Below are 55,437 nucleotides of genomic sequence, written 5' to 3'. Positions count from 1 at the left end.
CGTCGCCGCTGGAGCAATCGCCCTTTTCATGGATGTGAAAGCCATGCTCGGCATTCGGCTTGAGGCCACGCACCTCGCCCATTACCTTGACCGTTTCGCCCGTCTGGGTGAAGGTCACCGTGCCGGTGGTGGTGTTGCCACGCGTGGCTTCAAGCTTGCCGGTGGCGCTGGGGCCCGAGGATGAAAAGGCGGCGCACCCCGCCAAGGATGCCACGGCAAGGGCAAGCGATGCAAAACGAAGATTCATGAAATTCACTCCTATAACGGGGCAGGGGGCGGCGCACCGCAATGGGCGCCCATGCCTTGGAACATGGTGGCAACACCGCAGGGTGCGATGCATAGTGACGCACCTCGCAGGTGCGTCACTATGCCTGTTTTTTGTCGGTAAGCGAAAGTAATCTTCCCAGCGAGCGGTCGTGGATGCCCATGCGGCGCAACTCGTCGTAGGTGGCCTGGGCGTAATCGCGCGTGGTGCCGAACTTGCCACAGGCCTGCTCAAAGATGCGGCAGTATTCCTGGTCGGGCAGCTCGCCCGTGTGGTTGGGGCTTTTGCGCGACAGGGTGAAGGCCAGCGCCTGCACGCTGCCATGGGGCGTATGGCAGGTGAGCCAGCGCGGGTCATACACGCCGGTCATCATCTCGCGCTGCCACAGGTTGATCAGCACTTGGCGGGCGTGCGCCTTGTCCACCCGGAACACCATGCCCCGGCAACTGCCGCCCGAGAGCATGCCGAACACCAGGCCCGGGCACTCGGGTGTGCCGCGGTTGATGCGGCTCCACATCTTCAAGGCGCGGTGCCAGCCATGCACGCGCGCAGCACGGCGCTCGGCAAAGTCGAAATCGGGGCGCCAGATCAGGGAGCCGTAGCCGAACACCCACAGGTCCTTGTGGCCACCCCACTCGTGCAGGGCCCGCTCCAGCATGGGAGCGGGATCGCGCAGCGGTGCGGGAAGACTCGTCATGGCATCACTCTACAATGAAGAAGGTGCCCCAACCTGGCGCCCCGACAACATCCACCACCATAGATAGAGACAACACAGGGAGACTTCATGTCCGGTAGTTCCGATAACGACAGCCAAGAACGTTTTGCACTCGGTTTTTTGTTCATCCTGATCGCATTGATCATCTCCACCGCGGTCGGCACCGTGGTGGTCAAGCGCCTGGGCGCCGCGTCTGCCAGCAAGGCAGCGCCTGCGCCCACCACCGCCCTTGCAAACAACGCGCCAGCCGCCCCGGCCGCTGACACGGCTGCCGCAGCGGCAACTGCTGCCGACGCCGCCAGCGTGCGCGTGGACAACGGCGTCGTGAAGTTCTACTTCGCCAGCGCCAAGGCCGAACTGGCCGCAGGCGCCAACGAAGCCCTGGCCGATGTCGTCAAGGGCGTGGCCGAAGGCAAGAAGGCCGTGGTCTCGGGCTTCCACGACGCCACGGGCGACGCCGCCGCCAATGCCGAGCTGGCCAAGCAGCGCGCCTACGCGGTGCGCGACGCGCTCAAGGGCCTGGGTGTGGCTGAGGACAAGATCGAGCTCAAGAAGCCTGAGGAAACCACTGCGAGCGGCAACAATGCGGAGGCGCGGCGGGTGGAAGTGGCGTTGGCTGCCGGCTGATCACCCTGGCACGCCCCGCGCTCCGGCAGGGGGCGCCATGAACACAAAAACGAAAAAGCCCGACGACGCCGGGCTTTTTGTTGGGGGCTGCAGGGCGAGGGGTCAGCGCAGGCCGGTGCCACCCGTGTCGTTCTTGCGCTCGATCAGCTCGATCTTGTACCCATCCGGATCCGTCACAAACGCGATCACCGTGCTGCCGCCCTTGACTGGTCCGGCCTCGCGCGTCACATTGCCACCCGCCGCCTTGATCTTCTCGCACGCCGCATACGCATCGGGCACGCCCAGGGCGATATGGCCATACGCCGTGCCCAGGTCGTAGCTTTCGGTGCCCCAGTTGTAGGTCAGCTCGATCTCGGCCTGGCCGGGGTTGCCGCCGTCGAAGCCGAGAAAGGCCAGCGAGTATTTGTACTCGGGGTTTTCGGACTGGCGCAGCAGCTGCATGCCCAGCACCTGGGTGTAGAAATCAATCGAGCGCTGAAGGTTGCCAACGCGGAGCATCGTGTGGAGGAATCTCATGCCCCCGATTGTGCCGGCAGATCGAAGACCAGGCACACCACGGTGGTGGCAGGGTCAGATCCGAGCGAGCAGTTCGGCCTTCTTCACCGCGAATTCCTGCTCGGTCAGGATGCCCCTGTCCTTGAGCGCGGCAAGCTGTGAAATGGCTTCGAAGATGGACGCCTGCGCGTTGTTGCTGCCGGGCGCTGCTTCTTTGGCCGGGAAAGCTGCCTGCGGCGCACCCGTGGGACCATCACCATGGCGAGCCACGGGCAGGGTCGATAAGTCCACGGTGCCGTGCTGGCTGGTGAAGGTCAGCGTGCCAGCGCCACCTTGCTGCTGGCCAAAGCCGTTGATCTGGTGTTCCAGTGTGTCGTACAACGCGACCTTGCCACCCACATCCACGGCAAGGCGGCGTTTGCTGGCGAAGTACGCATACCGGGTGGCGTGCTGCGCGCCGCTGCTGTTGGGCGTGCCCAGGTCCGCCGGATACCAGGTGGACTGGGGATCGGCGGCGAAGAGCGATGGTGGCGCACTGGTGAACCCCATTCCACCGCCGGTCTGGGATTGTGATGGGGGATGACTCGCCTGCATGGGTGCTGGTGAACTGGCAAGGGCGCTGGCCAGCTCGGTGGCCAATGCATTCACGCGGGCCTTCAAGGCGTCGTTGAACATGTCGCCGATCATGAGCATGCCGCCGCGCGCCCATTGGCCGTTGCCGCCGAACTCGGGGTGCGAAAACTGCGCCATTGTTCCATTGCTCTTCTGCAGGGCCATCATCAACTGCCTTACTGCTTCAGGACTGAAGCCGGTGCGTGACGACAGGCTGGAAACTAGTTGCTGCCCGTGTTCGCTAAGTTCTGCTGCCATATGCCCCTTGATGCAGTTTCACTGTGGTCCCGTAGGGTAGCACCAGGCATGCATCGGAGGGCTGCGATCAGAGAGCAGAAAGCCTATGCCTTTGCTTGTGCCGGCAGATCGAAAACCAGGCAGGTGGTAGTGGCGTGGGCGTACAGTGTGCCGTCGGGGCCCACCAGGCGCGCCTCGGCCGTGGCGAGTTGTCGCCCACAGTGGATCACGCGGCCTTCGGCGCGCACGCGCTGCACCTTGGGGGTGATGGCCTTGACCAGGTTCACGCCCAGCTCGGCCGTGGTGTAGCCGCGCCCGGGCAGCATGCGCGTGTGCACCGCGCAGCCCAGGGCCGAGTCGAGCAGGGTGGCGAACCAGCCGCCGTGTACGGTGCCCATGGGGTTCAGGTGCTCCACGCCGGGTGTGCCCTGGAAGACGGCCAGGCCTTCGCCGACCTCCACCAGGCGAAAGTCGAGGGTGCGCGCGATGGGAGGGTAGGGCAGTTCGCCGCGCAGCATGGCCTGCATCATCTGCAGGCCGTCGAGGCCCGCCACCTGATCGGGCCGGGACACGCCGGGACCCACGCCGCTGTTCATGCGGGCCATCACCTCTTGCTCCAGGGCAAGCCATTGTTCGAGTTGGTTGTGTTGTGTCATGGGGTCTTCTTCCGGTCGGAGTGTTGCATATGCAATTATTGCAGATACAATCGAATCCATGCAAGCCGAAATCACCCTTCCTTCACCCGTTGCGGCGCGTCCGCAGGGCTGTACCAACTTCAAACTGCGCCAGTTGCTGCGCCGGGTAGGGCAGCACTACGACGCCGAGATGGCCAAGTGCGGCCTCAAGACCACGCAGTACTCGCTGCTGTCGCATGTGCTCAGCCTCGGCCCCATCCGCCCCGGCGACCTGGCGGCGGAAATGAAGATGGATGCCTCCACGCTCACGCGCAACCTGCGCCCCTTGGTGGATGCCGGCTGGGTGACCCTGCAGGCCGGCGCCGATGGCCGCAGCCGGCTGGTGCATATCACCGACGCGGGCCGCGGCAAGCGCGCCGAAGCCCAGCGCTGCTGGAAGGTGGCGCAGTTGGCGCTCAACGACCTGCTGGGCCTGGAGCGCGTGCTGGCGCTGCACACCCTGGCCGATGAATGCCTGGAACTGCTGTCCCCCATCTCGGAGCTCGACCATGGCGAATGAGACCCTTTCCGCGCCTTCGGCTGCCAAGCCTGCCGTCCCACCCATCGCCATCTGGCTGGTGCTGCTGGCCGCTGCGGGGGCTTTTGCCCTCACCATGGGCACGCGCCAGACCATGGGGCTGTTCCTCTCGGCCCTCAACACCTCCACCGGCCTGGGCGTGGGCAGCATCAGCCTGGCCTTTGCCTTTGGCCAGCTGTGGTGGGGCCTGACCCAGCCGTTTGCCGGTGCGGTGGCCGACCGCATCGGCACTGGCCGGGTGATCCTGCTGGGCGTGGCGCTGGTGGCCCTGGGCACCATCATCACCCCGCTGATGACGACGACAGCCGGCCTGATCTTCGCCATCGGCGTGCTGGCCGCCGGTGGGGCGGGCATGGCGGGCCCCTCGGTGCTGATGGCCGCGAGCACCCGCCTGGTGCCCCCGGCCAAACGCGGCCTGGCCACCGGCATCGTGAATGCGGGCGGCTCGTTTGGCCAGTTTGCCATGGCACCCATTGCCATCGGCCTCACGGCTGCCGTGGGCTGGGCCAGCGCCATGCAGTGGCTGGGGGTGCTGGTGCTGCTGGCGTTGCCGGCGGCCTGGGTGCTCAAGGGCAACTCGAAGGCACTGGCAGCCCAGGCGGCCGCGGTATGCGGCGTCAAGGCGCTGACTGCGCGCCAGGCCATCGCGCAGGCGCTGGCCACGCCCAGCTACCTGTACCTGGCGGCGGGCTTTCTGGTCTGCGGCTTCCATGTGGCCTTCCTGGCCACGCACCTGCCAGGCGTGATCGCGGCCTGCGGTTTGCCACCCGAAGTCGGCGGCTGGGCACTGGCCATGATCGGGCTGTTCAACATCATCGGCAGTCTGGCCATGGGCTGGGCGGTGGGCCGCTGGCGCATGAAGTCGCTGCTGTCCATCCTGTATGCCACGCGCGGCATTGCGGTGCTGATCTTCCTGTTCGCCCCCAAGACCACGGCAGTGATGCTGATCTTCGCCGCGGTGATGGGCGTGACCTTTTTGTCCACCGTGCCGCCCACGGCCGGCCTCGTGGCCAAGATGTTCGGCACCGCCAACATGGCCATGCTGTTCGGCGTGGTGATGCTCTCGCACCAGATCGGCGGCTTTTTCGGCGCCTACCTGGGCGGCAGCGTCTTCCAGGCCACGGGCAGCTACGACTGGGTCTGGTACATCGACATCGCGCTGGCCCTGGGTGCCGCGCTGGTGAACCTGCCGATCCGCGAGGCGCCGCTCAAGCGCCTGGTTCCCGCAGCCGCTTGATACCCCGGCACCGTTTCCAGAGAGCCTGTTGAACATGACCAATACCACCACTGCAGTGCAACCCCTGTATTTCGATGACATGGCCGTGGGCCGCCGCTTCAAGAGCGGTGAACATGCGATGGACGCCGAGCAGATCATTGCCTTTGCAAAGCAGTTCGATCCTCAGCCCTTCCATATGGACGATGCCGCTGCCAAGGGATCTTTGTTTGGCGGCCTGGCGGCCAGCGGCTGGCACACGGCGGCCATCACCATGCGGCTGCAGGTGACCACGGGCCTGCCCGTGGCCGGCGGCATCATCGGCGCCAGCGGCGAGGTGAGCTGGCCCCGGCCTACACGCCCCAGCGACGTGCTGCACGTGGTGAGTGAGGTCATGGAGGCCAACCCGTCCAAGTCCAGGCCCGACCGCGGCATGGTGACCGTGCGCAGCGAAACCCTGAACCAGCATGGTGACGTGCTCCAGGTCTCTACCGTGCGCATCGTTGTCCCGCGCAAGCCGGTGGCTGCGCCATGACTGCCGTTACAACGCCGGCCGCTGCCGCGGGGGCTATGAACCCGCGCACCCGCATGCTGCTGGAGGCGCCCATCGCCTCCACGCTGCTGCGCATGGCCGCGCCCAATGTGCTGGTGATGCTGGCCCAGGCCGGCGTGGGCCTGATCGAGACCTATTTCGTCGGCAAGCTCGGCACCGATGCGCTGGCCGGTATGGCGCTGGTGTTCCCGGTGGTGATGCTGATGCAGATGATGTCGGCCGGCGCCATTGGTGGCGGCGTGGCGGCGGCCATTGCGCGGGCGCTGGGGGCGCGCCGGCGCGAGGACGCGGACGCGCTGGTGCTGCATGCGCTGGTCATCGGGCTGGTGTTTTCGCTCGTGTTCACCCTGGCCGTGGTGGGGGGCGGGCGCTGGCTCTACACCCGCATGGGCGGGGCAGGAGGCGCGCTCGAGGCGGCGCTCATCTATTCGAACTGGGTGTTTGCCGGCGCGGTGTGCGTCTGGGTGTTCAACACCCTGGCGGCCATCATCCGCGGCACGGGCAACATGGCCGTGCCGGCCTATGTCACGGTGTGGGGTGCGCTGGTGCTCATCCCCCTGTCGCCGCTGCTGATCTTTGGCTGGGGCCCGTTGCCAGGCCTGGGCATTGCGGGCGGTGCCATCGCGCTCATGGCGTATTACGTGCTGGGCAGTGCTGTGCTGGCCTGGTACCTGTGGTCGCCGCGCAGCCTGCTGCGGCCCGCGTTCAAGGGGCTGCAACTGCGCTGGGCGCTGTTCGTGGATATTCTGCGCGTGGGCCTGGTGGGGGCGGTCTCCACGGTGGCGACCAATGTGGCCATCGGTGTCACCACGGCGCTGGTGGGCGGCTTCGGCACGGCCGCCATCGCCGGCTACGGCACCGCATCGCGGCTCGAATACCTGATGGTGCCGCTGGTGTTCGGCTTTGGCGCGCCCCTGGTGGCCATGGTCGGCACCTGCATCGGCGCGGGCCAGCGCGAGCGTGCCCTGCGCGCCACCTGGATCGGCGCCGCCATGGCGTTCGGCATGACCGAGGCCATTGGCCTGTGGGCGGCATTTTTTCCTGCCACCTGGCTGTCGCTGTTCGCCAGCGACCCGGCCATGATCGCCGCAGGCAGCCAGTACCTGCGCACGGTGGGCCCGGTGTATGGCTTTTTCGGCCTGGGTCTGGTGCTGTACTTTGCCTCGCAGGGGGCAGGCCGCCTGTTCTGGCCCGTGGCCGGCAACCTGGCCCGGCTGGTGATCGCCGTGGTGGGCGGCTGGCTGGCGCTGCGCTGGGATGGCGGCCTGGCCGGCGTCTTCGCCGCGCAGGGTGTGGCCCTGGTGGTCTACGGCATCGTGATCGGCTGGGCGATTGCCGGCGGCGCCTGGTTCGGCCGCGTGGGGTGGCCGAGCAGCCCGGCAGGGCTGCTGCGGCGTCAGACAGGCACGGTGTAGTTGAGGGTCATGCGGCCGCCGTCCACGGTGACGATCTCGCCGGTGACGTAGCTGGCCGCATCGCTGGCCAGCCAGGCCACCACGTCGGCGATTTCCGCCGGGTCGCCCAGGCGCTTCATCGGCGTGCGCGACATGATCTTGGCCTTGGCCTCGTCGCTGGTGAGCACGGCCTTGGCCGCCAGTTCGGTGGCGATGGTGCCGGGCGCCACGGCATTCACACGCACGTTCTTGTCGGCCAGGGCCAGCGCCATCACGCGCGTGAGCTGGTTGATGCCGCCCTTGCTGACGTTGTAGCTGGAGATGCTGGGAATGGTGAGCACGCCGTTGACCGAGCTCATGTTGACGATGGATCCGCCGCCCGAGGCCACCATGGCCCGCGCCACGGCCTGGCCCACCAGGAACGAACCCTTGAGGTTGACGCGCAGCACGGCGTCGAAGTCCTCTTCGGTCACTTCGAGGAAATCCGCCGCGCGGAAGATGCCGGCATTGTTCACCAGCACGTCGATGCGGCCATGGGCCTGCAGCGTGCGCTCCACCAGGGCATCCACCTGGGTCTTGTCGCCCACATCGCAGCGCACATAAAGGGCGCCGAGTTCCTTTGCCAGCGCATGGCCACGGGTGTCGTCCACATCGGCGATCACCGTGTGCGCGCCCTCGCGGGCAAAGCGCCGCACGCAGGCCTCGCCGATGCCTTGCGCGCCCCCGGTGACGATGCAGACACGGCCCTGGTGGCCGAAGTGGACGGTGGACGGGGCGATGGAAGAGGGCGCAGCAGGAAATGTCATGCCCGGATGGTAGCCGCTTGCCGGCCTGGCGCTGGCCTGGACCTATCGGCGCGGACGGTCGCGCCGCGCGGATCTGGGGGTGTTGGCCGTGCTGGCAGCCTTGTGGGCAGGCTTTTTCGCACGGGGGTGCAGCAAGGGCTTGAACCGGGCGCGCTCCCTGCTGGCCCGGTGGCCACGCCACAGCCAGGCCAGCGCCAGCATCAGCACCACGGCCCAGGCGGTCACCATCCTGGGGTTGCCGGCCAGCCAGGACACCACGAAATCGACATACTCCATGGCACGCAAGCTATCACAGCGCGAACCGCCGTTGCATGGGTGTAAACAATCATCAACAAACGGCCCGGCGGTCGGGTTTTGCTGAAACCCTTGGATACACTCCGACCATGAGCGACCTGACGGCCCCCGCGACCGAAGCGCCTTCCCACACCAAGGCCTTGCTGCAGCTGTGCAAGCGCCTGGAGCGGGCGTGGACCCTGTCCGACATTCTGGATGCGGTGTCCCCCGTGGCCGAGCAGGTGCTGGGCTATCCCCATTGCTGGCTGGGCGTCTATGGGCTCAAGCCGGGGTTCGTGTCGATCCTGCTGCATTCCAGCCAGATCAGCGACCCCACGTTCGCGCGCGCCATCGACACCACGGAGATCCCCATCGCCGGTGACAGCATGGTCCAGGAGATCATGGCTGCAGACCACGTGGTGGTGGTGGCCGACGCCCGCACGGACCCGCGCACCAACAAGGAGATCGTGGCGGCACTGCACAACCGCACCATCATCAATGTGCCCTTGGTCCTGGCGGAGCAGCGGCTGGGCGCGGTGGGCATGGGCACCTATGGCGATGCGGAAGGCGTGCGCCCGCCCTTGCCCTGGCAGATCGACTTCATGCAGGCCATGGGGGCGCATGTGGCCGTGGCCATGGACCGTGTGCGCTTCATGCAGGCCCGCAAGGAAGCCGAGGACGCGCTCTACCACGAGAAGGAGCGCCTGCAGGTCACGCTGCACTCGATTGGCGATGCGGTGATCTCCACCAATGCCCAGGGCGACCTGCTCTACATCAACCCGGCCGCCGAGGCGCTGACCGGATGGAGCCTGACTGCTGCCGTGGGAAAGCCCTATGGCGAGGTGTTCCGGCTGCTCGGTCCTGGCGGCGCCGGGGAACCTGCGCCCGACATGATGGCCGGTGCCATTGCCGCCGCCCAGGCCCGGCGCTACCCGGAGTTGCAGCTGCAACCCCTGCACGGTGGCCGGGTGCTGGTGGAGGCAACGGCCTCGCCCATCAAGGACGCGGACGGAGAGGTGCAGGGTGCCGTGCTGGTGTTCCGCGACGTGACGGAACAGCGCCGCCTGAGCCATGAGATCGCCTACCAGGCCATGCACGACGAGCTGACCGGGCTGGGCAACCGGCGTGCGTTCGAGCAGGCGCTGTCGCGCGCCTTCGACCTGACGCGGGGCAGCGCGCACCACGATGTGGTCTGCTATCTGGACCTGGATGAGTTCAAGGTGGTCAACGACACCTGTGGCCACGCGGCAGGCGATGCCATGCTGCGCGAGATCGCCCAGCTGTTTGCCGGCTTGCTGGGTGAGCAGGACCTGCTGTGCCGCATTGGCGGGGATGAATTCGGCATCGTGCTCGGCGGCCACAGCGTGGCCGACGCCCTGCAGGTGGCCGAGAGGCTGCAGCAGCGGCTGGCAGGCTACCATTTCGTGTGGCTGGAGCAGCGCTTTGGCGTGGGCGTCAGCATCGGCATGGTGGCGCTGGATGCCCACACGGAAAGCGTGGGCGCTTTGCTGCAGGCCGCAGACAGTGCCTGCTACGTGGCCAAGGATGCGGGGCGCAGCCGCATCCACCTGTACGCCATCGACGACCCTGCGCTGGCGCAGCGCTATGGCGTCATGGAGTGGGTCAGCCGCATCGAGCATGCCCTGCTGCATGACCGGTTCGAGCTGTTTGCGCAACCCATCGTGCCTTTGCAGGGCGGTGATCCGCAGGGCCTGCATTGCGAAATCCTGCTGCGCATCCGCAGCGAGCAGGGGGAGCTGGTGCTGCCAGGCCTGTTCATGCCGGCGGCCGAGCGCTACCACCTGGCCGCGCGGGTCGATCGCTGGGTCGTCACCCATGCGCTGCGCTGGGTGGTCGAGCAGCAGGACCGCATCGCGCAGTGCTCGATCAACCTGTCGGGCCAGTCGCTCGGGGATGCGGCCTTCACCAGCTTTGTGCTGGAGGCACTGCAGAATGCCGACGTGCCGTGCTCCAAGCTGTGCTTTGAAATCACCGAGACAGCGGCCATCAGCAACCTGCACACGGCCAACCATTTCATCGAGACCTTGCATGCCTGTGGCTGCAAGATCTCGCTCGATGATTTTGGCAGTGGCCTGTCCTCCTTTGCCTACCTGCGCAACCTGCCGGTCGATGTGCTCAAGATCGACGGCCAGTTCGTGCGGGACATCGACCGCGACCCGGTGAGCCTGGCCATGGTCAAGTCCATCCACGAGATCGGCTGCCTGATGGGCAAGCGCACCGTGGCGGAGTTTGTCGAGAGCCAGGCCCTGGTGGCCATCCTGCAGGAGATTGGCGTGCACTATGCCCAGGGCTATGCCGTCGGCTACCCCGTGCCACTGGCGCAGGTGCTTGACGGCCGCCCGGGCGTGCTTCCATGAAGCACCCGCCAGGGTACGGCGCGCTTCGGTGCCGGCATGCGCTGCCGGGGCCTGGCGGATGTTGCTGGTATCGTCTGGTGAAAGGCCGGTATGCCATGGCACCACCATCGCGGGCACGCGTGTTGCATGCAACTGGCCCGTAACGGGAGCGATCGAGAATGCGTGCCTTTCAGTTGTCCCTGCGGACTGCCATTGCGGTGCCTTTTGCGGCACTGTTCGTGGCCACGGTCGTCCTGCAGGCCGTCACGCAGCACCGGCAGATCAGCCAGTTGATCGACCAGGAGAGCGTGCGCGTGCTGGAGGCCCTGACCAGCAACTCGCGTGCGCGCCTGGCGCAATTCCTGGAAACCCCGTTCCTCATCCAGAGCACGGTGGCCGACGCCATCAGTCGCCATGGCCTGTACCAGGAGGGCAATCTGCGCCCTGTCTACATGCACCTGCGGGGGGTGTTCTCCGACCTGTATGCCGGGCAGCAGCAGATCAGCCTGCTGAGCTTCGGCAGCAGGGCGGGGGAGTACACCGGCATCCGCCGCGAACCCGGCGAGGGTTTTCGGCTGATCCTCAAGGATGCCACGACGAGCGGCATGATGAATGTGTACGAGGACGATACGCTGCGCAAGGTGGCGGCGGCCTTCCCCAACTACGACCCGCGTGTGCGCCCCTGGTATGCGCCGGTGGCCGGCTCGGGCCAGTCGCGCTGGTCGCCCATCTACACCACGGCGGGGGAGCGGGGCGACATCACCATTTCGGCGGCGACCCCGGTGGTGGCCGATGGCAGCCTGCTGGGCGTCATGGAGGCCGACGTGCGGCTGGACAGCCTGAACCGCTTTCTGCGCGAGGAGCCGCTGCGCGGCCAGGGACAGATCTTCATTGTGGATGCACAGGGCCTGATCGTGGCCCATTCGGAGCCGGGCTCCGTGCTCGGTGACCGCCGCAATGCCGCCGGCCAGCGGGAGCGCCTGCGCATCTCGGAGAGCACGAGTGCCCAGATCCGCACGGCCGAGAGCTATCTGCGCGAGGTCCCGGCAGCGGCTGGCGGAAGTTTTCACTTCCAGCACCTGGATGCGCGCTACTTCGGGCGCGTCACACCCTATGCGGACCCGCGTGGCATCGACTGGCGCATCGTGGTGCTGCTGCCCGAGTCCGAGCTGCTCGGCGACACCCGCAGCGCGGGCCAGGGAGCGCTGCTGGCCGCCGGGGCCATCGCCATCATTGGCCTGCTGCTCGGCCTGTGGGTGATCCAGTGGGCGGCGCGGCCCATTCTCATGACCGCCGAGGCGGCCAACCGGATCGCCCGTGGCGACTGGGACACGGACATCGTCGCCCCCAGCCCCCTGCGGGAAACCACGGTCCTGGTGCTCGCCTTCAATGAAATGGCCCACCGGCTGCAACGCTCGTTTCTGCAGATGCAGGAGTTGCTCACCCATGACAGCCTGACCCAGTTGCTCACGCGCCGGGGGCTGCTGGAACAGGTGCAGTGGGCGGAGCCGAAACGCGCGGTGCTCAGCCTCGTCGGATTGAACGCCTTTCGCGCCATCAACGACAGCGTGGGCTACGGCACGGGTGACCGCCTGCTGCAGGCCGTTGCCAACCGGCTGCGCGGGCATTTTCCCGCCCCGGTGCTGCTGGCCCGTGTGGGTGGGGACGAATTTGCCCTGCTGAGCCTGGTGGAGGAGGGGGAGCAGTCTGCGGAGCGCTTTGGCAAGGCCGTGTTGGGTCTGTTTGCCTCGCCCTTCTCGGCGGGGGCCGACGAGGTCATGGTGCATGCCTCGGTGGGCCTGGTGGCGGGGCATCTGCGGGGTGAAGAACTGGCGGAATGGCTGCGCAATGGCAGCATCGCCCTGGGCGAAGCCAAGCGCCACGGCCAGAGCCAGTGGATGGTGTTCGAGCCCGGCATGGCGGACCAGTCGATGGAGCGCACGCGGCTGGCGTCTGAACTGCGGCAGGCTCTGGACAAGGACCAGTTCCTGGTGCACTACCAGCCGGTGATCGACCTGGCGACGGGCCGCGTCACGGGTGCCGAGGCACTGCTGCGCTGGCGCAGCCCTGCGCGCGGCATGGTGCCGCCGGGCGTGTTCATCGCCATGGCCGAAGAAAGCGACCTGATCCTGGCGCTGGGCGACTGGGTCATGCTGCGGGCCACCCGGGACATCGCCCAGCAATTGCCGCAGCTGCCCGAAGACTTCGGTCTGCATGTCAATGTCTCGGCCCGCCAGCTGATCCAGTCGGATTTCGTCGAGCAGGTGCAGCGCACGCTGGAGGCCAGCGGCCTGCCCGCGCGCCACCTGACGCTGGAGCTCACCGAATCGGTGCTGATCGAGGGCGATGCCGTGACCCACCAGCAGCTCTCGCGCCTGCGCGCGCTGGGGCTGAAGATCGCCATCGACGACTTCGGCACCGGCTATTCCTCGCTGGCGTACCTGAGCCGCTTGCCGTTCGACTGCCTCAAGATCGACCAGACCTTCGTGCGCGACCTGGTCGAGTCTTCCCAGAATGCCGCCATCGTCACGGCCGTGCTGCACATGGCCAAGGGCTTTGGCGTGACGGTCGTGGCCGAGGGCGTCGAGACCGAGGCCCAGGCGCGGCGCCTGCTGCAGATGGGCTGCGGCAGTGCCCAGGGCTACTGGTTCGGGCGCCCGGCGCCGCTGGAGAGTATGAACCTGGCCCAGCGCAGCCTGGATGGGCCGGGCCAGGGGCTGAAATAGGCCTGCGGGTCGGGAAGTTCCCCCTCGACACCAGCGGATGGGAAGGTGTTGGCCGTCTCAGGAGCCGGCTTCGATCAGCTCTGCAATGCGCGTGTGGCCCAGCCTTCTGGCCTGCTGGGCCGCGCTCAGGCCTTCATGGTCCACCAGGGCGGGATTGGCGCCCAGGGCCAGTAGCTTCTGCACCGTGGCGGTCTGGCCGTTGGCGGCGGCGAGCATCAGCGCCGTCCTGCCCAGGTTGTCGCGGGCGTCGATGGCAGCGCCTTGGGCGATGAGGCTTTCGACCAGGGGCATACGGCCTGTGCGGGCTGCTTCCCGAAGTCCGTCCGGCAGCGCGGCGCCGCTGCGCCCGCTGTCGGCGCGCGGGGCGGCTGCGGCCAGGCGGTTGCCCGCCGCGTCGTCTCGCCGCAAGCCGCTGCCCGCTGCGGCCTGTGCCGCAGGCCGCGCTGGTTCTGGCAGAGACGAGCGAGCGGCTTCAGCGGCCGCCGCAGCAGGCGGTGGCGCCATCGACTTGGCGGCCGCTGCGTCCTGGGCGGCCAGGCGCTCGCGCATTTCAGTGCGTGGGGGCGCCGAAGGCAATGCCGGCACGGCTGCCGGGGCGGCCGCCCCCGTTTCGGAAGGGCTTTCGCCGGTGAAGGGGGGGAGGCGGGGAAGCCCGATACGGCGCCGATCCGGCCTGGCACCGGTGGCGCCTGCGCTTCCTGGGTGGCAGGTGCTGGTGCTGGTGCTGTCTTGGCCAGCGAGCGGGAGGGGCCTGGTGCCGGTGCGGCGGACTTTGGCGCCAGGGGCCTGGCCGGTGGGCGGGCCTCCTCCTCATGGGCGCTGCGTTGCAATGGCGCAGGCGCGGAAGGCGCGGAAGGCTCGGCTGGGGCGGCTTGCGGAGTGGCTGCAGGTGCGGGCGGCGCTGCGGCAGGCGCCTGCACGCTGGCAGAGGGTGCGGCGGCTCGGCGCTGACCGTAGGCGATTTCCTGCTCTTCGGGCGTACCGCGCTGGAACTGCAGCAACAGCAGGCCGGTCAGGCCCACCACGGCCACGGTGGCCAGGGCCGATACCTTCCAGCGCGACTGGTTGGCTGCCGCCGGTAGGGGGGCAGGGGAGGCGGGCAGGGCGGCTGCGGCGGCTGCCAGCATCTGCGCATGGGCAAGCACGGCGCCGCGGACATGCGCACCGGGGCGGGCATCTTGCTGGGCGCTGGCTTCGCGGTACCGCTGGGTCAGCTCGTCGTCCCGCGTGCTCATGGTGCAAACTCCTGTAGCTGTTGGCGAAGGCTGGTGCGCGCATAGCGCAGGCGGCTCTTGGCGGTTTCGAATTGGACGCCGGTCGCCTCTGCGATCTCCTGCACGCTAAGGTCGCCTTCGGCCTGCAGCAAAAACGCTTCCCGTTGCTCGAACGGCAACTGCTCGACCGCAGCGATCAGGGCGGCCGCCTGCTCACGTGACTGCAGCTGCCGCACCGGGCCGAATCCGGAGTCGGCCGCCAGCGTGTCGGCCAGGCCGGGCCCGCCATCACCCCCATCGTCGTTCGCATCCAGGCTGGCGTGGTTCCTGGCGGTGCGCAGGTGGTCCACCAGCCGGTTGTGGGCAAGGGTGAACAGCCAGGTCCGGAATTTCGCCTTGACTTCATAGCTGCCGGCGTTGCGCGCCACGGCAAACCAGACATCCTGCAGCAGGTCGTCCGCCACCGCCTGGACCTTCACGCTGCGCAACACGAAGCGCCATACCGCCAGCTCGTGCCGGCTATACAGCGTGTCGAAGGCGCCCAGGTCACCGGCGGCATAACGCAGCATCAGCGTCTCGTCGGCATCGTCAGGGGACAGGGCGTTCTGCACCCGCGCATTATGCGGGGACCTCATCCACCGGCGAAGCCTGCGAAGCTTCGCCGGGGGCCATCACCTGGGGTCGGGTACATAGGACACGTTGTCCGATTGCGGGAAGGCGCGCGGGACTGGCGGGCGCACTGGTTGCTCGCGGATCACGCCGTAGGCCACCAGGTTCTCGCGGCTGTCGTAGCGGATGCTGATGACTTCGTTGGGGCGCTCCTGCAGGCGCGTGAAGCTGGTGTGCGAGACCACGGAAGTCTCGCGCTGGCCATGCGCCGTGCCCAGCTTGGCCGATGGCGCCGGCGCGGCTTTCGCCAGGCTGCCCGCGCCCAGCGCGCGTGCTGAGGACTCGGCCTCCGGCGCCGGGGCCGGTGCTGCTGCAGCAGCAGGTGCCGCCGGCTCCTCGCGCAGGCGCCCCAGGCCGGCGCTGTCATTGCTGCTGTCGCGGCGCTGGCTGTAGGGCTCGGGGATGACCACGGGTGCAGGCACGGGCTGCTGCTCGCGGAACAGCGCCACGCCGATCACGCCCACATGGGCTGGCCGGCCCGTACGGCCGGCATAGGAGTTGGCCACGCTGGAGAACTCGAAGGCGGCGACCTCGCTGCTGCTTTTGCGCCAGCCCGTGATCTGGTAGCGCTCGTAGGCCGAAAACACATAGCCACGCTGATCCCAGGCGGCGGTTTCGCCACTGAGCACATTCACGCCATCCACCGACGGCACGGCCAGCACGCGCTCGCCAGTGCGATTGTGTACGGTGACGGCGTAGCGCGCCCCGGGCCGGCCAGCCACCCAGTATTCGCCCTTGGCGTAATGCACCGGCAGCGTGGCGCCGGTGTCGCGGTCGACTATGGTGATATCGGCCAGACGGCCGACGGCCTGGGCAGGCAGGCTGGTCAGCGACAGCATGGCGGCCAGTGCCGTCAGTGCGGGAAGGATCAGTGAACCGGATTTCATGGCAGCTCCATCAATCGAAGTGTTGGTGCTGGGTGAAACGAACGGGGCGGAGAAATGGGGTTGAACATGCGCAAAAAAATTTCCGATGCCCCAACGGCGTCGCGGAGAAGGGCGCTGCAACCGGGGGAGCAGGCAGGCCACGCCCGGAGCCGCATTGATCCGGGAAACCCCTTGCGCACCCGACAGCGCATTGACAGGTGCAGGCAGCAAACTGGGCTCCTAGCCCCCTCTGTCGATTCGAAGGGCGAGGATGACCGAGGTGTTTGTCCGGGTGACTCCTTCGATCTCCCCAATTTGATCAAGCAGCACGTCAAGCCGCGCCGTGTTGTCTGCCCGAAGGGTGGCCATGTAGTCAAACTCGCCGCTCACCGATGCAAGCTGAAGCAACTCGGGAAACTTCGTCAGCTCCCTGATGACTTCTCTGCCGGCTTTTGGCTGCACCACGATACCCACGAATGCCTGCACGCCCCGTGCTACCGCTTCGCCTCCGAGGCGCACGGAGTAGCCGCCGATGAGGCCGTTGGCCTCGAGTCTTGCAAGGCGTGCCACGACCGTTGTTCTGGCCACGCCGAGCCTGCGGGCCAGGTTGGCAGTGCTCTCGCGCGCGTTGGCCTGCAGCAGCGCAATCAGCTCCCGATCGAACTTGTCGCGCAGCAGTGTTTCGGGAAGGTTGGGCGGCGCGTTCATGGTGAGGGGACGAAAGCAAAAAAGAATGACAAGGTGACGATTCGTCAGCATTGTCTGCCATTGCGGCGAAAATCTGTGCCATTTCGTCGAACTCATGCTTTTTTTCGTCATGGGGTTTCGGAACACTGGTTGGGTCTCCACACCCAATCTCGTTCAGAAGGAAATTCGCATGAAAGTAGCTCTTCTCGGCGCAGGCCACATCGGTCAGACCATTGCCCAACTGCTGCACGCCAGTGGCGACTTTGCGTTGACGGTCTTCGACCGCGACCAGGCCGCATTGGATCGGCTGGCCCAAAAGGGCATCCGTACCACATGCATCGATACATCAAGTGCCGCAGAACTCACGAATGCCCTGGACGGACACACCGCAGTGGTCAATGCGCTCCCGTACCACCTGGCGATTTCTGCTGCCCAGGCGGCCTTGCGCGCCCGTTGTCACTACTTCGATCTGACGGAGGACGTGGCGGCAACCAAGGAAATCAAGCGCCTCGCACAGGACGCTGAAACTGCGTTCATGCCGCAATGCGGCCTTGCCCCGGGCTTCATCGGGATAGTGGCGCACCACCTTGCCAGCGGCTTTGAGGCTCTGCACGACGTGAAGATGCGTGTGGGTGCCCTGCCGGCGTTTCCCACGAATGCGCTGAAGTACAACCTGACGTGGAGCGTGGATGGCCTGATCAATGAGTACTGCCATCCGTGCGAGGCGATACACGATGGTCGGGTTATCTCGGCCCTGCCGCTGGAGGGGCTGGAGCACTTTTCCCTGGACGGGGTGGAATACGAAGCCTTCAACACGTCTGGTGGCCTGGGAACCTTGTGCGAGACGTGGGACGGAAAGCTGCGCAACCTCGACTACAAGACGGTGCGCTACCCAGGGCATCGCGCGTTGATGCAATTTCTGCTGGACGAGCTGCAACTCAAGAGCGACCAGGACACGCTCAAAACCGTTCTTCGGCGCAGCATGCCCGCCACCATGCAGGACGTGGTGCTGGTGTTCGTCACCGTCTCAGGCACCAAGAACGGCTCGCTCGTGCAGGAGGTATTTGCGCGCAAGATCTTCGCCGAGCGTGATGGCGAATACCCGTTGTCCGCCATCCAGATCACAACAGCTGCAGGGATCTGTGCGGCCCTGGACCTGTTTCGGGAACAGAAGCTACCTCAGCGCGGGTTCATTCGCCAGGAGCAAGTCGCTCTCACGGATTTCTTGGCAAATCGCTTTGGCCGGGCCTACCAGCAGTACCGCCAGGTTGAATCGATTGGCTGAGCAGGGCAGGGCAGCGGCTTTGGCGCAAGCCATCGTGCCGCTTCACATGCTTACGGCAACAAGCCAAAATGTAAGACTGTATCCACTTGGTTGCCAGCCTGGTCAAGGACGCATGAGTTTCGCGAGCGTTTCCAAAGTGCTGCAAACGTGCTCGCGAACCACCGCTTCGATCAACTCCGGGCGCTTGCGGCGCAGCGCGTCGATGATGAACCCGTGCTCCTCGCGGCTCGGCCTGGGCTTGTACGTTGACTGCAGCCATAGCCGCATATGGGGCTCGATGCACACGTGGAGCGCCGCAATCTGCGCTACCAGCCGTGGACGGGCGCTCAAGCCGCACAAGTACAGGTGGAAGTCGCGGTGCTCGGTCACCCAGGCGGAAAGATCTTCTGCGCACCTGTCCATGGCGTCCAGTCGTCGCTCGAGCTCATCAATGTCTGCCGGGCCGATTCGATTCAAGGCGGCTGTTGCGGCCAAGCCTTCAAGCACCGCCCGCATTTCGAATACCTCGATCGCCTCGGCATGGTTCAGGCCCCGCACCACCGCACCACGGTTGGGGCGGATGGTGAGCAATTCTTGCGTTGCAAGACGTCGGAACGCGTCGCGCACCGGCATTCGACTCATCCCCAATTGCGACGCAATCTCCTCGGGCACCATGCGGTCGCCCGCCTTGAACTGACCCATGCGGATTCCGTTGAGGAGGAACCGATAGGCTTCTTCCTCCGCCGTTGCGGGGCTCGAAAAGGGCGTCAGCATGCTTGCCATTCAATTGGATTGGATACACGAATATACTCCGACGCATGTTGCCCTTTGACTGGTCGTTCCCGTACCCCTCGCAAAAGATGCCACTCCTCGCGGCGAATGCCGTGAGCGCCAGCCAGCCTTTGGCGGCGCAGGCAGGGTTGAGCATGCTGTACCAGGGCGGTAACGCCATCGATAGCGCATTGGCGTCCGCTATTGCGCTGACCGTGGTGGAACCGGTAATGAACGGGATCGGCGGCGACATGTTCGTGCTGGTGTGGCATGAAGGCAGGTTGCATGGATTGAACTCGAGCGGACGCGCGCCCTCGCTCTGGACGCCGCAGTATTTCGACAGCCATGAAAAAATGCCGGAGAAGGGCTGGGATTCGGTGACCGTGCCGGGCCAGGTTGCGGGATGGAAGGCCCTGTCGGATCGCTTTGGCAAACTGCCTTTTGCACGCCTGTTCGAGCCGGCTATTCGGTACGCGCGAGAAGGCTTCATGGTTTCGCCGCAAATTGCGAGGCAGTGGGCCAACCAGATTCCACGACTCATCGACCAACCGGGCTTCCGCGATGCGTTCACATTGGATGGGCGCGCTCCTCAAGCAGGTGAGCTTTGGCGGTTTCCAGCTCAAGCCAGGACACTCGAGCTCATTGCCGAGAGCGGCGGCGAGAGTTTCTACCGGGGCGAACTCGCCGAGAAAATCGAAGCGTTTGCCAAGCAGTGCGGCGGCGCCCTGCGCGCAACCGATCTCGCGGCGCACCGGGCCGAATGGGTCAAACCCATTGAGCAGTCGTTTCGCGGTTACACGGTGCACGAGATTCCGCCCAATGGCCAAGGGCTCGCCGCACTGATGGCTTTGGGAATCCTGGACCACTTCGACCTGGCAAGCATGGGAGTGGACAGTGCCGACTACTACCACGTTGGCTTGGAGGCGATGAAGCTGGCCTTCGCCGACCTCAAAAAGTACGCTGCCGATGCCCCTGCCATGTCGCCTGTCTCTGCTGCGCACTTGCTCGACGCTGCCTATCTGGCGGAGCGCGCGAAGCGCATCGACATGAAGCGCGCGGCCAATCCAGGCCCCGGCATGCCAAAAACCGGCGGAACGGTCTACCTTGCGTCTGCAGATACGGCAGGCACCATGGTCTCTTACATCCAGTCGAACTACCATGGCTTTGGCTCCGGAGTGGTCGTTCCAGGCACTGGCATCAGTCTGCACAACCGCGGCGAAGACTTCAGCCTGGTCCCGGGCCATCCGAATATCGTCGCTCCAGGCAAGCGTCCACTGCACACCATCATCCCGGGTTTCATCACGCGCGATGGCGCACCCGTGATGGCGATGGGCGTCATGGGCGGCTCGATGCAGGCACAAGGGCATGTGCAGATGGTGACTCGGCTCGCCAGCTTCGGACAAAACCCGCAAGCCATGAGTGATGCCCCACGGTTTCGCGTGGAGCCAGGCCCGACGGTCACGCTGGAATCGCATGTGCCCGGCGATGTGCCGGACTCCCTGCGCGCCCGCGGACACAAAGTCACCGTCGCGCAGCGCCAAAGCCTGGACTTCGGGTCAGCCCAGCTGCTCTACAAGGCAGAGCACGGGTACATCGCAGCATCCGACTCGCGCCGGGACGGACAGGCGGTTGGCTTTTAGCAGGAGCGGTGCCAGACCACTCCAGCCTTTGAAACTGCGCGCATCGCTGGCCTGATCGACGCCAATGCCTCGTCCAATACTTCTCCTTTACGCACCGGATTCCCCTTTCCATCAACCGCAACAGAGCGACAAGCCAGGAGACACCCAGAATGAAGCGACGAATCTTTTCCGCAGCAGCTGCAGCCTCAGCACTTTCACTTGCTTTGCCAGCATCTGGGCAAGACCGGACCCTGAAGCTCATTGTTGGGTTCGCGCCCGGTGGTTCATCCGACCAATTGACGAGAATTCTTGCCGACAAGCTGCGCGCTTCGCTGGGGCAAAATGTCGTCGTCGAGAACAAGCCGGGCGCATCGGGACGGGTGTCGATGGCTGAGCTCAAACGATTGCCGCCGGATGGGCAAACCCTGGTCATGGCCACCAGTGGCACGCTGGTGGTGGCTCCCTGGCTATATCCCAATCTGCCGTACGATGCCGTGAAGGACTTCACGCCGATCGCGCGTGCCGCGAGCTTCGACTTTGCCCTCACCATCGGGCCTGCAGGTCCCCAACGCGATATCAAGCATGTGCTGGCCTGGATGAAGGCGAACCCTGACAAAGCCAACTTCGCCACCTCGGGAGCCGGCACATTGGGCCACTTTACGGGCGTGCTGCTTTCGCAGACCACTGGCGTCAGTCTTACCCACATACCCTACAAAGGGGGCGCACCCGCAGCGCAAGACCTGGTAGCTGGGCTGCTCCCTCTCATGGTGGACACAGCCTCTGAGACCTTGGAGCATCACAAGGCGGGCAGGGTGCGGATTGTCGCGGTGACTGGACAGGAGCGCTCCAGCGCTTTGCCCGACGTGCCTACGTTGAAGGAAGCAGGAATCAACATGACTGCGGATGGGTACTTCGGTCTGTACGGTCCTGCGGGGATGCAGCCGGCAGTCGTGCAGCGTATCGAACGGGCCGTCGCCGAGGCGCTTCGCGCCCAGGATGTGCGGGACAGGATTTCCGCGCTGGGGTTGGTTCCCGACTACCTGGATTCATCCGGGCTCAAGAAGCTGCAAGCCGAGCAGCTCAAACGCTGGGAGCAGCCGGTGAAGGCCTCTGGCTTCAAGCCAGACTGAGCAGACGTTCGTCGGAAACCTCAGTTGCGTGTGGCCGCGTTCAGCCGCCGAATCTGAGGTCCATGCCGAGGTGCCACCAACCAGATCGAGTGCTGGGTGGGGCCGGGTTCAGCCCCCTGCAACTTGATGCCTAAGACTAGATACGATGTATATTATGTTAAATAAAAGAAGCGCAATTTGAGTGATTTCTGCCCAGGCATTCCAGGCCTGTCTGGCCGATCCCTCTTTGCTCCCGCCCCTTCCTCTTCTTTTTGCTTCCCAGGGATTTGAGCTCCAGGCTGGTCCGACCAGTCGAAGCCGACCCGCCGCCCTATGATCGCGGCCATGCTGATTTGCCATCTCCAACGAGCGCTCCTGGTAGCGGCCGTCCTTGTCTCGACCACCGTGGCTGCCCAGTCGGCCAGGGAATCCTTCAGCGTGGCCGAGTCCAAGACGGCCATCCTCGACACCTTGCCCCATCCCAAGGGCACCAAGTTCCGCCAGCTGTTCCTGTCGGAGCATGGCGACTCCAAGGTCACGCTCTGTGGCGAGATCAATGCGAAAGACCGCTCGGGTACGTACCTCGGGTTCCGGCGCTTCATGGTGGATGACCTCGGTGAATCGATGCGGGACCCGATGGACACCGCCGCGGGGTCCTGGCAGCAATCGATTTTCGATCGTGTCTACAAGCGGGCGTGCTCCGACGGGTTCAAGGACGTCAAATAGCCTAGGCCCTGTTCCTGCGCACCCTCGCTTTTGGTGCAGCCCCCGGAGCGGGCGCTGGCGGCGTCGTGGGGAGCCGGTCGCGCAGTTCGTTGAGCACGGCGAGCATGTCGCTGCTGCGCGCATCGAGTTTCGCCTGCAGGCCTTGCACCTCGTCGCGGGCGGATTGCAGTTCTTGGGACAGGCCTGCTTTTTCGATCTGCAGGGCGCCCATATGCACGTCGAGCTCCCGAGCCCTGTCCAGCGCATCGGCCAGGGCCTTGGCTGCTTTCTTGCCGTCGCCTTCCAGCTGCAGCGCCAGGCGCCTGGATTCCTGGCGGGCCCGGTCGACCTCGGCATGCAGCCTGCGTTCCTGGGCCTGTGAGCGCTCTTCGAGCCGGGAGCGCTCGGCCTGGTGTTCCATCTCTCTGGCCTCCAGGCGTCGCCGCTGCGCATCCACAGCCTGGCGCAATTGCACGCCCTCGGCGCGTGCGCTGTCCAATTGCTGCTGGCAGGCCTGCAGTTGCTGCTGCAGTTCCTGGGTCTGGCGCACCAAGTCGGCGACCTGGGCATCGCGGGCCTGCATGGCCACCGCATAAGCCGCGCTGCGGTCATCCAGGCGCTGCTTTTCCCGCGCCAGCCCATCCTGCTCCTGGCGCAGTGTTTCGGCCTGGGCATCCAGTTCGGCGCGGGCGTCTGCCAACTGGGCGGCCGCCTGCTCATCCGCATGCTGGAGCGCCCTTCCCCACAGGGTTTTTGCCGCCCTCATGACGGGCCCCGGTAAGGGAATATCGGCATCTGGCGGTCCGTCATCCGGATTGGCTGGCGCCTGCAGCCTTCCGGCCAGTGAGCCAAACCACCCGTCGAGCATGGGCCCCACCGTATTGGGCGAACCGCGGCCCAGTTGCAGACGCACCCGTTCAATGGTCGGTCTCTCCCCCAGGGCGAGAACAGCGTCCGCAGCGGCCCACACCTCTTGCATCTGCACGCCGCGAGGGCCCCTCACACTTTTTGGCTGCATGGCCGAACTCCATTCTGAATTACCCACGATAATAGAAGATTATCGTGGGTGGATTGTTGAATTTGTAGTAAACAATACATCATATGTAATAAAAATTCAATAGTCGGCCGAAAGAAGTACCAATGCGCTTGCCAGCCCTCAAAACGCATGCCGTGCTGGAGCCTGGCGTGCTCTCGGATGTCACGGCGATTGCCGTCGATCAGCTGATGCGCGAGGGGGAATCCGCCAACACCCTGGCCAGCTACCGATCCGCCCTGCGCTACTGGGCCGCCTGGTTCAACGTGCGCTATGGCCAGCCGATCACGCTGCCGCTGCCGCCGAGCGCCGTTCTCCAGTTCATCGTTGACCACGCCCAACGAACGAGCGCCCAGGGCCTGGTCCACGAGCTGCCTGCGGCCATGGACGCGACGCTTGTCGAAGCAGGCTTCAAGGGCAAGCTGGGGCCCATGGCGCTCAGCACCCTGGTGCATCGGGTGTCGGTGCTGTCCAAGGCCCACCAAATACGGGACATGAAAAATCCCTGCCAGGACGCCAAAGTGCGTGAACTGCTGTCGAAGACCCGCCGTGCCTATGCCAAACGGGGGGCCTTGCCCCAGAAGAAGAACGCACTGACCAAGGACCCGTTGATGGCGATCCTGGCGACCTGCGATGCCTCCACCCTCAAGGGCCTGCGCGATCGCGCCCTCCTCCTGTTTGCCTTCGCCAGCGGCGGTCGGCGGCGCTCGGAGGTTTCGTCGGCGCAGATCAGGCACCTGCGGCAAAGCGGGCCGGCCTCGTTCGTCTACACCCTCGCCCACTCCAAGACCAACCAGACCGGTTCGGACCGGCCGGAGAACCACAAGCCCATCCAGGGAATGGCGGGCGAGGCCTTGCAGGCATGGTTGGCGGCCACTGGCATCACCGAAGGGGCGATTTTCAGGCGCGTGCGAAAAGGCGGCCGGCTGGGTGAGGCGCTGTCGGCGGCCGCGGTGCGCGACATCGTGCAGGAGCGGGCCCGTGCCGCCGGCCTGCCCGATGTGTTTTCAGCGCACTCGCTTCGTTCCGGCTTCGTGACCGAGGCCGCCACCCAGAAAGTCCCCATGGCCGACACGATGGCCATGACGGGCCATCGCAGTGTGGCAAGCCTGCTGGGGTATTTCCGGGCATCGGACGCCAGCCCGGCTGCGCGGCTGCTGGAAGAAGACGCCCAAGGTTGATGCGGGCGACGACCAGCGCTACGGAAGATCCTGCGCACGGACGCCCAGGCGCAGGCTGGCGCAGAAGACCGAGAACTCGCCGGTGTCGTCGATGGGCGGGTTTTGCAGCTGCACGAAGAGGTTGGGCGCGAACTGCACCAGCGTGACCTCGGTGCTGCCCGAACCGGCATAGATGCCCGTGTACGGGGTGCGCGTGCGCAGCCAGAACATGCGCACGATGGTCTCGCCTCTCCACGCGGGCTTGCCGCAGAAGTCGGTGGCTTGGGCCGGCTGGTCGCCGGCCTGCGCATTCGGCACCATCCAGCGGCCATCCTCGGCGCGCGTGAAGGACTCCAAGAGCGCCGTTCCCCCGGGGCCCGCGCGCGTCACCCGCACACTGGGCGTTGGAGGGCCGGCATCGATCCTCCAGTCGCACACCTTGTAGGGCGGCTGGCCGCCCTCCTCCTGGTCCTTGCATTCGCCGCGGGGTGCGGGTTCGGCCCGGACTTTGACGATGTCGAAGGCGCACGTGTGGCCCCTGCGTTCATCCGCAGAACGTTGGGGCCGGGTAACTTTATAGCCGGCAGGCAGATCGAATTCGATGCCACAGGCCGCGACATGGACGGTGGCCGCCTGCTCGGCCCCAGCGGCGGGAAGGATGCCCATGGAGGCCAGCACGGCCAGGAAGGCCAGGGTGCGGCGCGCGTGGCCGTTCATGTGGCCTCCGGGCGGACATCGGTGAGCTGCCGCAGCAGCGCCGCCCGGAAATCGGCGCTGAAGTCCCAATCGCCATCCACCTGCACCAGTTCGCCTGCACTGGCGCGCGCCTGGAACCAGTCTTCCACGAAGCCCGGTGCCCATCCGCCAGTGCCGAAATGTGCGCTGCCCACCATCGCGATGACGCCGGGGTAGGACTGCATGAAGCCTTCCATCGAGCGCACCGGCCGGCTGTGGCTGAGCAGCAGGAACTGCGTGGCGTACATCCGGTGCGAGTTCGCGTCCGCATGCAGCGCGAAAAAGCCCTTGTCCTCCACGATGGCCTCGGCCAAGTGGCGGATGGCTGCAGGCATGCGCGGGTCGGGCCACTGCTCGCACAGCTTGTGCAGCCGCGTGTTGAACGGCGCGCTGCGCACATGGAGCAGCGCGTCGTGCTTCACGTCCTCGGGGTCGTCTTCGTATGCGGATTCATGCACGAGGCCGCGCACGAAGGCTTCGAAATCCGGTGCGAGCGGCGTGATGCGGTAGTCGCTTTCCTGGTCGACATGCACCACCGCCGGCTCGCCGGCCGGCCCGCAGGCGCGGTAGTCGAGCGCGATCATGTCGTGCCCGGCCGAGGGGCAGTCGCCGAAGTAGACGCCGATGTCCGGGTAGTCCCACTCCTCGATCTTGAAGCGGCTGCCCAGGCCGCCGCACAGGCTCCACTGCTGTGCGAAGCCAATGCCCTTGAAGGCGCTGATCGCCACATGGTCGTCGGCCCAGGAACTCGGCTGGTCGGTGGGAAAGCAGCGGCGGGCCGGAATGCCGCCGTTTTGCGACTGCATCAGCGCGATGTAGCTGGCCGGCAGCCGGTAGCCCAGCGCGGCCTCAACGGCGGCAATGGCTGCAGGCGTGGGCGGTGGCTCGACATACTCCTTGCGGGCGTAGTGGCTGTCTTCCCAGAAGCCGGACAGATCGAAGCCCGAAAACGGCGTTGCCTTGGTGGCGTTCATGCGCCCTCCCCCTCTTCCCCTTGCGCGGCCCGCGCCTTGTCGAGCAGAAATTCGATGCACAGGCGCACCGCCCGCGTCTGGTGGCGGTTGGGCATGTACAAGAGGTGCATGCGGGTGCCGAAGATGCTCAGGCGGTAGTCATCCAGCGTGCTCAGCACCTCGCCGGACTCGATGGCGTCCTTCACCACGTAGTCGGGCACCAGGCCCACGCCCAGGCCCGCGAGAATGCCCTGGCGCAAAAACGGAAAATGCTCCGAGATCAGCGTGGGCTCCAGCAACAGCTCCTGGCGCTCTTCGCCCTGGTAGGCACTCAGGCGCAGCTGGCGACCCGTCACCCCAGCGGTGATCAGCGGCGCGCTGCGCAGCTCCAGCAGCGTCTGCGGCAGGCCGTGCTCCTGGGCAAATGCGCGCGAGGCGCAGGCGATGTAGCGCACTGTGCCCAGGCTGCGTGCCACCAGGGACAGCGGCGGCTCCTGGATCACGCGGATGGCGATGTCCACCTCGTCGCGCAGGTTGTCGGCGCGGTTCTCGAACAGCACGTCGAGCACGATGCCCGGGTACAGGCGCTTGAACTCGATCAGCCAGTCGCTCATCACGATCTGCCCATAGCCGCTGGGCACGCTGATGCCCACGCGCCCCTGCAGGCCCTGCCCCAGGGTGGCGATGGTCTCGCGCGCCGCCAGCATCTCGTTCTGGATGCTGCGGCCGTGCTCGTACAGGCGCAGCCCCACCTCGGTGGGCTCCACCCGGCGAGTGGTGCGCCGCACCAGCTGCACGCCCACGGACTTTTCGAGCTGGGTCAGGTGGTAGCTGACATTGGCGCGGGACACCTTGAGCTTGCGCGCGGCCTGGCTCAGGTTGCCGCTGTCGATGATTTCGACCAGCAAGGCCAAAGAATGGGAGTCCATCGGTCGATTGTTTCAAAAATTTTGACAGTCTGTCAATTCAAGCTGGGATTGTTATAAATCATTGTCACCGCAAGAATCCCGGTTTCCTAAAAGCCCATAGAGGAGACATGCGCGTGACCCTTCCAGCCCCTGCTTCTGTCGTTCGGTGGACCCCACAAGAGGGCGTGCTGCTGGTCAGCGTGGACAACCCGCCGGTGAATGCCCTGGGGGCTGCCGTGCGCCAGGGCTTGCTGGCGGCGATCGCAGCGGCCGAGGCCGATGCCGGCATCAAGGCGGTGCTCATCGTGGGCGAAGGCCGGGCCTTCATCGCCGGGGCCGACATCCGCGAGTTCGGCAAACCGCCCGTGCCGCCTGCCCTGCCCGAGGTCTGCCAGCGCATCGAAGCCTGCAGCAAGCCGGTGGTGACCGCCATCCACGGTGCGGCGCTGGGCGGGGGCCTGGAAGTGGCGCTGTCGGCCCACTACCGGCTGGCGCTGCCGGGAGCCCAACTGGGCCTGCCCGAGGTGTTGCTGGGCTTGCTGCCCGGCTCCGGCGGCACGCAGCGCGCACCGCGCCTCATGGGCGTGAAGGCCGCCACCGAACTCATGCTCAGCGGCAAGCACCTCAACGCCCAGGCGGCGCTGGCGGCTGGCCTGGTGGATGCGGTGGCCGAGGGCAGCGATCCCGTGGCCGCCGGCCTGGCCCATGTGCGCGAGCTGCTGGCTCGCCAGGCACCGGTGCGCCCCACCAGCGCCCTGCCCGGCCGCCTGGCCGACAAGGCCGCCGCCCAGGCCGAACTCGATGCCCTCCGGGCCGACACCGCCAAGGCCGCGCGCGGCCTGTTCTCGCCGCTGAAGATCATCGACTGCGTGCAGGCCGCGCTCGACCTGCCTTTTGACCAAGGCATGCAGTTCGAGCGCGCCCAGTTCCTCGCCTGCCTGGACAGCCCGCAGCGCGCCGGCCTGATCCACGCCTTCTTTGCCGAGCGCGAAGTCGCGAAGGTGCCCGAGGCCAAGGCCGCCGCGCCGCGCCCTGTGGCCTCCATCGCCGTGATCGGCGGCGGCACCATGGGCGCCGGTATCACCGTCTCGGCGCTGGACGCCGGCCTGCCCGTGACCATGATCGAGCGCGACGCGGAATCGATCGCGCGCGGCCGGGCCCATGTGGAGAAGGTCTACGACGCCCTGGTGGCCAAGGGCCGCATGAGCGCCGAGGCCAAGGCCGCCACCCTGGCGCGCTACACCGGCAGCACGCGCTATGAGGACATTGCCAGCGCCGACCTGGTGATCGAAGCGGTATTCGAGGACATCGAGGTCAAGAAGGCAGTCTTCCGGGAGCTTGACCGCGTGTGCAAGCCCGGCGCCGTGCTGGCCACCAACACCTCCTACCTGGACATCGACGCCATTGCGGCGGCCACGGCGCGCCCGCAGGACGTGATCGGCCTGCACTTCTTCAGCCCCGCCAACATCATGAAGCTGCTGGAGATCGTGGTGCCGGCCCAGGTCAGCGCCGACGTGGTGTCCACCGCTTTCGAGCTGGCCAAGCGGCTCAAGAAGGTGCCGGTGCGTGCCGGCGTGTGCGACGGCTTCATCGGCAACCGCATCCTGGCCGTGTACAAGCAGGCGGCCGACTACCTCATGGAAGACGGCGCCAGCCCGTACGAGATCGACGCGGCCGTGCGCGGCTTCGGCTACCCCATGGGCCCGTTCCAGGTGACCGACCTGGCCGGTGGCGACATCGGCTGGGCCACGCGCAAGCGCCGCGCCGCCACGCGTGACCCCAAGGCGCGCTACGTGGAGATTGCCGACCGCATCTGCGAGCGCGGCTGGTTCGGCCAGAAGACCGGCAGGGGCTTCTACCTCTACCCCGAGGGGGCCCGTGTCGGCCAAGCCGACCCCGAGGTGCTGGCCATCGTCGATGCCGAGCGCGCCCGAAAAGGCGTGGTGCCGCGCCCGTTCAACGCCGACGAGATCATGCGCCGCTACATGGCCGCCATGGTCAACGAAGGTGCCAAGGTGGTGGCAGAGGGCATTGCCCTGCGCCCGCTGGATGTGGACGTGACCTTTCTGTCCGGCTACGGTTTTCCGCGCTTTCGCGGCGGCCCCATGAAGTGGGCGGACATGCAGGGCCTGCCACAGGTGCTGGCCGACATCCGCGAATTCGCCAAGGACGACCCCCTGTTCTGGAAGCCCGCCGTCCTGCTCGAACAGCTCGTTGCAGAGGGCCGCAATTTCGACAGTCTGAACCAACCCGCCTGAACCAGGAGACACACACCATGCGCGAAGCCGTCATCGTATCCACCGCCCGCACCCCGCTGGCCAAGTCGCACCGCGGCGAATTCAATGCCACGCCGGCCGCCCAGCTGGCCGCGTTCTCCCTCACGGCCGCCGTCGAGCGCGCGGGCGTGGACCCCGCCATGTTCGAGGACTTCATCCTGGGCTGCGGCAACCCCGACGGCTTCCAGGGCCGCAACCTGGGCCGCCAGACCGTGCTGCGCGCCGGGCTGCCTTTGTCGGTGGCGGGCACCACGGTCACGCGCTTTTGCGCCTCGGGCCTGCAGTCCATTGCCATTGCCGCCGGCCGCATCGTGGCCGAAGGCGTGCCGGCGATGCTTGCCGGTGGGGTGGAAACCATCTCGGGCATGCGCCCCGGCAACAACCTGCCCACCGACATGGACCCCTGGCTGGTGGAGCACAAGCCTGCGCTGTACATGGCCATGATCGACACGGCCGACGTGGTGGCCCACCGCTACGGCATCTCGCGCGAGGACCAGGACGCCTTCTCGCTGCAAAGCCAGCAGCGCACGGCGGCCGCGCAGGCGGCGGGCCTGTTCGACGGTGAAATCATCCCCTGCGCCACGCGCATGGCTGAGAAGAACAAGGACACCGGCGAGGTCACGTACCGCGAGGTGGTCGCCACGCGCGACACCTGCAACCGCCCCGGCACCACGCTCGAAGGCCTGCTGGCGCTCGAGCCCGTCAAGGGCCCCGGCCAGTTCGTCACGGCCGGCAACGCCTCGCAGCTGTCGGACGGCTCATCGGCCTGCGTGCTGATGGAGGCCAGGGAGGCCGAGCGCCTGGGCCTGCAGCCCCTGGGCGCCTTCCGTGGCATGGCCGTGGCCGGCTGTGAGCCCGACGAAATGGGCATCGGCCCGGTGTTCGCCGTCCCCAAGCTGCTGGCGCGCCATGGCCTCAGCGTCGAGGACATCGGTCTGTGGGAGCTCAACGAGGCCTTCGCGTCCCAGGCCCTGTACTGCCAGCGCCGCCTGGGCATCCCCATGGAGCGGCTGAACGTCAACGGCGGCGCCATCTCCATCGGCCACCCTTTCGGCATGACGGGCGCGCGCCTGGCCGGCCACATCCTGCTCGAAGGCCGGCGCCGCAAGGCGAAATGGGGCGTGGTGACCATGTGCATCGCCGGTGGCATGGGCGCTGCCGGGCTGTTTGAAATATTCTGAAGCGAGGCACGACATGGATCTCCAATTCACCCCCCAGGAGCAGGCCTTCCGCGAGGAAGTGCAGGCGTTTCTGAAAGAGCAACTGCCCGCTGCCCTGGCGCACAAGGTCAAGGCTGGGCAGCGCCTGACCAAGGCCGACCAGGAGGAATGGCATGCCATCCTCAACGCGCGCGGCTGGCTGGCCAACCACTGGCCCGAACAGTACGGCGGCCCCGGCTGGAGCGCGGTGCAGAAGTTCATCTTCGACACCGAGTGCGCCGTCGCGGGCGGGCCGCGCATCGTGCCGTTCGGGCTCAACATGCTGGGCCCGGTGCTGATCAAATACGGCAACGAGGCGCAAAAGCAGCACTGGCTGCCGCGCATCCTGAGCGGTGCCGACTGGTGGTGCCAGGGCTACTCTGAGCCGGGCGCGGGCTCGGACCTGGCCTCGGTCAAGACCACGGCTGTGCGCGGATCGGATGGAGAGGGCGAGCACTACATCGTCAACGGCCAGAAGACCTGGACCACCCAGGGCCAGCACGCCAACATGATCTTCTGCCTGGTGCGCACCGACCGCGAGGCCAAGGCCCAGGCGGCGATCAGCTTTCTGCTGGTGGACATGGACACCCCGGGCGTGGAGGTGCGCCCCATCCGCACGCTCGATGGCGACAGCGAGGTCAACGAGGTGTTCTTCACCGACGTGCGCGTGCCGGCCGAGAACCTCGTGGGGGAGGAGAACAAGGGCTGGACCTACGCCAAGTACCTGCTGACCTATGAGCGCACCGGCATCGCCGGTGTGGGCTTCTCGGTGGCCGCGCTCGAAAAGCTCAAGGTCATCGCCGCCAAGGTGCAGCGCAATGGCCGCCCGCTGGCCCAGGACCCGCAGTTCGCCACCCGCATGGCCAAAGTCGAGATCGACCTCGAGAACATGAAGACCACCAACCTGCGCGTGATCGCGGCCGTGGCTGGTGGCGGGGTGCCGGGGGCCGAGAGCTCCATGCTCAAGATCCGCGGCACCGAGATCCGCCAGGAGATCCTGTCGCTGATCCGCCGCGCCATGGGCCCGTATGCCCTGCCCTACATCGAGGAAGCGCAGTACGAGGACATGGCCGACGCATCCGCAGGCCCCGCCGAGGCGGCCACGGTGGCGGCGAACTATTTCAACTACCGCAAGCTGTCGATCTTCGGCGGCTCCAACGAAATCCAGAAGAACATCATCTCCAAGATGATCCTGGGCCTGTGAGGCTGATGCGATGAACTTTGAACACACCGAAGACCGCCGCATGCTGGCGGACACCCTGGACCGCTTCGTGGCCGGGCAGTGCCCCATGGAGACCCGCAACGCCATTGCCTATGGCAGCACCGGCATGTCGCCGGCACTCTGGGGCCAGTTTGCCGAACTGGGCGCCATCGGCGCCCTCTTCCCGGAGGCCGATGGGGGCTTTGGCGGTGCCGGCTTCGATATCGCCGTGGTCTTCGAGGCCCTGGGCCGTGGCCTGGTGGTGGAGCCCTTTCTGGGTGCCTTGGTGGTCGGCCGCGCCCTGGGGGCCGCTGGCTCGCCCGCGCAGAAGGAGCGCATCGCCAGCCTGATTGACGGCAGCACCGTGGCCGCGCTGGCGCACGATGAGCCCGGCAGCCACTACGAGCTGACGCGCGTGGCCACGCAGGCGGTGCGCAATGGCCAGGGCTGGGCACTTTCGGGCGCCAAGGCCGTGGTGCTGCAGGGTGGAGAGGCGCAACTGCTGCTGGTGTCTGCCCGCACTGCGGGCGCGGTGGACAGCGAGGACGGCATTTCGCTGTTCCTCGTACCCGCCGATGCGCCGGGCGTGGTGCGCCGGGGCTACGGCCGCATCGACGGCGGGGGCGCGGCCGACCTCACGTTCGAGCAGGTGCAGTTGGGCGCCGACGCGCTGCTGGGCGCCGAGGGCCAGGGCTTTGCCACGCTGGAGCTGGCCGTGGGCTGGGGCGTGCTGGCACTGTGCGCCGAAGCACTGGGCGCGATGGAAGTGGCCAAGAAGGACACGCTCGAATACCTGCAGACGCGCAAACAATTCGGCGTGCCGATCGGCAGCTTCCAGGCGCTGCAGCACCGCATGGCCGACCTGTTGCTGGAGGTGGAGCAGTCGCGCTCGGCCGTCATCAACGCCGCTGCGGCCATGGACGCCGAGCGGGTGGCGCGCGAGCGCGCGCTGTCGGCCGCCAAGTTCACCATCGGCCGCATCGGCACCCTGGTCTCCGAAGAGAGCATCCAGATGCATGGCGGCATCGGCATGACCTGGGAGCTGCCGCTTTCGCACTATGCCAAGCGGCTGGTGATGATCGACCACCAGTTGGGTGACGAAGACCACCACCTGGCGCGCTACATGGCACTGGGACAGCCCGGCTGACCCCGGGCTCCAATTTTCCGGGACACCCTAAGGAGACTGAACCATGACCACCCAACAACCGTCCCAGGAAATCGACCTGCCCCTCGAAGGGGTGCGCGTGCTGGACCTGTCGCGGGTCTTTGCCGGGCCGCTGTGCGGCCAGGTGCTGGCCGACTTCGGCGCCGAGGTCATCAAGGTCGAGCACCCGGGCCGCGGCGACGACACGCGCGACTGGGGCATGCGCATCGGCAAGACCGAGACCACCTACTACAACAGCATGAACCGCAACAAGCGGTCGATCACGCTGGACCTGCAAAGCCCGGAGGGCCTGCAGATCATCCACGACCTGCTGCCGCAGTGTGACGTGGTGATCCACAACTTCAAGACCGGCGGCGCCGAGAAGCTGGGCCTGGGCTACGAGCAGCTCAAGGCCCTCCGGCCCGATCTCATCTACTGCGCCGTGGCCGGCTACGACGCGAGCGGTCCCGAGGCCAAGCGCCCCGGCTACGACCTGGTGATCCAGGGCGAGGCCGGCCTCATGGCGCTCAACGGCGAAGCCGAGCAGCCGCCCCTGAAGTTCGGCGTGGCGGTGGTGGACCTTGTGACCGGCATGCATGCGGCCCAGGCCGTGCTGGCCGCGCTGTTCCGCCGCGAGCGTACGGGCAAGGGCCGGCTCATCGAGATGGCGCTGTACGACTGCGGCATCATGGTCACGGGCTACTACGGGCTCGATGCGCTGCAGCTGGGCCGTGACCCCGCGCGCTACGGCAACGCCCATCCCTCGATCGTGCCTTATGGCATGTTCGAGGCGGCGGACGGCCCGCTGATCATCGCGGTGGGCAACAACGCGCAGTTCGACAAGTTCTGCCGTGTGGTCATCGAGCGGCCCGACATCGTCGAAGACCCGCGCTTTGCCACCAATGTGGAGCGCGCCAAGAACCGCCCCGCACTGGTGCCGCTGCTCAACGCCATGATCCACTCGTTCAAGCGCGACGTGCTGATCGAGCGCATGACGGTGGCCGGCATCCCTTGCGGCAGGGTTGCAGGCCTGCACGAGGCCCTGACCAGCGAGCGCACGCGCGCGAGCGGCCTGGTGCAGGACATGCCCCACCCCGTGACCGGCACCACGCCCGTGTTCGCACCACCCTACCGCCTGGACGGGCAGCGTCTGCCCGTGCGCAACGCTCCGCCCACGCTGGGCGAAGGCACGCGCGAGGTGCTGCAGCGCCTGCTCTCCCTGGGTGACGAGCAGTTGCTGCAGCTGCAGCAGCGCGGCGTGCTGACCCTGCCCGAGCAGGCTCCACCGGCCTGAAACCGCTTTTTTCTCCATCGCCTGCCGACATCAACAACACCCGAGACAACGACACCATGACAATGCACTTCAATCGCCGCACCGCTTTGCAGGGCCTGGCCGCACTGGGCAGCACGTGCCTGCTGGGCACCAGCCTGGCCCAGAGCGCCAAGGACGCCTGGCCCGCCAGCCTCATCAAGCTGATCGTGCCCTTCCCGGCGGGCGGCCCGACTGACACGGCCTCGCGCATCGTCGGGCAGAAGCTGGCCGAGCGCCTCAAGCAGGCCGTGGTGGTGGAAAACCGCCCCGGCGCCTCGGGCTCCATCGCTGCGCTGCAGGTGATGAAGGCCGAGCCCGATGGCTACACGCTGATGATGCTGGCCACCCCCACGCTGCTGGCGCCCCACCTGTACAAGAAGGCGGGCTACGACACGGTGAAGGACTTCGCCCCCGTGGCCACGGTGTACGACCTGCCCATCGTCGTGGTGGTCAACCCCACCCAACTGCCGGACGTGACCGACCTGCGCAAGCTCATCGCCAACGCCAAGGCGCAGAAGACCCCGCTCAACTACACCAGCTCCGGCGCGGGCAGCTTCGGCCACCTGAGCATGGAGCTGCTCAAGCAGATGGGCGGCTTCGACATGCAGCACGTGCCCTACAAGGGCGGCGTGCCGGCCATCACCGACACCATCGGCGGCCAGGTGCCGGTGATGTATGCCGACCTGGTGGCCGCCCTGCCCCACATCAAGGCCGGCAAGCTGCGTGCCATCGCCGTGGGGTCGCCCCAGCGCGTGGCCATGCTGCCCGACGTGCCGACCATCGCCGAGCAGGGCTTCAAGGGCTATGACGCGGTGTCCTGGGGCGGGCTGCTGGCTCCCGCAGGCACGCCCAAGGCCGTGGTGGATCGCATCGCCGGCGAAGTCCGGCAGATCCTGGCCGACAAGGAAATCCAGGAGAAGCTGCTGCACGCGGGGGCCATTGCCCGCTTCCAGGATCCGGCGCAGATGGGCCAGCACCTGCAGCAGGACTATGCCAAGTGGGGCCAACTGATCCGCGACAAGTCCATCGCCTCGGAGTGACACGGCCATGAAGACACGCATCACCGAACTCTTCGGCATACAGCACCCGATCATCCAGGGCGGCATGCACCATGTGGGCCTGGCCGAGCTGGCGTCGGCCGTCTCCAACGCGGGCGGGCTGGGCATGGTCACGGGGCTGACCCAGCGCACACCCGAGCTGCTGGCCCGCGAGATCGCGCGCTGCCGCGCCATGACCGACAAGCCCTTCGGCGTGAACCTCACCTTTTTGCCCTCGGTCAACCCGCCCGACTACCCGGGCTACGTGAAGGCCATCATCGACGGCGGCGTGAAGGTGGTGGAGACTGCGGGCAACAACCCGCAGAAGTGGCTGCCGGCGCTCAAGGAGGCCGGCATCAAGGTCGTCCACAAGTGCACCTCGGTGCGCCATGCACTCAAGGCCCAGGCCATCGGCTGCGATGCGATCAGCGTGGACGGCTTCGAGTGCGGCGGCCACCCCGGCGAGGACGATGTGCCCAACTTCATCCTGCTGCCGCGGGCCGCGGAAGAACTGACCATCCCCTTCGTCGCATCGGGCGGCATGGCCGATGGCCGCTCGCTCGTGGCCGCGCTGGCCCTGGGCGCCGAGGGCATGAACATGGGCACGCGCTTCATTGCCACACAGGAGGCGCCAGTGCACGAGAACGTCAAGCGCGCCATCGTCGCGGCCAGCGAGCTCGATACGCGCCTGGTCATGCGCCCGCTGCGCAACACCGAACGGGTGCTGAGCAACGCGGCCGTGGAACGGCTGCTGCTCAAGGAGCGCGAGCTGGGCGCGGCGATCACCTTCGAAGACATCCTGCCCGAAGTCGCAGGCGTCTACCCGCGCATCATGCAAAGCGGCGAAATGGATGCCGGCGCCTGGTCCTGCGGCATGGTCGCCGGCCTGATCCACGATGTGCCCACGGTGCAGCAGCTGATCGACCGGACCATGGCCGAGGCCCATGCCCTGATCCACGAACGCCTGGCAGGCCTCGCCCGCTGAGCCTTCCACCCACTCCAGAAAGAATTCCATGAAAGCAATCGTCGCCGTCAAGCGCGTGGTGGACTACAACGTCAAAGTCCGAGTCAAGTCGGACCAAACGGGTGTGGACATCGCCAACGTGAAGATGAGCATGAACCCCTTTGACGAAATCGCCGTCGAAGAGGCCGTGCGCCTGAAAGAAAAAGGCCTGGTGACCGAAGTCATCGCCGTCTCCTGCGGCGTGGCCCAGTGCCAGGAAACCCTGCGCACCGCCATGGCCATTGGCGCCGACCGCGCCATCCTGGTGGAAACCGACGTCGAACTGCAGCCCCTGGCCGTGGCCAAGATCCTCAAAGCCCTGGTCGACAAGGAACAGCCAGGCCTCGTGATCCTGGGCAAGCAGGCCATCGACGACGACGCCAACCAGACCGGCCAGATGCTCGCCGCTTTGGCCGACCTGCCCCAGGCCACCTTCGCCAGCAAGGTGGAACTGTCTGCCGACAAGGTCAGCGTGACCCGCGAAGTCGACGGCGGCCTGGAAACCCTGGCCCTGACCCTGCCCGCAGTCATCACCACCGACCTGCGCCTGAACGAGCCCCGCTACGTCACCTTGCCCAACATCATGAAGGCCAAGAAGAAGCAGCTCGATACCCTCAAGCCCGAAGACCTGGGTGTGGACGTCACGCCGCGCCTCAAGACCCTCAAGGTCACCGAGCCCGCCAAGCGCGGTGCCGGCGTCAAGGTGGCCGATGTCGCCGCCCTGGTCGAGAAACTCAAGAACGAAGCGAAGGTGATCTAAATGTCGGTACTCGTTATTGCTGAACACGACAACGCCGCCGTCAAGGGCGCCACCCTGAACACCGTGACCGCCGCCATTGCCTGCGGCGGCGACGTCCACGTGCTGATCGCCGGCCACAATGCCGGTGCTGCAGCCCAATCCGCCGCACAAATCGCGGGTGTGGCCAAGGTGATCCACGCCGATGCCTCCGGCCTGGAACACGGCCTGGCCGAGAACGTGGCCGCGCAAGTCCTCGCGATCGCCTCCTACTACAGCCACATCCTGTTCCCCGCGACTGCCAGCGGCAAGAACGTGGCCCCCCGCGTGGCCGCCAAGCTCGACGTCGCCCAGATCAGCGACATCACCAAGGTGGTCTCCCCGGACACCTTCGAGCGCCCCATCTACGCCGGCAACGCCATTGCCACCGTGCAGAGCCAGGACACCACCAAGGTCATCACCGTGCGCACCACGGGCTTCGACCCTGCAGCGGCCAGCGGTGGCAGCGCAGGCACCGAAACCTCCGCTGCCACGGCGGATGCGGGCAAGAGCGTCTTCGTGGGCAGCGAGATCGCCAAGAGCGACCGCCCCGAGCTGACCGCCGCCAAGATCATCGTCTCCGGTGGCCGGGCCCTGGGCAGCAAGGAAAAGTTCGACGAAGTGATGACCCCGCTGGCCGACAAGCTGGGGGCGGCCCTCGGTGCCAGCCGCGCCGCGGTGGATGCGGGCTATGCACCCAACGACTGGCAAGTGGGCCAGACCGGCAAGATCGTGGCGCCGCAGTTGTACATCGCAGCGGGTATCTCGGGGGCCATCCAGCATCTGGCGGGCATGAAGGACTCCAAGGTGATCGTGGCGATCAACAAGGATGCCGAGGCACCGATCTTCAGTGTGGCGGACTATGGGCTGGAGGCGGACTTGTTTGCGGCGGTGCCGGAGCTGGTCAAGGCGCTGTAAGGCGCAACCGGAAGCGACATTTCACCATTTCAGGAGACAAGCATGCACAACAACAAACCCCTCAACCGCCGCCGACTGCTGGCAGCCGCCACGGCGGGCATCGCCGCCGCTGCAGCACCCGCCTGGGCCAACACAGCGTGGCCCAGCAAGCCGATACGCATCGTCGTGCCCTACACCGCGGGCGGCTTCACCGACCAGATGGCGCGCCTGCTGCAGGTCGGGCTGCAACAGGCGCTGGGGCAACCGGTCGTGATCGACAACAAACCGGGTGCCAACAGCATCATCGGCGTGGATGCCGTCGCCAAGGCCGCGCCCGACGGGCATACCTTTGCCGTGGTGATTGCCGCCTATGCGGCCAACACCACGCTGTACCCCAAGCTACCCTACGACCCGAAGAAGGACCTGGTGGGCGTGTCCCTGATGGGGATTTCGCCGCTGGTGGCGGCCGTCGCCACGAATGCCCCGTACAAGACCACGGCAGAGCTCGTGGCCTACGGGCGCGCCAACCCGGGCAAGCTGAGCTTCGCGTCGTCGGGGGCCGGTTCGGCCGCGCACCTGACCTCCGAACTCATGCGCCTGGTCACCAAGGTGGACATGGTGCATGTGCCGTACAAGGGGGCGTCCCCGGCGCTGGCCGACCTCATGGGCGGACAGATCCCGCTGTTCCTGGACCCGCCGCCCAACCTGATCCAGCCCGCCAAGGCCGGCAAGATTCGCCTGATCGGCGTGGCCAGCGACAAGCGCGTGCCCGCGCTGCCGGACGTGCCGACCTTTGCCGAGCAAGGCTATCCCGGCATCGTCGGCAGCACCTGGGCCGCCATGCTGGCACCGGCGGGTGTGCCGCGCGAGATCGTGCAGCGCATGTCCACCGAAGTCGCGCGCATCATCCGCAGTGCCGAGGTGTCGCGCCGGCTGGAGCAGAGCATGGGCACGTTTGCCGAGGGCTCCACCCCGCAGGAGTGCGATGCCTTCATCGCCGGCGAAACCACGAAGTGGGCCAAGGTCATCCGCGATGCCGGGGTGGTCGTGGACTGATTCAATCGGATAACGATTGCTCCCGGCGCCTATGCGCCGTATCTGCATCTTCCTACAAGGCTGGATCCGGTCGATCCGTACGATTCGTCATCCCTGCCACTGCGGCTGCCGCAGCCAGGCCCCCTTTGGCCAAGAGGTGCCGCCATGATGACCGATTCGCAAAACCTTTTCAGCACCGCCCAGGCTTTGCCTGGCGCGCTCGCGTCGATGGGTTCTGCCCCGGTGATCCGGCAGCTGCGGCACCTGGTGGACAACGGCCTGGCCGACCTGCCCCAGCCCGGCACGGGCCGGACGCTGGAGCGTTGGCAGGCACTGAGCCTGGTGGCCAGCCACGATCTGTCCCTGGCCAGGCTGTACGAGAGCCATACCGACGCGCTGGCCATCCTGCGCGAGCTCGGTAGCGAGCAGCGCATCCCAGGTGCGGTCTGGGCCATGTGGGCGGCCGAGTCACCAGGTCGCCGACTGGAGGCTGTGGACCGGGGCGCTGCGGGGTTCGTGCTGTCAGGCTCCAAAGCCTCGTGTGCGGGGGCCTTGGGTGCCAGCCATGCCTTGATCACCGCCTGGCTTCCAGGGCAGCAACCGCAACTCATGGCGGTGGAGCTGGACCACCCCAGCGTGGGTATCCATACCAACGATTGGCATGCCGTGGGCATGGCCGATGCTGGCTGTGCGGACGTCACCTTCCAAAATACCCCCGCAACACTGCTCGGTTCCCCCGGCGATTTCATGCGGCGCTGTGGCTACTGGCATGGCGGGGCTGGAATTGCCGCGTGCTGGCATGGTGGCATTCGGGCTGCGGCCCATGTGCTGTATGCGGCGGTGCAGCAGTGTTCATCCACCCACCCGCTGCATGCCATGCGCGCTGCCGCCCTGGGCAGGGTGGATGTGGTTCTGAACAGTACCGCCGCCGTATTGCGCGACAGCGCGGCCTGGATCGATGCCCATCCCGGCGATGCCGCCATGGTGGTGGCGCTGCGCGCCCGCAGGGCCGTTGAGAGCGGTGCCCGGCGCGTGCTGGAGGAGACCGGGCGCGTGCTGGAAGGTACGGCCTTCAACCGGAACGCTTTTTTTGCACGCCTGGCCGCGGACCTGCCGGCGTTCATGCGCCACAGCCAGGGGGACCGCGACGAAGTGGCCCTGGCGGGCGCGCTGCTTGCCCAGGAAGTACCACCCCCCTGGGCCTTGTGACCAACGTGCATGCTTTGCGCTGCCGTCCTACAACGCCCGCCCACGCCCCCGCATACCATCGGCTTGTCGATACCGCAGTCGACATCCCCCTTGCCTCGCGGCAAGCAGAAAGCCCGCTTCACGCGGGCTTTCTTTTTGTGCTGCACTGCATCGAAACCACTCCCGTCCCAGGGCTGTTGCGAATGGTTGCCCTCCCCTCACGGGCCGCGGTTCAGAATGCGCTGTCACCAAATACGCCGGGGGTCTTATGCCGATGGAGTACCTGAAAGTGATCGCTGCCGAGATGCTTCCGTTCGAGGTGGACGATGAAGCGGAGGTGGACATGCTGCGGGTGCTGGAGGCGGCCGGCATGGTGGAGGTTCAGTTCGCGGCTGGGCGAGGCAGCCCCGCCCGCGTGGTTGCCGTCACGGGCCTGGGCCGGGCCTCGCTGCTGGCCGAGGTCGCCAAGCAGGTGATCCGACAGCGAAGCCCCGAAGTGTCGTCCGCCTGGGCGGCGCTGTCCTGAACCCGGGCCAGAAAAGGCACGCTGCCAAGGAAGACCCTGGCGCCCTGCCCCGCCTCTGCGATCCGGGTCTTTGCACCCGCCCGTTCAAGCGCCTGCGGCAGCCGGCGGCATCTGCAGGCGCGGCGCGGGATTCGTGCGTTGCTGCACACCGGCACCGACCACCCTGCCGCTGCGGGGATCTTCCAGGCTCACACAAGCCGGCTCCAGCGCAAAGATGATCGCCCGCCGGTGCTCCGGCGTGGCAAAGCTCTGACCCGGGTTGAGCACGATGTCGCGCGTGTCGTGGTCCAGCGTGACCCAGATGCTGCCGCTCTGGCAGCGGATGTGTACGCCCGCCGCGTCGGGCAGGCTGTGCAGGTCTCTGTGGGCAAGTTCTAGCATCATGGCGGGTACTCCTTGGCATTCATCGATGGAATGAATATAGTGAGTAGCCGCGCCTGGCTCAAACGGTGATTTGGAATCCTTCGCATGCCCATACAGAATGTGAAAACGACTTCCTCGGCGATCGGCCGGGAAGAGCTGCCGCCGCTGGACCTGCTGCGCAGCTTCGAAGCCTCGGCGCGGCACCTGAGCTTCACGCAAGCGGCGCAGGAGCTCTACCTCACCCAGTCCGCGGTCAGCCGCCAGATCCAGCAGATGGAGGCCTGGCTCGGGGTGGCCCTGTTCGAGCGGCGCCACCGCGCCCTGGTGCTGACCGAGGCCGGCGCCGTCATGCACCGCGCCGCCGTGGATGCCCTGGAGCGGTTGCGCGACGCCACCGCCCGGGTGCGCGCTGCCCCCGCCCTGCGCCAGGTGGCGATAACCTGCACGCCGGGCTTTGCATCGCTGTGGTTGATTCCCCGGCTGGCGCGGTTCACCGAGCGGCACCCGGACGTGGACGTGCGCATCTCGGCCACCCTGGAGCTGCTGGACCTGGACCGCAGCCAGCTCGACCTGGGCGTGCGCTTTTGCCCGACCGAAGACGGCCACGGCCAGCCCTTGTTCGAGGAATGGGTGGTACCCATGTGCTCGCCCCGCCTGGCCGACAACAGCGCCAACCCCTTGCTGCAGCCCGCAGACCTGGTGCGCCACACCCTGCTCGCCGTGGACCAGCACCCGGGCATGCCGCTCACGGTGGAATGGGAGCCCTGGGCGCGGTTGATGGGCGTGTCCGAGGTGCGCATGAAGAACACCGTGCGCTTCACCCAGTATGCGGATGCGGTGTCGGCGGCCATGCAGGGCCAGGGGGTGGTGATCGGGCGCCTGCCGCTGCTCGCGGAGCTGGTGGCCAGCGGTCGCCTGGTGACGCCGTTCGGAAGCTGCGCCGCGTCCCAGCGCGGCTACTACGTGGTGCCCAGCGTGCGCGGGGCGTCCAACCCGGATGCGCAGGATTTCGTGCGCTGGCTGCGCCGCGAGGCCGAAGCCGCCCTGGCGCCGCAACCGGCCATCGCCTGAAAGGCCGCGCCCGCCTGGGGCGGCCCGCAATTTTGCGGTAAAAGACCGCCACTTCGCTCCATTCCTCCTCGACGCCGCTTCCATGTCCAACGCCCGACTGCCCTCCTTCAAATTCCTGATCGGCTTCGAGGCGGCGGCGCGGCTGGGCAGCTATTCGCGCGCGGCCGAGGAGCTGTGCGTATCGCAGTCCGCCGTGAGCCACCAGATCGCCCAGTTGGAGCTGCAGTTGGGGCAGCCCCTGTTCCGGCGCAAGGGGCGCGGCGTGGAACTGACCGTTGCCGGGATGCTGCTGCAAGACAGTGTGGGCAAATCGCTGGAGCAGATCCGCCACGGGCTCAGCCGCATCGAGACCTACCTGGACGACCGGCTCGTCACGCTGGTATGCCCTGCACCGATCGCCAGCGGCTGGCTGCAACCCCGCGTGGACCGGTTGCTGCAGGCGCATCCGGCACTGTGCCCGATCATTTCCACGGACGAAACTGCGCGCTTTATCGACGAGCTGGACGTGGACATTGCGATCACCCGCGAGCCGCTGCGCCAGGAGGGCGTGGTGGACATGCCGTTTCTGACCGATGCGCTGGTCGCCGTCGGCCTCCCCGGGCAGGCCGAGGGAGCCCGCACGGAGTTGCTGTGCCTGGAAGAAGACCTCACGAGCGACCATATTGGCCCCTTCATCCGCGAGCACTTCGGCGGCCTGCGCAAGGCCGCCATCTACGACGACCCGCGCCTTGTGCTGGATGCGGCCTTGCGCGGCCGGGGCGTGGCGCTCGTGTCGCGGCTGCTGGCCGACGAGGCCCTGCGCACGGGTCGGCTGCAACAACTGCCGGGTTACCCGGACTTTCCGCTGGGCACCATCTGGATCGCACGCTCCGAAGGCCCTTCTCGCCTGCCGTTGGTGCAGGACGTCTTCGACAGCCTGCTGCTGATGGCGCAGGATGACCAAAATACATGAGCCAAATTGGTTATTTTCATCAGAAAACATCAGTTGTGTAGATAAGTCATGCTCCGCAGAATCGCGGTTCTCTTTGCAGCCCCCCTTTTTTGCATGACCAATCGACGAAATTTTCTGGGCCTGGGCGGCCTTGGCCTCCTGGGCGGAGCTGGTGAGCGCCTGTGGCGGTGGCAGCGAGCCATCGGACGAACCTTCCGGCCCCTCCCCTTTGCCCGCGGCGGGCACCGGCTGGCAGATGCCGGACGAAGGCAGCGCACAGCACGCCGTGTGGATGGCATTTGCCGCCCGCGAATCCATCTGGACGGCAGAACTGCGCCAGCCCGTGCAGCAGGCGCTGGCGCGCATCGCCAACGCCATCGGCCGCTACACGCCGGTGCGGATGCTGGTGAACCCCGCCGACCTGGCCACCGCCCGGCAGCTGTGCGGCGCCAACGTGCAGCTGATCGAGCACCCCATCGACGACCTGTGGATACGCGACACGGGCTGCGTGTTCGTGCGCAACGCCCGGGGCGAGCGCGCCGCTGTCAATTTCAACTTCAATGGCTGGGGCAACAAACAGCCGCATGCCCGCGATGCCACGGTGGCGGCGCGCATGGCCGAACTCGCCGGTGTGCCCCTGGTGCGCAGCCGCCTGGTGGCCGAAGGCGGCGGCATCGAGGTCGATGGGCAGGGCACGGCCATCATCACCGAAAGCTGCGTGCTCAACGGCAACCGCAACCCGGGCCTCACCAAGGCCACGGCCGAAGAGGAATTCAAGCGCCTGCTCGGCGTGGAGAAGCTCATCTGGCTGCCGGGCATTGCCGGGCGCGACATCACCGATGGTCACACCGACTTCTATGCCCGCTTCATCCAGCCGGGCGTGGTCGTGGCGGCCCTGGACAACGACAGTGAATCCTTCGACCATGCGGTGACGCGGCGCCACCTGGAACTGTTGCGCTCGGCCACCGATGCACGCGGGCGCGCCCTGCGGATCATTGTGCTGCAAACCCCGCGCCGGGTGCGCAACACCTACGCGGCCCGGGACTTCGCGGCGGGGTATGTGAACTTCCTGCTCACCGACAAGGCCTTGTTCCTGCCCGAGTTCGGCGATACCGTGGCCGATCTGGCGGCCCGCGATGCATTGGCGGCCGAGCTGCCCCGGCACCAGATCGTGCAACTGGACATCGACGCCATTGCCGCGGGCGGCGGCGGCATCCATTGCACGACCCAGCAGGAACCCGTCTGAGGAGCGCTGCATGTCTTTTTCGAACACCCGCCGCAGGCTGCTGGGCGGCCTCGGTCTCGCCCCCCTGGGCATGGCGGCCGTGCGAGCGTCTGCGGCAACACCCGAAACCTGGCACATGCCTGACGAGGGGGATCCGCACCGCGCCACCTGGATGTCCTTCGGAGCCCATGAAAAGGTCTGGGGTCGGCGCCTGCTCAAGCCGGTGCGCGAACAGCTGGCCGGCATTGCGCGCGCCATTGCGGCCTTCGAGCCGGTACGCATGCTGGTGCGCGCGCAGGACCACGATCTGGCCGCACGCCTGTGCGGCGACCGCGTGCAGTTGCTGGAGCAGCCCATCGATAACCTGTGGATGCGCGATACCGGCCCGGTCTTCGTGCGCGACGCGGCGGGCCAATGTGCGGGAGTTGATTTCAACTTCAACGGCTGGGGCGGCAAACAGGAACATGCGCGCGATGCCGGGGTGGCCGGGTTCGTGACCGAAGCCTCCCACACCTTCCATCTGGAGACCCGGCTCGTGCTGGAAGGCGGTGGCATCGAGGTGGACGGGGCGGGCACGGCCATCATCACCGAGAGCTGCGTGCTCAACCGCAACCGCAACCCCGGCCTGGCCAAAGCGGCTTGCGAGGCCGAACTCGGGCGCCTGCTGGGCCTGCGCAAGATCATCTGGCTGCCCGGCATCGCGGGCCGCGACATCACGGATGGACACACGGACTTCTATGCGCGCTTTGCGGCGCCCGGCGTGGTGGTCGCGGCACTCGATGAGGACCCGCACTCCTATGACCATGCGGTGACCCGGCGGCACCTGGAGATCCTGCGCCAGGCCACCGATGCGCGCGGGCAGCGGCTGCGGGTGGAGGTGCTCAAGGCGCCCGCGACTGTGCGCAGGGCCTTCGAGAGCGACGAGTTCGCCGCAGGCTATGTCAACTTCTATGTGTGCAATGGTGCCGTCATCGCACCGCATTTCGGCGATGCCAAGGCCGACGCCAACGCCAGGGCCCTGCTGCGCGAGCTGTTCCCGCGGCGTGAAGTGGTGCAACTGGACATCGACGCCATTGCGGCAGGCGGCGGAGGCATCCACTGCACCACCCAGCAGCAACCGGGCTGATGCGGCAGGCTAGCTGCGGTGGCGCAGCACGCCATAGGGAACATGGTCGTTTGCCGCAACAAAGGGCTCATGCAGCACCTTGCGCCTGGGGGCTGCTGCGCCTGCCTGGTGCTGCGACGCGGCGGCCGGCTTGACCTGCACGGCGGCCCGGCCATCGGCCGTCGCGCCCATTTCGAGTTGCACCGGGTCCTGGCCCGTTTTCAGGTGGTGGACCCAGGCGACGTCCGAAATCACGGCATGCTCGGCAATCACCAGGCCCAGAAGATCGGTGAACTCACGTTGCTGTGCCTGCTGCCACTGCACCTGGATGGTGAAACACCGGCCATTGTTGGAGCAATTGATCGTCAGATAGGGATTGTTTTCCTGGCCCATTTTGGGCAGGGCGGGCGGATTATTTTTCGACCGGTTTTTGAGTGCTTCGTTGCGGAATATCTCCAGCGATGCGCCGGGATCTTCTTCGCCGAGCACCGAGGTATCGATATGGGCGGGGACGATGGGGTTGGAACGGGACATAAGGCACCTCACACCAATGGGCTCCGGATATTCTGGATGCCAGAACATTCACCCTGGACCGAATGGATCCATTGGTACCCGCATGCTCCTGGAGCGTCGGGAAGATGCGATTGCCGAGGCAATGTGCCGTACCGGTGGGTGTTCGATGATCCGATGGTGAACCTGGTTCCCATTATTGCTTGTAGGACAAGCACCGGGAGGATCGCCATCTTCTAACTGCATCACTTCGGCTTCATGAATACCTTCGGAAGTGCGTTACAAGATTATTCAGATAATCAACACTACAGAACGGCATTTACCATTGCCCTACAGGATGGGACAGTGCGCGCGGCCTCAGCTGAAGCGGCCGGCACAGGGTGCAGGTCAGGGCGGCAGGTCTTCTTGGGCTGTGGAGGCGGAGCCGGTGCGGGCCTTTTTTCGGGCCCCGTTGACCATCTCCTGCACCCAGTGCACCAGCATGCCGGTGTAGTCCTCCTTCCATTCGGGGCGGGTCAGCGCATGGTCGGCACCGCCGATCACCCGGTAGGTCATGGACCGGGTCTGCAGAAAGGCCGCGCGGTAGTTCTCCAGCACCGGGTGGGGCACGACATCGTCGTTCTCGGACTCGACCAGCAGCACGTCGCCCTTGAACTGGGCGCTGGCCGCAAGGGCCCGGTTGGTCTGCGGCTCGATGGAGCGGCTGCGGTAGGCCGCCACCTCCTGCCGATTGAGCTTGATCTTGGAGACCATCCAGTCCTCGTCCTTGTACAGCGCGGGCGCCCGAAGGGCCATCCAGCGCACGGGGCGCAGGGCGCTGAGCACTGCGGCGAGGTAGGCGCCGTAGCTGGTGCCCACCACCAGCACCGAGGCCGGGTCCACCGCCGGATGCCCCACCAGCAGGTCGTAGGCGGCCAGCATGTCGGCAAGGCTGTCCTCGCGCGTGACGGTCTCGCGCTCGGCCCGGTCGTTGGCATGGCCGCGCAGGTCGAAGGTCAGGCAGATACAGCCCAGGGCGGCGATCTGGTGCGCCCGCTCGATGTACTGCTTCTGGCTGCCGTCCCAGCCATGCACCAGCATCACGCCGGGTACCAGCACATCAGGGGCCACCAGGGTACCGGCGATGCTGCGGTCACCCACAGGGATGTGGATGCTTCTATGCCGTGTGGTCATGGATCTCCAGCGTGGTGTACTTGGTCAGCGGCCCGGCCTCGGGATCGACACCCTGGTAGTACAGCGTGGCCCCGACCGGAATCGGCTGGGGTGCGCCGAACTTCTCGACGCAGCTGGCGCGCACCTTGCGCAGGCCCGGGTTCTGGTGGAAGGCCTCCAGCGCCGCCACCTCGGCACCGCTGGCCCCGCCCACGCGCCAGGACTGCTCGAGCACGCCCGAGCACCATTGGCCGGCGGCACTCAGGCCTTGGGCCACGTCGTAGTTGATGCGCGATGCGAAAAAGCCCGGGTAGCAGGTGCGTACCGCCTCGTCATAGGCCAGCGCCTGGGTCACGGCGTCGTGCAGCGGCCCCGAGGGCGTGCTGGCCAGCAGCGCATTGAAATCACCCCGGACCACGGTGAGGTCCGAGCCGCCATAGACCAGCGCCCCGTTGTTGTCGGGTGTGAGGCGCTGTGAGCCATAGTACGAAGCCTGCAGGCCGGCCACCCGCACCTGGCCGATGCTCAGCGTTTCCACCTCGGTCAGGTTGTGCTCCAGCACCACGCCATCCCTTTCCAGCAGCCTGTCGCCCAGCGCGCTCAGACAGATTTCCAGGGCCTCCAGGGTGGCCACGACGGTCTGCCCCCGCCCGCCCGTCTCACCCACGGGCTTGACGCGCAGCGGACCCAGGGCAAACAGGGCCTCGCCGGCGCGCAGCGCGTCGGCGCGCGAGAACGCTGCATAGCCGGGCAGCACCGAGCGCTTGACCAGCCGGGAGAACTCTGGATTCCAGCCATCGGGCGCTGCGGCTTCGAACGACACCAGGGGATGGGTGATGGCCTTGGTGGCAATGAAGGCATGCGGCACGACGCCGCCGAACAGGTCGTCCGGCCCGTGTACTCCCAGGGCGTGTGCCGTGGCGACACCCACCAGCGTATCGCTGGGCACCAGGTAGGTGCGGCCCTCCCAGATGGGCTGGGGCAGTTCCTCGGTGCTGTAGGCACAGCCCTTGATGTCGGCCAGCCTGCGCACCAGTTCTTCGCGGGTGATCTGCTCATGGGTGCTGGCATGCCCGCGCAGGCCCCGCGTGAACGGCATGACGGTTTCCTGGGCCTCGCGCCGCCGCATGGCCAGCGCGCTGTGGGCGGCCTCCAGGCCGAGCGGAAACTCCGATGGGTGGGATGTCATGGCGGGGCCCTCCAGAATGGGTGGGCGCGCACTGCAAGGAGATTCGCAGACCCGCCATTGGCACATATTCGGTACACCAGGGCCCTGCCCTGCATGACCATGGCTACATGCTATTTTTGGAGGGGGCTGCTGGCGCTTCTTGTGCGCCGCAACACGCTGTAGGACACGGGCTACAGCACGCACGAATCAAATCACGAACATGGTCTCTGGCTGGGTACGGGCCACGGGCGCGACGAAGCCCGCCACCCAGCCCGGCAGGTCCGGTGCCGGCATGGGCCGGGCCAGAAAGTAGCCTTGCCCGATGTCGCAGCCCAGGGCCGCCAACTGATCCCAGTGCGCCTGGGATTCGATGCCCTCGGCCACCACCTTGCGGCCCAGGTCGTGTGCCAGGTCGATGGTGGAGCGCACGATGACGGACGACGCCTTGCTCGCCGACATGTCGCAGACGAAGGACTGGTCGATCTTGATGTATTCCACCGGTAGTTGCTGCAGGTAGCTGAGCGACGAGTAGCCCGTGCCGAAGTCGTCGATGTACAGCGCTATGCCCAGGTCACGCAGCGCTTGCAGCACGCGCAAGGCGCGCTCGGGCTCGCCCATGACGGTGGTCTCCGTGATCTCGAGCTCCAGCATCCCGGGTGCCAGGGGCCATGCGGTCTGCAGCTGGCGGATGGTTTGCAGCAGGGACTCGTCGCGCAGGTTGCGCGCGGACAGGTTCACGGCGATCGGCAGGCTCACCCCCTGGGCGGCCCACCCGTGGTTGAGCCGCAGGCTGGCCTCTATCACCCACTCGGTCAGCGGCTTGATCAGCCCGGTGTGTTCGGCCAGGCCGATGAACTCGCCCGGCATGAGCAGGCCGCGCTCCGCATGGCGCCAGCGCACCAGGCCCTCGGCCCCGCGCACCTGCCCTGTGGCCATGTCGATCTTGGGCTGCAGGTACAGCGCCAGGTCGCCGTTTTCGATGGCGCGCCGCAGCTCGCCGGCCAATTGCAAATGGTGTGCCTGGTTGCGGTGGTGGCTTTGCGCCGGGTCGAACACCAGGTGCCCGAGCCCGGCTTTCTTGGCCTGGTGTACTGCCGTGTCCATGTGGCGGTACAGGTCGTGCGGGGTTTCTCCGTGCGCGGGGAACAGGGCCACCCCGGCCGTCACGGAGACTTCCATCGAGATGTCGGCAATCGGAAACGGCTGGGCCAGCACGCCGTCCACGGTGCGTACCATGGCCACCGCGGCCTGTGCATCGCACTGCGGCAGCAGGATGGCAAACTCGTCGCCGCGCAGCCGTCCCACCGTGGCCGAAGCGGGAACGGCCTGGACGAGGCGGGCCCCGACTTCCTTGAGGATCTGGTCTCCGTAGCAGAAACCCAGGGCATCGTTGATCTCGCTGAGCCGCTCCACATTGGCCTGCAGCACCGCAAACGGCTGGCCAGCGTCGATGGCGGACACCAGGGTCTCGGTGAACTGCGCCTCGTTGGGCAGGCCGGTGAGGGTGTCGTAGCGGCGCATCTGCTGCATGGCCTCCTGCACCCGGGCCTGCTCGCTGCGATGGCGCAGCGTCGCCACGCCAAAGGCCAGGTCATCGGCCGATTCGACGAGGAAGGTGATCTCGTCGGGCTCGAATATCTTCGACCGGTTGCTGTAGATCGCCAGAGCGCCGATCACCACGCCGTCCACCCGCAGCGGGCACGCCAGCACCGAGGCGGCAGCGGGCATGCCGGCCAGCCAGGCCGGACCGTCGGGGCCGGGCGGCTCGCCTCCCCGGCCCACGCAGGCCAGGCCGGAGCGCAAGGCGTCCCCGAGCACGCCCTGCCCCATGTCGCCCGCCTCCCAATGCGTGTTCAGTGCGCGCAGCCAGGGCTGCGCCATGGGGGCGGTGCTTTCGGCCACAGGTACCAACAGGCCGCCAGCACCCTCTGCCGGGCGGCACCACACCATGGCCATGGCGTAACCGCCCGCCGTGACGATGGCCTCGCACATGCTGGAGAGCAGGGCTTGCTCGTCCACGGCGCGCAGCATGGTGCGGTTGCCGGCGCTCAGGGTCTTGAGGGCCCGGGTGGTGTGCTCCAGGCGCAGCACATGGTCTTCCAGCGCGGCATTGAGCGCCAGCACCTTGTCCTCGGCCCGCTTGCGCACGGTGATGTCGGAGCCCAGCACGTAGTAACCCAGCACGCGCCCGTCGTCATCGTGCTTGGGTATGCAGTCGATGGCCTGCCACATGCCTTCGAAAGGCTGCCAGTCGTAGCTTTGGCGCTCGCCCTGCAGGACCCGTTCGATCATCGGGGCGGCATGGGCGTACCGCTCTTCGCCCAGGATTTCGCGCACCGTGTGGCCCCGCACCTCGTCGCGATCCGGGGCATAGAGCGCCTTGTGCTGCGCGTTGACGTACACATAGCGCTGTTCGGCGTCGACATAGGCCAGCACCGCCGGCACGCTGTTGATCACGCTGAAGAGGTGGTCTTCGCTGGCGCGCAGCTGCGCCGTGCGCTCTTGCACCCGCTGCTCCAGCAGTGCGTTGGCGTCCACGATCATGCGCTGGGCCTTGCGGGCCAGGGTTTCGTCGCGGAACACCAGCACCACGCCCGTCACCTCGCCGTCACTGGTGCGGATGGGGGCGGCACTGTCCGCGATCGGGCACTCCGTGCCATCGCGGGCGATCAGCGTCGTATGGTTGGCCAGCTCGTGTACCACCCCGGTGGCCAGCACCTGGGCCACGGGCACCACCGCCGGCCCGCGGGTGATCTCGTTGATGATGCGGAACACCGCGTCGATGGGCAGGCCGCGCGCCAACTCGAAGGTCCAGCCGGTCAGTTGCTCGGCCACCGGGTTCATCCGCGTCACGCGGCCTTCGGTGTCGGTGGCCAGCACGGCATCGCCGATGGACTGCAGGGTGGTGGCCAGGCTTTCCTCGCTGTCCGCCAGAGCGCGCTGGGTCTGGCGGGTTTCGCGCAACTGGCTCTTGATGAGTGCGTAGGCGCCCGCCAGCAGGCCCAGCAATACCAGTGCCACGACGCCATTGGTCAGCAACAGCAGGCGGCGGGTGCGCAGCTGCGCGTCGGTGCGCTCGCGCAGCAGCGTGGCTTCCTCGAACTCCAGGCCGCGCAGCAGTTCGTGGATGCGGTCGCGCGTCTTCTGCAGGGGGGCCGTGGCCACGTAGGCATTGGCGGCTTCGGGGCCCTGGGTCTTGCGCAGCATTTCCACGCGCCGGGAGATGGCCAGCCGCTCGTCCACCATCTGGCGCAGCAGGGTCCAGCGCTCCTGCTGCAGCGGGTTGTCTGCGGTGAGCTGGCGCAGCTGCGACAGCATGGCCTCGCGCGCCTCGGCCGTGGCATCGCGCTCGGCGATGTGGGCGGGGTCTCCGGTGATGCGAAAGCTCTGCGTGCTCAGCTCGATCTGCAGGGTGTTGGCGCGGATGTGGGCCACATTGCCCAGCACCTGGTGGGTGTGGGCCACCCAGTGCGTGGCCTCTTCGGCGTCGTCGGCCAGCTTCCAGCCCATCACGGTGATGCCAGCCACCACCACGGCGGCAGCGATGAACGCAGCCAGAACCTTCGATTCGAAGCTCGAGCGCAGCAGCAATGGGCCTCCCCCCAGATCCTGTTATGTCAGGATGGTCCATTCTTACACCCGGTGGGCTCTTTGCGGTAGCAAAAAATTACATTGCGCACGCCTCTCGCGGTGTTGTCCTACAGGGCCGGCCCTAGGTGAAAACGCTTAGCGCGGCAGCGCTGGAGGGGCCACATCCCTCTCTTCGATGTGCAGGGGCCTGCCGGTTGACCCGCCGGCCCAGGGCAAGGTGAACCGGAATGCCGCTCCCGGCGCCGGACTCTCGACCAGTGCGATCTGGCTGCCATGCAGCGCCAGAATGCGGTGCGCAATGCGCAGCCCCAGGCCTCCGGCGCGCCGCGATCCCCCCAGCGCAAAGGGCCGCTCGAACAGCCCTTCGCGCAGTTCCGGCGCAATGCCGGGCCCGGTGTCCTGCACCTGCACGGCCAGGGCATCGCCCTCCCGCGCCAGCACCACGGTCACGGCACCGCCTGGCGGCGTATGGCGCAAGGCGTTGTCCAGCAGGTTCGTCAGCACCCGCTCGACCAGGCCCAGGTCGGCGTGCACGGGTGGCAGTTGCGGCGCAATGTCCGCCTGCAGAGCCACCTGGCGCTCCTGCGCCGTCAGCTCGAACTTCTGGAACACGTCCTGCACCAGGTCGGCCATGGCAAAGGGCTCCGCCTCCGGCTGCACAAACCCATATTCGAGCCGCGCCAGCTCGAACAGGCTCTGCGCCAGCGCGCCCACCTTGCGGCTCTGGTCCAGGGCAATGCCCAGGTAGCGCTGGCGCTCGGCCGGCTGCAGCGTGGCGTCCTTGAGCAGCAGCGTCTCCAGGTAGCCGTGCAGCGAGGACAGCGGTGTGCGCAGGTCGTGCGAGACGTTGGCGATCAGCTCGCGGCGCTCCTGGTCCTGGCGGCTCAGCACCTGCCATTGCTCGCCGATGCGCGCCACCATCTGGCGGTAGGCAGCGTCGAGCACCGCGATCTCGTCGCGGCTGTCCGGCGTTGGTGGTGATGGTGGCGCCAGGGCCGGCAGGGGCGGTTGTGCACCGGTCATGTCGAAATGGCGCACGGTCTCGGTCAGACGGCGCAGCGGCCGCGTGATCAGGGTGAAGGCCACAAGGCCCGCCGCCAGGCACAGCAGCGCCACCATGGCGATGGACCACAGCGCCGTGGTCAGCACCGCGTTGGTGGAGCCCTGCGCCGCCACCAGGTCGTGCGCCTCACCGAGCAGCACCACATAGATGAAGCCCACGTCGCGCCCATGCACGCGCAGCGGCGCAGCGCTGAACACCTTGCGCCCATCGGTGCTGCGCGGGTCGTCGGCCAGGATGGGCAGCGGCGCGCCATCGATCATGCGGCGCACGGGCGCCAGGTCGATGCGATCACGGCGCAGCCGGCCCTCGGGCGCGGCGTGGCCGGCAATGCGGCCATCGGGTTCGAGCAGGTACACCTCCACACTCGGGTTGACCACCATGAGCTGGCTGAACAGCTTGCGCACGGCGCCGGGCATCAGGCCATTCGCATCGGTGAGCTGGGCGTCACGCGCGATGCTTTCGGCCAGGTCGCGCGACAGGCCCTGCACCACCTCCAGCTCGTGCATGCGGTTGGAGCGCACCTGCATCCAGGCCGAGGTGCCGCTGCACAGCAGCAGCAGCACGGCGAACACCAGCGACAGCCGCTGCGTCAGGGTGAGTCTCATGGCGCGCCCTCGGGGCCAGCGAACTTGTAGCCGCGCCCCCAGACGGTGAGGATGCGCGCGGGCTGGGCCGTGTCGGCCTCGATCTTGGCACGCAGGCGGTTGATGTGGGTGTTGACCGTGTGCTCGTAGCCCTCGTGCTGGTAGCCCCAGACGGCATTGAGCAGATCCATGCGCGAGAACACCTTGTCCGGCTGGCGCGCAAAAAAGTACAGCAGGTCGAACTCGCGCGGCGTCAGATCGAGCCGCTGGCCTGCCAGCCGCGCGTCGCGCGCCACGGGGTCCATGGCCAGGCCGGCCACCGACAGGCTGCCCGCCTGCTGGCGTGCGTTCTGCGCCATGGCCTCGGCCCGGCGCAGCAGGGCCCGCACGCGCGCCACCAGCTCCAGCACCGAGAACGGCTTGGGCAGGTAGTCGTCGGCGCCGATCTCCAGGCCCAGGATGCGGTGGACCTCGCTGGCCCGCGCGCTGATGATGATGATGGGCACGTAGCGCGCCATGGCGCGGGCGCGCCGGCAGACTTCGAGGCCGTCCACCCCTGGCAGCATCAGGTCCAGCACCAGCGCATCCCAGTCGCCGCCGCGCGTGAGCTGCGCCAGGCCGTCGTCGCCCCGAGCGCAGTGCATGACCTGCAAACCCTCGTCGCGCAGGTGCATGGACAGCAGGTCGGCGATGTGGGCATCGTCTTCGACCAGCAGCACGCGTTTGGAGGGGGGTGTGGACATAGGGGGATCAGGCGGGCAATCGGATGCCTGCATTGTGCGCAATCCGGGCCTGCCGAGTTATCACGAATTTTTGAAGTTTGCGTGAGGACTTGGCGATGGTGCCGAACCTAAGCTTCGTTCCATCTACCGACCGAGGACTCCATGACCACCACCCGCCGCCACCTCCTGTTCACCGGATCCGCCAGCGCCCTGGCCCTGGCCGCCCTGTTCTCGCACCGCAGTGCGCCGGCGGCTGCAGGCAGCAGCGAGGTCTTCGAGGTGACCCTCACCGACGCCCAGTGGCGCGCCAAGCTCACGCCTGCGCAATACGCCGTGCTGCGCCACGAAAACACCGAGCGGCCCGGCAGCAGCCCGCTCAACCAGGAGCACCGCGCCGGCACCTTCGCCTGCGCCGGCTGTGCCCTGCCGCTGTTTTCTTCCAAGACCAAGTTCGACAGCGGCACCGGCTGGCCCAGCTTCTGGAAGCCGCTGGACAATGCCGTGGCCACCCGCACGGACCGCACCTTGGGCATGGCGCGCACCGAGGCGCACTGCCGCCGCTGCGGCGGCCACCTGGGCCATGTGTTCAACGATGGGCCCCAGCCCACCGGGCTGCGCTACTGCATGAACGGCCTGTCGCTCAGCTTCGCGCCTGGCGCTGCCTGAGGACCGACCGCCATGCTGCTCATCCTTCTGGCCTACCTGGGCGGGGTGCTGACCATCCTCAGCCCCTGCATCCTGCCCGTGCTGCCGTTTGTCTTCTCGCGCGCCAGCCAGCCTTTTTCGCGCAGCGGCCTGCCATTGCTGGCGGGCATGGCGCTCACCTTCGCGGTCGTGGCCACGCTGGCCGCCGTGGGCGGCGGCTGGGTGGTGGCCGCCAACCAGTATGGCCGCTGGGCGGCGCTGGTGCTGGTAGCGGTGTTCGGCCTGGCCCTGGTGTGGCCGGGCCTCGCCGACCGCATGGCGCGCCCCCTGGTGGCTGCTGGTGACCGGCTTTCACAGACGGCCCAGGGCGATGGCCAGCCGCGCGTGGGCGCATCGCTGCTGCTGGGCGTGGCCACGGGCCTGCTGGTGGGCACCCTGCGCCGGCCCGGTGCTGGGCCTGATCCTGACCGGCGCGGCCCTGCAGGGCGCGAGCGTGGGCACCAGCCTGCTGCTGCTGGCCTATGCGGCCGGTGCGG

At 67.0% G+C, this 55,437-nt stretch carries 52 protein-coding genes and 1 pseudogene (2 of these 53 only partly in view); 30 read left to right on the top strand and 23 right to left on the bottom strand.

Features of this window, described 5'->3' with window-relative positions:
* Positions 1–247, bottom strand: partial view of a superoxide dismutase family protein gene (locus AC0IZS_RS26180; RefSeq protein WP_471638349.1) — the beginning only. It extends 275 nt beyond the left edge of the window; the window shows 247 of its 522 coding nt (coding positions 1–247); its start codon is at positions 245–247; its stop codon lies beyond the left edge, outside the window.
* Positions 248–365: 118 nt separating this feature from the next.
* Entirely contained in the window at positions 366–962 is a 597-nt protein-coding gene (locus AC0IZS_RS26175) for a gamma-glutamylcyclotransferase (RefSeq protein WP_471638348.1), read from the bottom strand.
* Between the two features lie 87 nt (positions 963–1,049).
* On the opposite strand from AC0IZS_RS26175, the gene AC0IZS_RS26170 reads away from it, so the two are divergent.
* Positions 1,050–1,607 carry an OmpA family protein gene (locus tag AC0IZS_RS26170; RefSeq protein WP_471638347.1) on the top strand — a complete coding sequence of 186 codons (558 nt, stop codon included), beginning with the start codon at positions 1,050–1,052 and terminating at the stop codon, positions 1,605–1,607.
* 102 nt (positions 1,608–1,709) lie between these two features.
* Here the strand turns inward: AC0IZS_RS26170 and gloA are convergent, their stop codons facing one another.
* The 3 genes from gloA to AC0IZS_RS26155 form a co-directional block, all read right to left on the bottom strand.
* On the bottom strand, positions 1,710–2,123 hold the full coding sequence (gloA, locus tag AC0IZS_RS26165; RefSeq protein ID WP_305742834.1) for a lactoylglutathione lyase: 414 nt from the start codon (positions 2,121–2,123) through the stop codon (positions 1,710–1,712).
* Positions 2,124–2,177: 54 nt separating this feature from the next.
* Positions 2,178–2,879: an SHOCT domain-containing protein gene (locus AC0IZS_RS26160; protein WP_471638346.1), complete on the bottom strand. Its 702-nt coding sequence runs from the start codon at positions 2,877–2,879 to the stop codon at positions 2,178–2,180.
* A 176-nt stretch (positions 2,880–3,055) separates the two neighbouring features.
* Positions 3,056–3,607 carry a PaaI family thioesterase gene (locus tag AC0IZS_RS26155; protein ID WP_471638345.1) on the bottom strand — a complete coding sequence of 184 codons (552 nt, stop codon included), beginning with the start codon at positions 3,605–3,607 and terminating at the stop codon, positions 3,056–3,058.
* Between the two features lie 58 nt (positions 3,608–3,665).
* On the opposite strand from AC0IZS_RS26155, the gene AC0IZS_RS26150 reads away from it, so the two are divergent.
* Genes AC0IZS_RS26150 through AC0IZS_RS26135 form a run of 4 tightly spaced genes read left to right on the top strand, consistent with a single transcriptional unit; the run spans position 3,666 to position 7,344 of the window.
* Positions 3,666–4,145 (top strand): MarR family winged helix-turn-helix transcriptional regulator, encoded by a 480-nt coding sequence (locus AC0IZS_RS26150; protein ID WP_471638344.1) that lies wholly within the window; start codon positions 3,666–3,668, stop codon positions 4,143–4,145.
* The gene (locus tag AC0IZS_RS26145) at positions 4,135–5,400 is read left to right on the top strand and encodes an MFS transporter (RefSeq protein ID WP_471638343.1); all 1,266 of its coding nucleotides are present in this window, start codon (positions 4,135–4,137) and stop codon (positions 5,398–5,400) included. Before AC0IZS_RS26150 ends, AC0IZS_RS26145 begins: the two co-directional genes overlap by 11 nt.
* Positions 5,401–5,434: 34 nt before the next feature.
* Entirely contained in the window at positions 5,435–5,911 is a 477-nt protein-coding gene (locus AC0IZS_RS26140) for a MaoC family dehydratase (protein WP_471638342.1), read from the top strand.
* Entirely contained in the window at positions 5,908–7,344 is a 1,437-nt protein-coding gene (locus AC0IZS_RS26135; protein WP_471638341.1) for an MATE family efflux transporter, read from the top strand. The genes AC0IZS_RS26140 and AC0IZS_RS26135 overlap by 4 nt, the downstream gene beginning before the upstream one ends.
* Here AC0IZS_RS26135 and AC0IZS_RS26130 read toward each other — a convergent pair.
* On the bottom strand, positions 7,326–8,129 hold the full coding sequence (locus tag AC0IZS_RS26130) for an SDR family NAD(P)-dependent oxidoreductase (RefSeq protein ID WP_471638340.1): 804 nt from the start codon (positions 8,127–8,129) through the stop codon (positions 7,326–7,328). The two genes, AC0IZS_RS26135 and AC0IZS_RS26130, sit on opposite strands and share 19 nt — an antisense overlap.
* A gap of 42 nt (positions 8,130–8,171) precedes the next feature.
* Positions 8,172–8,405 carry a hypothetical protein gene (locus tag AC0IZS_RS26125; protein ID WP_471638339.1) on the bottom strand — a complete coding sequence of 78 codons (234 nt, stop codon included), beginning with the start codon at positions 8,403–8,405 and terminating at the stop codon, positions 8,172–8,174.
* Positions 8,406–8,512: 107 nt separating this feature from the next.
* On the opposite strand from AC0IZS_RS26125, the gene AC0IZS_RS26120 reads away from it, so the two are divergent.
* Both AC0IZS_RS26120 and AC0IZS_RS26115 read left to right on the top strand, forming a co-directional pair.
* A complete protein-coding gene (locus AC0IZS_RS26120) occupies positions 8,513–10,780 on the top strand; it encodes an EAL domain-containing protein (protein ID WP_471638338.1) in 2,268 nt (755 codons plus the stop codon).
* 158 nt (positions 10,781–10,938) lie between these two features.
* Complete coding sequence (locus AC0IZS_RS26115; protein WP_471638337.1) at positions 10,939–13,485, top strand: bifunctional diguanylate cyclase/phosphodiesterase; 2,547 nt, start codon at positions 10,939–10,941, stop codon at positions 13,483–13,485.
* 57 nt (positions 13,486–13,542) lie between these two features.
* Here the strand turns inward: AC0IZS_RS26115 and AC0IZS_RS26110 are convergent, their stop codons facing one another.
* From AC0IZS_RS26110 to AC0IZS_RS26095, 4 genes are all read right to left on the bottom strand, one after another.
* The gene (locus tag AC0IZS_RS26110) at positions 13,543–14,034 is read right to left on the bottom strand and encodes an ankyrin repeat domain-containing protein (RefSeq protein ID WP_471638336.1); all 492 of its coding nucleotides are present in this window, start codon (positions 14,032–14,034) and stop codon (positions 13,543–13,545) included.
* 682 nt (positions 14,035–14,716) lie between these two features.
* Entirely contained in the window at positions 14,717–15,334 is a 618-nt protein-coding gene (locus tag AC0IZS_RS26105; protein WP_471638335.1) for a sigma-70 family RNA polymerase sigma factor, read from the bottom strand.
* Between the two features lie 36 nt (positions 15,335–15,370).
* Positions 15,371–16,255 carry a hypothetical protein gene (locus AC0IZS_RS26100; protein ID WP_471638334.1) on the bottom strand — a complete coding sequence of 295 codons (885 nt, stop codon included), beginning with the start codon at positions 16,253–16,255 and terminating at the stop codon, positions 15,371–15,373.
* 219 nt (positions 16,256–16,474) lie between these two features.
* Positions 16,475–16,942 carry an Lrp/AsnC family transcriptional regulator gene (locus tag AC0IZS_RS26095; protein WP_471639578.1) on the bottom strand — a complete coding sequence of 156 codons (468 nt, stop codon included), beginning with the start codon at positions 16,940–16,942 and terminating at the stop codon, positions 16,475–16,477.
* A gap of 169 nt (positions 16,943–17,111) precedes the next feature.
* On the opposite strand from AC0IZS_RS26095, the gene AC0IZS_RS26090 reads away from it, so the two are divergent.
* Positions 17,112–18,206 carry a saccharopine dehydrogenase family protein gene (locus AC0IZS_RS26090; protein WP_471638333.1) on the top strand — a complete coding sequence of 365 codons (1,095 nt, stop codon included), beginning with the start codon at positions 17,112–17,114 and terminating at the stop codon, positions 18,204–18,206.
* A 102-nt stretch (positions 18,207–18,308) separates the two neighbouring features.
* On the opposite strand, the gene AC0IZS_RS26085 is transcribed toward AC0IZS_RS26090, so the two are convergent.
* Positions 18,309–18,959: a GntR family transcriptional regulator gene (locus tag AC0IZS_RS26085; protein ID WP_471638332.1), complete on the bottom strand. Its 651-nt coding sequence runs from the start codon at positions 18,957–18,959 to the stop codon at positions 18,309–18,311.
* A 44-nt stretch (positions 18,960–19,003) separates the two neighbouring features.
* Here AC0IZS_RS26085 and ggt point away from each other — a divergent pair, with 44 nt between their 5' ends.
* The 3 genes from ggt to AC0IZS_RS26070 all read left to right on the top strand — a co-directional run bounded on the left by ggt (position 19,004) and on the right by AC0IZS_RS26070 (position 22,410).
* Positions 19,004–20,596: a gamma-glutamyltransferase gene (gene ggt, locus AC0IZS_RS26080; RefSeq protein ID WP_471638331.1), complete on the top strand. Its 1,593-nt coding sequence runs from the start codon at positions 19,004–19,006 to the stop codon at positions 20,594–20,596.
* 149 nt (positions 20,597–20,745) lie between these two features.
* On the top strand, positions 20,746–21,705 hold the full coding sequence (locus tag AC0IZS_RS26075) for a Bug family tripartite tricarboxylate transporter substrate binding protein (protein ID WP_471638330.1): 960 nt from the start codon (positions 20,746–20,748) through the stop codon (positions 21,703–21,705).
* 324 nt (positions 21,706–22,029) lie between these two features.
* Positions 22,030–22,410, top strand: coding sequence for a hypothetical protein (locus tag AC0IZS_RS26070; protein ID WP_471638329.1), 381 nt, complete (start codon positions 22,030–22,032; stop codon positions 22,408–22,410).
* 1 nt (position 22,411) lies between these two features.
* Here AC0IZS_RS26070 and AC0IZS_RS26065 read toward each other — a convergent pair whose 3' ends face one another.
* Positions 22,412–23,368 carry a DNA-binding protein gene (locus tag AC0IZS_RS26065; protein WP_471639577.1) on the bottom strand — a complete coding sequence of 319 codons (957 nt, stop codon included), beginning with the start codon at positions 23,366–23,368 and terminating at the stop codon, positions 22,412–22,414.
* Positions 23,369–23,529: 161 nt separating this feature from the next.
* On the opposite strand from AC0IZS_RS26065, the gene AC0IZS_RS26060 reads away from it, so the two are divergent.
* Positions 23,530–24,603 carry a site-specific integrase gene (locus AC0IZS_RS26060; RefSeq protein WP_471638328.1) on the top strand — a complete coding sequence of 358 codons (1,074 nt, stop codon included), beginning with the start codon at positions 23,530–23,532 and terminating at the stop codon, positions 24,601–24,603.
* A gap of 18 nt (positions 24,604–24,621) precedes the next feature.
* On the opposite strand, the gene AC0IZS_RS26055 is transcribed toward AC0IZS_RS26060, so the two are convergent.
* The 3 genes from AC0IZS_RS26055 to AC0IZS_RS26045 are packed head-to-tail and all read right to left on the bottom strand — an operon-like array spanning position 24,622 to position 27,199.
* Positions 24,622–25,299: a hypothetical protein gene (locus tag AC0IZS_RS26055; RefSeq protein ID WP_471638327.1), complete on the bottom strand. Its 678-nt coding sequence runs from the start codon at positions 25,297–25,299 to the stop codon at positions 24,622–24,624.
* Positions 25,296–26,291, bottom strand: coding sequence for an SMI1/KNR4 family protein (locus AC0IZS_RS26050; RefSeq protein ID WP_471638326.1), 996 nt, complete (start codon positions 26,289–26,291; stop codon positions 25,296–25,298). The genes AC0IZS_RS26055 and AC0IZS_RS26050 overlap by 4 nt, the downstream gene beginning before the upstream one ends.
* Positions 26,288–27,199: a LysR family transcriptional regulator gene (locus AC0IZS_RS26045; protein WP_057202981.1), complete on the bottom strand. Its 912-nt coding sequence runs from the start codon at positions 27,197–27,199 to the stop codon at positions 26,288–26,290. The genes AC0IZS_RS26050 and AC0IZS_RS26045 overlap by 4 nt, the downstream gene beginning before the upstream one ends.
* Positions 27,200–27,312: 113 nt before the next feature.
* On the opposite strand from AC0IZS_RS26045, the gene AC0IZS_RS26040 reads away from it, so the two are divergent.
* The 12 genes from AC0IZS_RS26040 (at position 27,313) to AC0IZS_RS25985 (ending at position 40,771) form a co-directional block, all read left to right on the top strand.
* Positions 27,313–29,436, top strand: coding sequence for a 3-hydroxyacyl-CoA dehydrogenase NAD-binding domain-containing protein (locus AC0IZS_RS26040; RefSeq protein WP_471638325.1), 2,124 nt, complete (start codon positions 27,313–27,315; stop codon positions 29,434–29,436).
* A 17-nt stretch (positions 29,437–29,453) separates the two neighbouring features.
* Complete coding sequence (locus AC0IZS_RS26035) at positions 29,454–30,635, top strand: acetyl-CoA C-acyltransferase (protein WP_471638324.1); 1,182 nt, start codon at positions 29,454–29,456, stop codon at positions 30,633–30,635.
* 13 nt (positions 30,636–30,648) lie between these two features.
* Entirely contained in the window at positions 30,649–31,857 is a 1,209-nt protein-coding gene (locus AC0IZS_RS26030; RefSeq protein WP_471638323.1) for an acyl-CoA dehydrogenase family protein, read from the top strand.
* A gap of 10 nt (positions 31,858–31,867) precedes the next feature.
* Complete coding sequence (locus AC0IZS_RS26025; RefSeq protein WP_471638322.1) at positions 31,868–33,001, top strand: acyl-CoA dehydrogenase family protein; 1,134 nt, start codon at positions 31,868–31,870, stop codon at positions 32,999–33,001.
* 43 nt (positions 33,002–33,044) lie between these two features.
* A complete protein-coding gene (locus AC0IZS_RS26020; protein ID WP_471638321.1) occupies positions 33,045–34,292 on the top strand; it encodes a CaiB/BaiF CoA transferase family protein in 1,248 nt (415 codons plus the stop codon).
* A gap of 62 nt (positions 34,293–34,354) precedes the next feature.
* Positions 34,355–35,350 (top strand): Bug family tripartite tricarboxylate transporter substrate binding protein, encoded by a 996-nt coding sequence (locus AC0IZS_RS26015; protein WP_471639576.1) that lies wholly within the window; start codon positions 34,355–34,357, stop codon positions 35,348–35,350.
* 7 nt (positions 35,351–35,357) lie between these two features.
* Positions 35,358–36,332, top strand: a complete 975-nt coding sequence (locus tag AC0IZS_RS26010; RefSeq protein WP_471638320.1) for an NAD(P)H-dependent flavin oxidoreductase — start codon at positions 35,358–35,360, stop codon at positions 36,330–36,332.
* Between the two features lie 28 nt (positions 36,333–36,360).
* On the top strand, positions 36,361–37,110 hold the full coding sequence (locus tag AC0IZS_RS26005) for an electron transfer flavoprotein subunit beta/FixA family protein (RefSeq protein ID WP_471635480.1): 750 nt from the start codon (positions 36,361–36,363) through the stop codon (positions 37,108–37,110).
* Positions 37,111–38,043 (top strand): electron transfer flavoprotein subunit alpha/FixB family protein, encoded by a 933-nt coding sequence (locus AC0IZS_RS26000; RefSeq protein ID WP_471638319.1) that lies wholly within the window; start codon positions 37,111–37,113, stop codon positions 38,041–38,043. It begins immediately after the preceding gene.
* A gap of 42 nt (positions 38,044–38,085) precedes the next feature.
* On the top strand, positions 38,086–39,078 hold the full coding sequence (locus tag AC0IZS_RS25995) for a tripartite tricarboxylate transporter substrate binding protein (protein ID WP_471638318.1): 993 nt from the start codon (positions 38,086–38,088) through the stop codon (positions 39,076–39,078).
* A 147-nt stretch (positions 39,079–39,225) separates the two neighbouring features.
* Entirely contained in the window at positions 39,226–40,266 is a 1,041-nt protein-coding gene (locus AC0IZS_RS25990) for an acyl-CoA dehydrogenase (protein ID WP_471638317.1), read from the top strand.
* A gap of 253 nt (positions 40,267–40,519) precedes the next feature.
* Positions 40,520–40,771 (top strand): hypothetical protein, encoded by a 252-nt coding sequence (locus tag AC0IZS_RS25985; protein ID WP_471638316.1) that lies wholly within the window; start codon positions 40,520–40,522, stop codon positions 40,769–40,771.
* 84 nt (positions 40,772–40,855) lie between these two features.
* Here the strand turns inward: AC0IZS_RS25985 and AC0IZS_RS25980 are convergent, their stop codons facing one another.
* Positions 40,856–41,155 (bottom strand): DUF2917 domain-containing protein, encoded by a 300-nt coding sequence (locus AC0IZS_RS25980; protein ID WP_471638315.1) that lies wholly within the window; start codon positions 41,153–41,155, stop codon positions 40,856–40,858.
* 84 nt (positions 41,156–41,239) lie between these two features.
* Between AC0IZS_RS25980 and AC0IZS_RS25975 the strand changes: the two genes are divergently transcribed.
* The 4 genes from AC0IZS_RS25975 (at position 41,240) to AC0IZS_RS25960 (ending at position 45,487) form a co-directional block, all read left to right on the top strand.
* Positions 41,240–42,205, top strand: a complete 966-nt coding sequence (locus tag AC0IZS_RS25975; protein WP_471638314.1) for a LysR substrate-binding domain-containing protein — start codon at positions 41,240–41,242, stop codon at positions 42,203–42,205.
* Between the two features lie 82 nt (positions 42,206–42,287).
* Positions 42,288–43,157 (top strand): LysR family transcriptional regulator, encoded by an 870-nt coding sequence (locus AC0IZS_RS25970; RefSeq protein ID WP_471638313.1) that lies wholly within the window; start codon positions 42,288–42,290, stop codon positions 43,155–43,157.
* 130 nt (positions 43,158–43,287) lie between these two features.
* Positions 43,288–44,382, top strand: coding sequence for an agmatine deiminase family protein (locus tag AC0IZS_RS25965; RefSeq protein WP_471638312.1), 1,095 nt, complete (start codon positions 43,288–43,290; stop codon positions 44,380–44,382).
* A 10-nt stretch (positions 44,383–44,392) separates the two neighbouring features.
* Positions 44,393–45,487: an agmatine deiminase family protein gene (locus AC0IZS_RS25960; protein ID WP_471638311.1), complete on the top strand. Its 1,095-nt coding sequence runs from the start codon at positions 44,393–44,395 to the stop codon at positions 45,485–45,487.
* Positions 45,488–45,496: 9 nt separating this feature from the next.
* On the opposite strand, the gene AC0IZS_RS25955 is transcribed toward AC0IZS_RS25960, so the two are convergent.
* The 6 genes from AC0IZS_RS25955 to AC0IZS_RS25930 all read right to left on the bottom strand — a co-directional run bounded on the left by AC0IZS_RS25955 (position 45,497) and on the right by AC0IZS_RS25930 (position 54,277).
* Entirely contained in the window at positions 45,497–46,000 is a 504-nt protein-coding gene (locus AC0IZS_RS25955) for a hypothetical protein (protein ID WP_471638310.1), read from the bottom strand.
* A 363-nt stretch (positions 46,001–46,363) separates the two neighbouring features.
* Entirely contained in the window at positions 46,364–47,149 is a 786-nt protein-coding gene (locus tag AC0IZS_RS25950; RefSeq protein ID WP_471638309.1) for an alpha/beta hydrolase family protein, read from the bottom strand.
* On the bottom strand, positions 47,133–48,317 hold the full coding sequence (locus AC0IZS_RS25945) for a DUF3182 family protein (RefSeq protein ID WP_471638308.1): 1,185 nt from the start codon (positions 48,315–48,317) through the stop codon (positions 47,133–47,135). Before AC0IZS_RS25945 ends, AC0IZS_RS25950 begins: the two co-directional genes overlap by 17 nt.
* A gap of 186 nt (positions 48,318–48,503) precedes the next feature.
* A complete protein-coding gene (locus tag AC0IZS_RS25940; protein ID WP_471638307.1) occupies positions 48,504–51,887 on the bottom strand; it encodes an EAL domain-containing protein in 3,384 nt (1,127 codons plus the stop codon).
* Positions 51,888–52,022: 135 nt separating this feature from the next.
* The gene (locus AC0IZS_RS25935; protein WP_471638306.1) at positions 52,023–53,555 is read right to left on the bottom strand and encodes a sensor histidine kinase; all 1,533 of its coding nucleotides are present in this window, start codon (positions 53,553–53,555) and stop codon (positions 52,023–52,025) included.
* A complete protein-coding gene (locus AC0IZS_RS25930) occupies positions 53,552–54,277 on the bottom strand; it encodes a response regulator transcription factor (RefSeq protein ID WP_471638305.1) in 726 nt (241 codons plus the stop codon). Before AC0IZS_RS25930 ends, AC0IZS_RS25935 begins: the two co-directional genes overlap by 4 nt.
* Positions 54,278–54,418: 141 nt before the next feature.
* On the opposite strand from AC0IZS_RS25930, the gene msrB reads away from it, so the two are divergent.
* Positions 54,419–54,922: a peptide-methionine (R)-S-oxide reductase MsrB gene (msrB, locus tag AC0IZS_RS25925; protein ID WP_471638304.1), complete on the top strand. Its 504-nt coding sequence runs from the start codon at positions 54,419–54,421 to the stop codon at positions 54,920–54,922.
* 12 nt (positions 54,923–54,934) lie between these two features.
* A pseudogene (locus tag AC0IZS_RS25920) lies at positions 54,935–55,437 on the top strand (cytochrome c biogenesis protein DipZ) (it continues 1,289 nt past the right edge of the window).

This window comes from Acidovorax sp. AC410 (assembly GCF_979253235.1).
This window is presented reverse-complemented; position numbering and strand designations above follow the sequence as displayed.

Bases quoted from the DNA above. Each gene is read 5' to 3' on its own strand.
- AC0IZS_RS26135 (WP_471638341.1), top strand. From the start codon at position 5,908: ATGACTGCCGTTACAACGCCGGCCGCTGCCGCGGGGGCTATGAACCCG.
- AC0IZS_RS26140 (WP_471638342.1), top strand. From the start codon at position 5,435: ATGACCAATACCACCACTGCAGTGCAACCCCTGTATTTCGATGACATG.
- AC0IZS_RS26070 (WP_471638329.1), top strand. From the start codon at position 22,030: ATGCTGATTTGCCATCTCCAACGAGCGCTCCTGGTAGCGGCCGTCCTT.
- AC0IZS_RS26100 (WP_471638334.1), bottom strand. From the start codon at position 16,255: ATGAAATCCGGTTCACTGATCCTTCCCGCACTGACGGCACTGGCCGCC.
- AC0IZS_RS26145 (WP_471638343.1), top strand. From the start codon at position 4,135: ATGGCGAATGAGACCCTTTCCGCGCCTTCGGCTGCCAAGCCTGCCGTC.
- AC0IZS_RS26175 (WP_471638348.1), bottom strand. From the start codon at position 962: ATGACGAGTCTTCCCGCACCGCTGCGCGATCCCGCTCCCATGCTGGAG.
- AC0IZS_RS26045 (WP_057202981.1), bottom strand. From the start codon at position 27,199: ATGGACTCCCATTCTTTGGCCTTGCTGGTCGAAATCATCGACAGCGGC.
- AC0IZS_RS25995 (WP_471638318.1), top strand. From the start codon at position 38,086: ATGCACAACAACAAACCCCTCAACCGCCGCCGACTGCTGGCAGCCGCC.
- AC0IZS_RS26015 (WP_471639576.1), top strand. From the start codon at position 34,355: ATGCACTTCAATCGCCGCACCGCTTTGCAGGGCCTGGCCGCACTGGGC.
- AC0IZS_RS26150 (WP_471638344.1), top strand. From the start codon at position 3,666: ATGCAAGCCGAAATCACCCTTCCTTCACCCGTTGCGGCGCGTCCGCAG.
- AC0IZS_RS25950 (WP_471638309.1), bottom strand. From the start codon at position 47,149: ATGACCACACGGCATAGAAGCATCCACATCCCTGTGGGTGACCGCAGC.
- AC0IZS_RS25975 (WP_471638314.1), top strand. From the start codon at position 41,240: ATGCCCATACAGAATGTGAAAACGACTTCCTCGGCGATCGGCCGGGAA.
- AC0IZS_RS26055 (WP_471638327.1), bottom strand. From the start codon at position 25,299: ATGAACGGCCACGCGCGCCGCACCCTGGCCTTCCTGGCCGTGCTGGCC.
- AC0IZS_RS26005 (WP_471635480.1), top strand. From the start codon at position 36,361: ATGAAAGCAATCGTCGCCGTCAAGCGCGTGGTGGACTACAACGTCAAA.
- AC0IZS_RS26075 (WP_471638330.1), top strand. From the start codon at position 20,746: ATGAAGCGACGAATCTTTTCCGCAGCAGCTGCAGCCTCAGCACTTTCA.
- AC0IZS_RS26120 (WP_471638338.1), top strand. From the start codon at position 8,513: ATGAGCGACCTGACGGCCCCCGCGACCGAAGCGCCTTCCCACACCAAG.
- gloA (WP_305742834.1), bottom strand. From the start codon at position 2,123: ATGAGATTCCTCCACACGATGCTCCGCGTTGGCAACCTTCAGCGCTCG.
- AC0IZS_RS25970 (WP_471638313.1), top strand. From the start codon at position 42,288: ATGTCCAACGCCCGACTGCCCTCCTTCAAATTCCTGATCGGCTTCGAG.
- AC0IZS_RS26095 (WP_471639578.1), bottom strand. From the start codon at position 16,942: ATGAACGCGCCGCCCAACCTTCCCGAAACACTGCTGCGCGACAAGTTC.
- ggt (WP_471638331.1), top strand. From the start codon at position 19,004: ATGTTGCCCTTTGACTGGTCGTTCCCGTACCCCTCGCAAAAGATGCCA.
- AC0IZS_RS25935 (WP_471638306.1), bottom strand. From the start codon at position 53,555: ATGAGACTCACCCTGACGCAGCGGCTGTCGCTGGTGTTCGCCGTGCTG.
- AC0IZS_RS25980 (WP_471638315.1), bottom strand. From the start codon at position 41,155: ATGATGCTAGAACTTGCCCACAGAGACCTGCACAGCCTGCCCGACGCG.
- AC0IZS_RS26115 (WP_471638337.1), top strand. From the start codon at position 10,939: ATGCGTGCCTTTCAGTTGTCCCTGCGGACTGCCATTGCGGTGCCTTTT.
- AC0IZS_RS26010 (WP_471638320.1), top strand. From the start codon at position 35,358: ATGAAGACACGCATCACCGAACTCTTCGGCATACAGCACCCGATCATC.
- AC0IZS_RS26105 (WP_471638335.1), bottom strand. From the start codon at position 15,334: ATGAGGTCCCCGCATAATGCGCGGGTGCAGAACGCCCTGTCCCCTGAC.
- AC0IZS_RS26025 (WP_471638322.1), top strand. From the start codon at position 31,868: ATGAACTTTGAACACACCGAAGACCGCCGCATGCTGGCGGACACCCTG.
- AC0IZS_RS26170 (WP_471638347.1), top strand. From the start codon at position 1,050: ATGTCCGGTAGTTCCGATAACGACAGCCAAGAACGTTTTGCACTCGGT.
- AC0IZS_RS26035 (WP_471638324.1), top strand. From the start codon at position 29,454: ATGCGCGAAGCCGTCATCGTATCCACCGCCCGCACCCCGCTGGCCAAG.
- AC0IZS_RS25985 (WP_471638316.1), top strand. From the start codon at position 40,520: ATGGAGTACCTGAAAGTGATCGCTGCCGAGATGCTTCCGTTCGAGGTG.
- AC0IZS_RS25945 (WP_471638308.1), bottom strand. From the start codon at position 48,317: ATGACATCCCACCCATCGGAGTTTCCGCTCGGCCTGGAGGCCGCCCAC.
- AC0IZS_RS26090 (WP_471638333.1), top strand. From the start codon at position 17,112: ATGAAAGTAGCTCTTCTCGGCGCAGGCCACATCGGTCAGACCATTGCC.
- AC0IZS_RS25990 (WP_471638317.1), top strand. From the start codon at position 39,226: ATGACCGATTCGCAAAACCTTTTCAGCACCGCCCAGGCTTTGCCTGGC.
- AC0IZS_RS26020 (WP_471638321.1), top strand. From the start codon at position 33,045: ATGACCACCCAACAACCGTCCCAGGAAATCGACCTGCCCCTCGAAGGG.
- AC0IZS_RS25930 (WP_471638305.1), bottom strand. From the start codon at position 54,277: ATGTCCACACCCCCCTCCAAACGCGTGCTGCTGGTCGAAGACGATGCC.
- AC0IZS_RS25960 (WP_471638311.1), top strand. From the start codon at position 44,393: ATGTCTTTTTCGAACACCCGCCGCAGGCTGCTGGGCGGCCTCGGTCTC.
- AC0IZS_RS26130 (WP_471638340.1), bottom strand. From the start codon at position 8,129: ATGACATTTCCTGCTGCGCCCTCTTCCATCGCCCCGTCCACCGTCCAC.
- AC0IZS_RS26085 (WP_471638332.1), bottom strand. From the start codon at position 18,959: ATGCTGACGCCCTTTTCGAGCCCCGCAACGGCGGAGGAAGAAGCCTAT.
- AC0IZS_RS26110 (WP_471638336.1), bottom strand. From the start codon at position 14,034: ATGCGCGAGCGCCTGGCCGCCCAGGACGCAGCGGCCGCCAAGTCGATG.
- AC0IZS_RS26155 (WP_471638345.1), bottom strand. From the start codon at position 3,607: ATGACACAACACAACCAACTCGAACAATGGCTTGCCCTGGAGCAAGAG.
- msrB (WP_471638304.1), top strand. From the start codon at position 54,419: ATGACCACCACCCGCCGCCACCTCCTGTTCACCGGATCCGCCAGCGCC.
- AC0IZS_RS26030 (WP_471638323.1), top strand. From the start codon at position 30,649: ATGGATCTCCAATTCACCCCCCAGGAGCAGGCCTTCCGCGAGGAAGTG.
- AC0IZS_RS26060 (WP_471638328.1), top strand. From the start codon at position 23,530: ATGCGCTTGCCAGCCCTCAAAACGCATGCCGTGCTGGAGCCTGGCGTG.
- AC0IZS_RS26125 (WP_471638339.1), bottom strand. From the start codon at position 8,405: ATGGAGTATGTCGATTTCGTGGTGTCCTGGCTGGCCGGCAACCCCAGG.
- AC0IZS_RS25955 (WP_471638310.1), bottom strand. From the start codon at position 46,000: ATGTCCCGTTCCAACCCCATCGTCCCCGCCCATATCGATACCTCGGTG.
- AC0IZS_RS26065 (WP_471639577.1), bottom strand. From the start codon at position 23,368: ATGCAAGAGGTGTGGGCCGCTGCGGACGCTGTTCTCGCCCTGGGGGAG.
- AC0IZS_RS26000 (WP_471638319.1), top strand. From the start codon at position 37,111: ATGTCGGTACTCGTTATTGCTGAACACGACAACGCCGCCGTCAAGGGC.
- AC0IZS_RS26160 (WP_471638346.1), bottom strand. From the start codon at position 2,879: ATGGCCCTGCAGAAGAGCAATGGAACAATGGCGCAGTTTTCGCACCCC.
- AC0IZS_RS26050 (WP_471638326.1), bottom strand. From the start codon at position 26,291: ATGAACGCCACCAAGGCAACGCCGTTTTCGGGCTTCGATCTGTCCGGC.